The 57671-nt window shown below is 65.3% G+C and carries 56 protein-coding genes, 1 tRNA gene, 1 other RNA gene and 1 pseudogene (1 of these 59 running past the window's edge); 26 read left to right on the top strand and 33 right to left on the bottom strand.

Annotation, left to right across the window (positions count from 1 at the left end):
- The 13 genes from ACFWB0_RS17010 to ACFWB0_RS16950 all read right to left on the bottom strand — a co-directional run.
- Positions 1-404, bottom strand: partial view of an LLM class F420-dependent oxidoreductase gene (locus ACFWB0_RS17010; RefSeq protein WP_378491637.1) — the start only. Its footprint begins 502 nt before the window's first position; the window shows 404 of its 906 coding nt (coding positions 1-404); it begins with the start codon at positions 402-404; its stop codon lies beyond the left edge, outside the window.
- A gap of 134 nt (positions 405-538) precedes the next feature.
- Positions 539-1090, bottom strand: coding sequence for a hypothetical protein (locus tag ACFWB0_RS17005; protein WP_378491636.1), 552 nt, complete (start codon positions 1088-1090; stop codon positions 539-541).
- A complete protein-coding gene (locus ACFWB0_RS17000) occupies positions 1087-2298 on the bottom strand; it encodes an MlaD family protein (protein WP_378491635.1) in 1212 nt (403 codons plus the stop codon). Before ACFWB0_RS17000 ends, ACFWB0_RS17005 begins: the two co-directional genes overlap by 4 nt.
- On the bottom strand, positions 2295-3356 hold the full coding sequence (locus ACFWB0_RS16995) for an MlaD family protein (protein ID WP_378491634.1): 1062 nt from the start codon (positions 3354-3356) through the stop codon (positions 2295-2297). Before ACFWB0_RS16995 ends, ACFWB0_RS17000 begins: the two co-directional genes overlap by 4 nt.
- Entirely contained in the window at positions 3353-4468 is a 1116-nt protein-coding gene (locus ACFWB0_RS16990) for an MCE family protein (RefSeq protein ID WP_378491633.1), read from the bottom strand. The genes ACFWB0_RS16995 and ACFWB0_RS16990 overlap by 4 nt, the downstream gene beginning before the upstream one ends.
- The gene (locus ACFWB0_RS16985; RefSeq protein WP_378491632.1) at positions 4465-5502 is read right to left on the bottom strand and encodes an MCE family protein; all 1038 of its coding nucleotides are present in this window, start codon (positions 5500-5502) and stop codon (positions 4465-4467) included. The genes ACFWB0_RS16990 and ACFWB0_RS16985 overlap by 4 nt, the downstream gene beginning before the upstream one ends.
- Positions 5499-6521 carry an MCE family protein gene (locus tag ACFWB0_RS16980; RefSeq protein WP_378491631.1) on the bottom strand — a complete coding sequence of 341 codons (1023 nt, stop codon included), beginning with the start codon at positions 6519-6521 and terminating at the stop codon, positions 5499-5501. Before ACFWB0_RS16980 ends, ACFWB0_RS16985 begins: the two co-directional genes overlap by 4 nt.
- On the bottom strand, positions 6518-7783 hold the full coding sequence (locus ACFWB0_RS16975; protein WP_378491630.1) for an MCE family protein: 1266 nt from the start codon (positions 7781-7783) through the stop codon (positions 6518-6520). Before ACFWB0_RS16975 ends, ACFWB0_RS16980 begins: the two co-directional genes overlap by 4 nt.
- 29 nt (positions 7784-7812) lie before the next feature.
- Entirely contained in the window at positions 7813-8676 is an 864-nt protein-coding gene (locus tag ACFWB0_RS16970; RefSeq protein WP_378491629.1) for an MlaE family ABC transporter permease, read from the bottom strand.
- Positions 8676-9485, bottom strand: coding sequence for an MlaE family ABC transporter permease (locus ACFWB0_RS16965; protein ID WP_378491628.1), 810 nt, complete (start codon positions 9483-9485; stop codon positions 8676-8678). Before ACFWB0_RS16965 ends, ACFWB0_RS16970 begins: the two co-directional genes overlap by 1 nt.
- 113 nt (positions 9486-9598) lie before the next feature.
- Positions 9599-11179 (bottom strand): fatty-acid--CoA ligase FadD5, encoded by a 1581-nt coding sequence (fadD5, locus tag ACFWB0_RS16960; protein ID WP_378491627.1) that lies wholly within the window; start codon positions 11177-11179, stop codon positions 9599-9601.
- A gap of 279 nt (positions 11180-11458) precedes the next feature.
- Entirely contained in the window at positions 11459-12250 is a 792-nt protein-coding gene (locus tag ACFWB0_RS16955; protein ID WP_378491626.1) for an enoyl-CoA hydratase, read from the bottom strand.
- Positions 12247-13236 (bottom strand): NAD(P)H-dependent flavin oxidoreductase, encoded by a 990-nt coding sequence (locus ACFWB0_RS16950; RefSeq protein ID WP_378491625.1) that lies wholly within the window; start codon positions 13234-13236, stop codon positions 12247-12249. The genes ACFWB0_RS16955 and ACFWB0_RS16950 overlap by 4 nt, the downstream gene beginning before the upstream one ends.
- A 243-nt stretch (positions 13237-13479) precedes the next feature.
- Here ACFWB0_RS16950 and ACFWB0_RS16945 point away from each other — a divergent pair, with 243 nt between their 5' ends.
- From ACFWB0_RS16945 to ACFWB0_RS16935, 3 genes are read left to right on the top strand one after another with little or no spacing between them, the layout of a single operon-like run.
- Positions 13480-14745 carry a TetR/AcrR family transcriptional regulator gene (locus ACFWB0_RS16945; RefSeq protein ID WP_378491649.1) on the top strand — a complete coding sequence of 422 codons (1266 nt, stop codon included), beginning with the start codon at positions 13480-13482 and terminating at the stop codon, positions 14743-14745.
- The gene (locus tag ACFWB0_RS16940; protein WP_378491624.1) at positions 14742-15851 is read left to right on the top strand and encodes an NAD(P)-dependent alcohol dehydrogenase; all 1110 of its coding nucleotides are present in this window, start codon (positions 14742-14744) and stop codon (positions 15849-15851) included. Before ACFWB0_RS16945 ends, ACFWB0_RS16940 begins: the two co-directional genes overlap by 4 nt.
- 11 nt (positions 15852-15862) lie before the next feature.
- Complete coding sequence (locus tag ACFWB0_RS16935) at positions 15863-16342, top strand: DUF4334 domain-containing protein (RefSeq protein WP_378491623.1); 480 nt, start codon at positions 15863-15865, stop codon at positions 16340-16342.
- Between the two features lie 9 nt (positions 16343-16351).
- Here the strand turns inward: ACFWB0_RS16935 and ACFWB0_RS16930 are convergent, their stop codons facing one another.
- Both ACFWB0_RS16930 and ACFWB0_RS16925 read right to left on the bottom strand, forming a co-directional pair.
- Positions 16352-17221: an oxygenase MpaB family protein gene (locus ACFWB0_RS16930; protein WP_378491622.1), complete on the bottom strand. Its 870-nt coding sequence runs from the start codon at positions 17219-17221 to the stop codon at positions 16352-16354.
- An 89-nt stretch (positions 17222-17310) separates the two neighbouring features.
- Positions 17311-18081 carry a GntR family transcriptional regulator gene (locus ACFWB0_RS16925; protein ID WP_378491621.1) on the bottom strand — a complete coding sequence of 257 codons (771 nt, stop codon included), beginning with the start codon at positions 18079-18081 and terminating at the stop codon, positions 17311-17313.
- A gap of 131 nt (positions 18082-18212) precedes the next feature.
- On the opposite strand from ACFWB0_RS16925, the gene ACFWB0_RS16920 reads away from it, so the two are divergent.
- Both ACFWB0_RS16920 and ACFWB0_RS16915 read left to right on the top strand, forming a co-directional pair.
- On the top strand, positions 18213-19730 hold the full coding sequence (locus tag ACFWB0_RS16920; protein WP_378491620.1) for an aldehyde dehydrogenase family protein: 1518 nt from the start codon (positions 18213-18215) through the stop codon (positions 19728-19730).
- A 3-nt stretch (positions 19731-19733) separates the two neighbouring features.
- Complete coding sequence (locus ACFWB0_RS16915; RefSeq protein ID WP_378491619.1) at positions 19734-20696, top strand: oxygenase MpaB family protein; 963 nt, start codon at positions 19734-19736, stop codon at positions 20694-20696.
- 39 nt (positions 20697-20735) lie between these two features.
- Here the strand turns inward: ACFWB0_RS16915 and ACFWB0_RS16910 are convergent, their stop codons facing one another.
- The 5 genes from ACFWB0_RS16910 to ACFWB0_RS16890 all read right to left on the bottom strand — a co-directional run bounded on the left by ACFWB0_RS16910 (position 20736) and on the right by ACFWB0_RS16890 (position 24374).
- Positions 20736-22154 carry an MFS transporter gene (locus tag ACFWB0_RS16910; protein WP_378491648.1) on the bottom strand — a complete coding sequence of 473 codons (1419 nt, stop codon included), beginning with the start codon at positions 22152-22154 and terminating at the stop codon, positions 20736-20738.
- Between the two features lie 150 nt (positions 22155-22304).
- Positions 22305-22892, bottom strand: coding sequence for a TetR/AcrR family transcriptional regulator (locus tag ACFWB0_RS16905; protein ID WP_378491618.1), 588 nt, complete (start codon positions 22890-22892; stop codon positions 22305-22307).
- Positions 22889-23497: a recombination mediator RecR gene (gene recR / locus ACFWB0_RS16900; RefSeq protein WP_378491617.1), complete on the bottom strand. Its 609-nt coding sequence runs from the start codon at positions 23495-23497 to the stop codon at positions 22889-22891. Before recR ends, ACFWB0_RS16905 begins: the two co-directional genes overlap by 4 nt.
- Positions 23498-23505: 8 nt before the next feature.
- Positions 23506-23829, bottom strand: a complete 324-nt coding sequence (locus tag ACFWB0_RS16895) for a YbaB/EbfC family nucleoid-associated protein (protein ID WP_378491647.1) — start codon at positions 23827-23829, stop codon at positions 23506-23508.
- Positions 23830-23939: 110 nt separating this feature from the next.
- Positions 23940-24374: an SRPBCC family protein gene (locus ACFWB0_RS16890; RefSeq protein WP_378491616.1), complete on the bottom strand. Its 435-nt coding sequence runs from the start codon at positions 24372-24374 to the stop codon at positions 23940-23942.
- Between the two features lie 152 nt (positions 24375-24526).
- Here ACFWB0_RS16890 and ACFWB0_RS16885 point away from each other — a divergent pair, with 152 nt between their 5' ends.
- Both ACFWB0_RS16885 and ACFWB0_RS16880 read left to right on the top strand, forming a co-directional pair.
- Complete coding sequence (locus ACFWB0_RS16885) at positions 24527-25957, top strand: FAD-binding oxidoreductase (RefSeq protein ID WP_378491615.1); 1431 nt, start codon at positions 24527-24529, stop codon at positions 25955-25957.
- On the top strand, positions 25954-27261 hold the full coding sequence (locus tag ACFWB0_RS16880; RefSeq protein ID WP_378491614.1) for a class I SAM-dependent methyltransferase: 1308 nt from the start codon (positions 25954-25956) through the stop codon (positions 27259-27261). Before ACFWB0_RS16885 ends, ACFWB0_RS16880 begins: the two co-directional genes overlap by 4 nt.
- Before the next feature lie 82 nt (positions 27262-27343).
- On the opposite strand, the gene ACFWB0_RS16875 is transcribed toward ACFWB0_RS16880, so the two are convergent.
- Complete coding sequence (locus ACFWB0_RS16875) at positions 27344-29479, bottom strand: 3-hydroxyacyl-CoA dehydrogenase NAD-binding domain-containing protein (RefSeq protein WP_378491646.1); 2136 nt, start codon at positions 29477-29479, stop codon at positions 27344-27346.
- A gap of 34 nt (positions 29480-29513) precedes the next feature.
- Positions 29514-30728 (bottom strand): acetyl-CoA C-acetyltransferase, encoded by a 1215-nt coding sequence (locus tag ACFWB0_RS16870; RefSeq protein ID WP_378491613.1) that lies wholly within the window; start codon positions 30726-30728, stop codon positions 29514-29516.
- 329 nt (positions 30729-31057) lie between these two features.
- On the opposite strand from ACFWB0_RS16870, the gene ACFWB0_RS16865 reads away from it, so the two are divergent.
- The 5 genes from ACFWB0_RS16865 to ACFWB0_RS16845 are packed head-to-tail and all read left to right on the top strand — an operon-like array spanning position 31058 to position 35841.
- Positions 31058-31960, top strand: a complete 903-nt coding sequence (locus ACFWB0_RS16865; protein WP_378491612.1) for a hypothetical protein — start codon at positions 31058-31060, stop codon at positions 31958-31960.
- Between the two features lie 6 nt (positions 31961-31966).
- Positions 31967-32275, top strand: a complete 309-nt coding sequence (locus ACFWB0_RS16860) for a nucleotide exchange factor GrpE (protein WP_378491611.1) — start codon at positions 31967-31969, stop codon at positions 32273-32275.
- A gap of 19 nt (positions 32276-32294) precedes the next feature.
- Complete coding sequence (locus ACFWB0_RS16855) at positions 32295-34076, top strand: Hsp70 family protein (RefSeq protein ID WP_378491610.1); 1782 nt, start codon at positions 32295-32297, stop codon at positions 34074-34076.
- Between the two features lie 25 nt (positions 34077-34101).
- On the top strand, positions 34102-35454 hold the full coding sequence (locus ACFWB0_RS16850; RefSeq protein ID WP_378491609.1) for a hypothetical protein: 1353 nt from the start codon (positions 34102-34104) through the stop codon (positions 35452-35454).
- Between the two features lie 39 nt (positions 35455-35493).
- Complete coding sequence (locus ACFWB0_RS16845) at positions 35494-35841, top strand: hypothetical protein (protein WP_378491608.1); 348 nt, start codon at positions 35494-35496, stop codon at positions 35839-35841.
- A 525-nt stretch (positions 35842-36366) separates the two neighbouring features.
- On the opposite strand, the gene ACFWB0_RS16840 is transcribed toward ACFWB0_RS16845, so the two are convergent.
- Both ACFWB0_RS16840 and ACFWB0_RS16835 read right to left on the bottom strand, forming a co-directional pair.
- Positions 36367-36849, bottom strand: a complete 483-nt coding sequence (locus ACFWB0_RS16840) for a hypothetical protein (protein WP_378491607.1) — start codon at positions 36847-36849, stop codon at positions 36367-36369.
- 3 nt (positions 36850-36852) lie between these two features.
- Positions 36853-37326 (bottom strand): hypothetical protein, encoded by a 474-nt coding sequence (locus tag ACFWB0_RS16835; RefSeq protein ID WP_378491606.1) that lies wholly within the window; start codon positions 37324-37326, stop codon positions 36853-36855.
- A gap of 99 nt (positions 37327-37425) precedes the next feature.
- Between ACFWB0_RS16835 and ACFWB0_RS16830 the strand changes: the two are divergent.
- The 3 genes and pseudogenes from ACFWB0_RS16830 to ACFWB0_RS16820 form a co-directional block, all read left to right on the top strand.
- Positions 37426-37683, top strand: a pseudogene (locus tag ACFWB0_RS16830) (hypothetical protein); the annotation flags it as partial.
- Between the two features lie 19 nt (positions 37684-37702).
- Entirely contained in the window at positions 37703-37843 is a 141-nt protein-coding gene (locus ACFWB0_RS16825; RefSeq protein ID WP_378491605.1) for a hypothetical protein, read from the top strand.
- Between the two features lie 134 nt (positions 37844-37977).
- Complete coding sequence (locus ACFWB0_RS16820; protein WP_378491604.1) at positions 37978-38808, top strand: mycofactocin-coupled SDR family oxidoreductase; 831 nt, start codon at positions 37978-37980, stop codon at positions 38806-38808.
- Positions 38809-38814: 6 nt separating this feature from the next.
- Here the strand turns inward: ACFWB0_RS16820 and ACFWB0_RS16815 are convergent, their stop codons facing one another.
- Positions 38815-41004: a DNA polymerase III subunit gamma and tau gene (locus ACFWB0_RS16815; RefSeq protein WP_378491603.1), complete on the bottom strand. Its 2190-nt coding sequence runs from the start codon at positions 41002-41004 to the stop codon at positions 38815-38817.
- 110 nt (positions 41005-41114) lie between these two features.
- Here ACFWB0_RS16815 and ACFWB0_RS16810 point away from each other — a divergent pair, with 110 nt between their 5' ends.
- Positions 41115-41777, top strand: a complete 663-nt coding sequence (locus ACFWB0_RS16810) for a PadR family transcriptional regulator (RefSeq protein WP_378491602.1) — start codon at positions 41115-41117, stop codon at positions 41775-41777.
- Between the two features lie 7 nt (positions 41778-41784).
- Here ACFWB0_RS16810 and ACFWB0_RS16805 read toward each other — a convergent pair whose 3' ends face one another.
- On the bottom strand, positions 41785-44463 hold the full coding sequence (locus tag ACFWB0_RS16805; protein WP_378491601.1) for a LuxR C-terminal-related transcriptional regulator: 2679 nt from the start codon (positions 44461-44463) through the stop codon (positions 41785-41787).
- 158 nt (positions 44464-44621) lie between these two features.
- Here ACFWB0_RS16805 and ACFWB0_RS16800 point away from each other — a divergent pair, with 158 nt between their 5' ends.
- Together ACFWB0_RS16800 and ACFWB0_RS16795 are read left to right on the top strand one after the other, a co-directional pair.
- The gene (locus ACFWB0_RS16800; protein ID WP_378491600.1) at positions 44622-45026 is read left to right on the top strand and encodes a hypothetical protein; all 405 of its coding nucleotides are present in this window, start codon (positions 44622-44624) and stop codon (positions 45024-45026) included.
- A gap of 137 nt (positions 45027-45163) precedes the next feature.
- Positions 45164-45556 carry a hypothetical protein gene (locus tag ACFWB0_RS16795; protein WP_378491599.1) on the top strand — a complete coding sequence of 131 codons (393 nt, stop codon included), beginning with the start codon at positions 45164-45166 and terminating at the stop codon, positions 45554-45556.
- 35 nt (positions 45557-45591) lie between these two features.
- Here the strand turns inward: ACFWB0_RS16795 and ACFWB0_RS16790 are convergent, their stop codons facing one another.
- From ACFWB0_RS16790 to ffs, 5 genes are all read right to left on the bottom strand, one after another.
- Complete coding sequence (locus ACFWB0_RS16790; protein WP_378491598.1) at positions 45592-46269, bottom strand: trypsin-like serine protease; 678 nt, start codon at positions 46267-46269, stop codon at positions 45592-45594.
- A 62-nt stretch (positions 46270-46331) separates the two neighbouring features.
- Positions 46332-46913 (bottom strand): HhH-GPD-type base excision DNA repair protein, encoded by a 582-nt coding sequence (locus ACFWB0_RS16785; RefSeq protein ID WP_378491597.1) that lies wholly within the window; start codon positions 46911-46913, stop codon positions 46332-46334.
- A gap of 21 nt (positions 46914-46934) precedes the next feature.
- The gene (locus tag ACFWB0_RS16780; protein WP_378491596.1) at positions 46935-48278 is read right to left on the bottom strand and encodes a hypothetical protein; all 1344 of its coding nucleotides are present in this window, start codon (positions 48276-48278) and stop codon (positions 46935-46937) included.
- A 288-nt stretch (positions 48279-48566) separates the two neighbouring features.
- Positions 48567-49856, bottom strand: coding sequence for an aminotransferase class I/II-fold pyridoxal phosphate-dependent enzyme (locus ACFWB0_RS16775; RefSeq protein ID WP_378491595.1), 1290 nt, complete (start codon positions 49854-49856; stop codon positions 48567-48569).
- Positions 49857-49905: 49 nt separating this feature from the next.
- Positions 49906-50000: signal recognition particle sRNA small type (ffs, locus tag ACFWB0_RS16770), an RNA gene on the bottom strand.
- 116 nt (positions 50001-50116) lie between these two features.
- On the opposite strand from ffs, the gene ACFWB0_RS16765 reads away from it, so the two are divergent.
- Both ACFWB0_RS16765 and ACFWB0_RS16760 read left to right on the top strand, forming a co-directional pair.
- Positions 50117-50204: transfer RNA gene (locus ACFWB0_RS16765), tRNA-Ser, on the top strand.
- A gap of 200 nt (positions 50205-50404) precedes the next feature.
- A complete protein-coding gene (locus ACFWB0_RS16760; RefSeq protein WP_378491594.1) occupies positions 50405-50659 on the top strand; it encodes a hypothetical protein in 255 nt (84 codons plus the stop codon).
- A gap of 117 nt (positions 50660-50776) precedes the next feature.
- On the opposite strand, the gene ACFWB0_RS16755 is transcribed toward ACFWB0_RS16760, so the two are convergent.
- Positions 50777-51838: a DUF1524 domain-containing protein gene (locus tag ACFWB0_RS16755; protein ID WP_378491645.1), complete on the bottom strand. Its 1062-nt coding sequence runs from the start codon at positions 51836-51838 to the stop codon at positions 50777-50779.
- 157 nt (positions 51839-51995) lie between these two features.
- Between ACFWB0_RS16755 and ACFWB0_RS16750 the strand changes: the two genes are divergently transcribed.
- Positions 51996-52646: a YoaK family protein gene (locus tag ACFWB0_RS16750; protein WP_378491593.1), complete on the top strand. Its 651-nt coding sequence runs from the start codon at positions 51996-51998 to the stop codon at positions 52644-52646.
- Positions 52647-52658: 12 nt separating this feature from the next.
- Here ACFWB0_RS16750 and ACFWB0_RS16745 read toward each other — a convergent pair whose 3' ends face one another.
- Positions 52659-53159: a nuclear transport factor 2 family protein gene (locus ACFWB0_RS16745; protein ID WP_378491644.1), complete on the bottom strand. Its 501-nt coding sequence runs from the start codon at positions 53157-53159 to the stop codon at positions 52659-52661.
- A 110-nt stretch (positions 53160-53269) separates the two neighbouring features.
- Here ACFWB0_RS16745 and ACFWB0_RS16740 point away from each other — a divergent pair, with 110 nt between their 5' ends.
- The 5 genes from ACFWB0_RS16740 (at position 53270) to ACFWB0_RS16720 (ending at position 57567) form a co-directional block, all read left to right on the top strand.
- Positions 53270-53848 (top strand): TetR/AcrR family transcriptional regulator, encoded by a 579-nt coding sequence (locus tag ACFWB0_RS16740; RefSeq protein ID WP_378491592.1) that lies wholly within the window; start codon positions 53270-53272, stop codon positions 53846-53848.
- A 29-nt stretch (positions 53849-53877) separates the two neighbouring features.
- Positions 53878-54789 (top strand): tRNA glutamyl-Q(34) synthetase GluQRS, encoded by a 912-nt coding sequence (gene gluQRS, locus ACFWB0_RS16735; RefSeq protein ID WP_378491591.1) that lies wholly within the window; start codon positions 53878-53880, stop codon positions 54787-54789.
- Between the two features lie 97 nt (positions 54790-54886).
- Entirely contained in the window at positions 54887-55789 is a 903-nt protein-coding gene (locus ACFWB0_RS16730; RefSeq protein ID WP_378491590.1) for a hypothetical protein, read from the top strand.
- A 98-nt stretch (positions 55790-55887) separates the two neighbouring features.
- The gene (locus ACFWB0_RS16725; RefSeq protein ID WP_378491589.1) at positions 55888-56727 is read left to right on the top strand and encodes an RDD family protein; all 840 of its coding nucleotides are present in this window, start codon (positions 55888-55890) and stop codon (positions 56725-56727) included.
- Between the two features lie 96 nt (positions 56728-56823).
- Positions 56824-57567 (top strand): queuosine precursor transporter, encoded by a 744-nt coding sequence (locus ACFWB0_RS16720; protein WP_378491588.1) that lies wholly within the window; start codon positions 56824-56826, stop codon positions 57565-57567.
- Positions 57568-57671 lie beyond the last annotated feature (104 nt).

Raw genomic sequence — 57671 nt, 5'->3', positions numbered from 1 at the left:
TCGAACAGGGCGTTGCGCTCGTCGAAGTCGACGCCGAGAGCATGGAATTCACGCTTCTGATATCCGGTTCCGATGCCGAGGGTGAATCTGCCGCCGGATAGCTTGTCGAGGGTGGCTGAGGCCTTCGCGAGCAGGAACGGATTGCGGTAGGGAACCACAGCGAGATAGGTGAGCAGCCTCAGTCGCTCGGTCGCGGCGGCCACGTAACCGAGTGCCACGAACGAATCGAGGGTTTGGTGCCCTCCGCGGTCGAGCCACTTCGCGCCCGGTGCCGGGTGCTCACTGAACGAGAGTGCATCGAACCCGGCCCGCTCGGCCGCGACGGCGACGTCGCGCAGCGGACCCGGATCGAGGACATCGCCGTCAGAACCGCTGATCTCGGGGTAATGGAAGATGAAGCGCATTGCCTACCTCGTCGCACCTGAGAACCCGGCCGGGGTTCTGAATCGAGAAAATCATCCTTTCGATTCAAGATAGTCGGATTCTCGCTTGATGCAACTGGTCTTTCCGGTGCCCCTTTTTCGATCGTTCGGTGCCGCTACTTCGCGTCGGCGCCGTCGAGCATCCACGTGTCGTCGATGCGCTTCAGAGTGATGAGGAACCTCGTGGCGTCAGTGCGGCCCTCGGGGACGACGACATTCTTGACATCCTGATCGAGGAACACGAGCACGGTTGCGATGTCGCCGTCGAGCGTTTCGAGTCCGGCGTGGGAGACCGTCGCGACCGACGAACCCTGCCCGTTCTCGACAAGCCCCCGCAGGTCGCCCGCAACCTCCGAATACTTCGCCGAGAACTCCTCGGTGGAAGCCGCGGTCACGGCCTCGAGCGAATCGTCGAACGACTGATAGTCGTAGGTACCCAAGATGGCCGCATACTCGCGGGCAGCGGCGACCGCCTCGGTGCGCAACGACTCGGCCTGCCCTGCCTGCCACCATTGGAAACCGAAGAAGCCGGCGACAACAGCCAGCAGCACGATCACCGCACTGGCCACCACTCGTCCGACTCCGACTCGGCGTGCAGGCTTCTGTTCCGGATCTGCCGCAGTATCGATCCGGTCCGATGTATCGGCCGGGTTCTGGTCAGTCGTCAATTCCCGAGTCCTTCCAGGAGTTTCTGCCAGTAGTTCAATGCCTCGACACCCGTCGGGATCAGAAGCGGATCGTCGGCCATGTCGGGGCCCACTCCGGTCCCCGGAGTGGTCTGCCCCTGCAGGCCCAGATCGTTCGGCCTCGGCGCGACACGGGCGCCGCGCTGGGACAGGTCTTCGCCGGGAGGGCAGTACAGAGACCGGTTGGGCTCACGCGGGCTTTCGTCACCGATCACCATCCGCTGAGTGTCGTAGACACAGACCGGACCCTGCGTCCCGACCAGCGAGAAGTCGGCCCGGTCGCCCTTGACGATTCCGGAGAGATCGGCGAGCGTCGCGGGCATCGCATCGAGGAGCGCCGTCACTGCCGGCGTGCGCGGACCTGCCACCTCCCCCACCGTGACGAGGTTCGTCATGAGCACGCCGAAGTTGTCCTTCGTACCGGCGAACAGCTCTTCGGTGCGCGCAAGTGCATCCGGTGATCGGTCGAGCAGATAGACCAGTGAATCCCTGCTCCCCACGAGCTGGTCCGACACGTCGCGGAACGCACGCATCGAGCCCGGAAATCCTTCCGAATTCCGCGCGAGAGAATCGATCAGGCCCAGGCCTTCGTCGAGCAGCGTCGCGATAGTGGGTGCGCGTTCGGCGACCATCGTCGACAGAGCGTCGGCGTTCTCGAGCAGTGCCTGCAGTTCGGGTCCGGTGTCGCGGAGCGCGGTACCCCAGGTGTCGCCCAACGACACGATCGAATCGGCGTCGACACTCTCGATGAGCTCGGTCATGTGCACGAGCAACTCGTCGAGGCGCATGCCCTGCATCTCCTCTGGAACCTCGAGAGTGTCGCCGCTCCGGAGGTACGGTCCGTCCGCGGTCTCGGGCTCGATGTCGAGCGCGAGGATGCCGATGGCTGTTGCGGTGGACACCCTGCCGACGCTACCGACCGGGATCTGCGTTCCGGGGTCGAGCGAGAGTGCCGCTGTGGACCCGACGCCGCCCGGGTCGATCGTGACCGACTCGACCGTCCCCACTGCGACACCGCGGTAGGTGACCGAGGTACCCGGTCCGATGCTGCGTGCGTCGGCCAGCTGCGCCGTCAGTTCGACGGCACCGCCGAAACTCTGCGGGCCGAGCACGTACCGGACACCGAACACGGTCGCGAAGACGCCGACCAGCACGAACGCGACAAGCTGGATGAGAACGGGGCGGGTCATCGGGTTGCCCCCTGCAGCAGATCGGTCAGGGTCGACGCGATGTCGGTCGGCGGGGATGATGTGCCGGTCTCAGCGCCGGGCGGCATACCGCCGGTGACGAGCAGGTCGATCGCGGCAGGAATGTCGAAGGCGCCGTCGAACAGCAGGTAGTCGCCGCGTACAGCCGAGTTGAAACCGGTGATGAAGTCGTTGACGTTGACGAGCATCGACCCCACCGTCGTGTTGAAGTCGCGGATTCCTGCAGTGATCTCTGCGAGGTCGCCCACCGCCACACCGATCGTGGCTTCGTCGGCCATCACCGTGTCCATCGACGACACAGCTGTCGCCGTACTCGACACCAATGTCCGGAGATCCTGTTGTTGCGCGGCCAGGAGCCCGATCAGGGCAGTGCTGTCGGCAATCCCGTTGTCGATCAGTTCCTGCTGCTGTGCAAGCCGCGCGGTCACCGAATCGACCGCCGCGAGTGTCCGGTCGAAGTACTCGGTGTTCTCGTCGGCCAGAGCCATCGTGGAATCGAGCTCGGTGAGCATCGTGCGGATCGACTCCCCTCGGTCGCCGAAGGCAGCATCGAGTTCGGTGGTGATGGTGAGGAGCTGGTCCAGCCCACTGCCGTTCACGACGTTGCCGAGCATCGCGAAGGTGCTCTCGATGTCGGGGCCGAGCTCGGTCCGGGTGATGGTGTCTCCGTCGGCGAGAAGTTCCTTCGACGCCTCTTCCGGCATGTCCATCTGAATGTAGGGACTGCCCAGAGCCGACGGTAGTCGCACGGACGCACCGACGTTCACCGGCAGATCCACGGACTCGGTCAGGCTGAGTTCGACGAATGCCTGCCGGCCGTCGGTCGACATCGAGTACACGCGACCCACGATGGCCTGCCCGGCTCGGACCTCGGCACCGAGGTCGACGCGGTCGGCGCTCCCGAAGATCGCGGTCACGGTGTAGGTGGAGCCGGGGCCGGTCCGGCCCATGGGCAGACTCTGGAAGCTCAGGCCGCAGCCGGACGTCAGCATCCCGACTGCCGCAACGAGACCGACGATCACGGCCCTACTCCGCATCATCGCGGACCTCCCTCGCCCAGCGCGCGATCCAACGATTCGGGCACGAGGTCCTCGTAGGGATCGGACAGGTCGAACGGCACGGTGATCGGATTCGTGAAACCTGCACCGGTGCACAGCGGCAGCGGTTCGCGGGCACACAACTCCTGTGCGCGAGGGAACTGGCTGATCTGCGTCGAGATGTTCAACCGGATCCGGCCGCGCCCGTTCTCTCCGATCGCCTGGTCGATGTTCTGCATGGCGAGCGGCAGCACGTCGAAGAGTTCCGCAAATCCCACCTCGTTCGCGGCGAAGGTATCGGTGAGGGTACGGGCGTTCGCCATGATCTCCCGGGCGTCGCCACCGCGCTCGGCGAGGAGGGTGTCGAGTTGATCCAGGATCGTTGTCAGCTGTGTGATCGGTGCAGAGACATCGATGTTCTGCCGCTGCAGTTCTTCACCGAGTTCGGCGACACCGTCGACGAGTGCTTCGAGCGATCCCTCACGAGAATTCACGGCGTGCACCGCGGTCCCGAGATCGTCGATGAGTTCGCCGATGTCCTCGGACTTTGCCCCGACCACCGATGTCGCCTGGCTGAGCGCGACGATCGCCTGGTTCATCTGCTCACCGAGCCCCTCTGTGGCATCGGCAGACACTTCCAGTGTGCGACCGAGGTCGCCGCCCTCGGGGCCCATCGCAGCCGCGAGAGTATCGATGCTCTCGAGCATCTCGTCCCAGTTGATCGGAGAATGGCTGCGGTCGACGGGAATCACGTCGCCGTCGGTGAATTGCGCTCCGTCGCGGTAGGCGGGCGCGAGTTCGACGAACCGGTCGCTGATCACGGACGGGTTCATCACGAACGCCGAGACATCCGCGGGTAGCACGATGTCGGACGGTACGGACATCGTCACCTCGACGTACGTCCCGGCGGGACGGACCTCTTCGACGGTACCGACGGGAAGGCCCAGTACCGCGACATGACTACCGGGATAGATCCCGCTCACTGTGGCGAACTGCGCGGTGACGGTGCGGGTCCGGTCGGGGCCCACGACGTACCACACGCCCGCGGCACACAACGCCAGCACCGCGACGATGGCAACACCTCGGATCGACCATGTCTTCACCACTGTATTCACTTGCAGCCCTCCATCACTCCGATGGAGCACAGGAAATTGTCGGGAATGGGCCCGGCAGGTGCATGCACATCGACCCACGTCCCGTTACCCGCGGCGTTGGTCGCTGCGCGCAGGGCCGACGGGAATTCGAGAAGGATACGGTCGATGTTGTCGGCGTTCGCCGCGAGCGTGTCGGTCACCGAACGCATGTTCACGAGCAGCGTGTTCAAGTCGTCGGAGTTGTCGGTCAGGAACGTCGCGGCCGACTCCGTGAGTGCGCGAAGATCCTCGACCAGCTCGAAGAGCGCTTCCTTTCTGACGGAAAGGATGCTCACCACCGCGGTCGAGTTCTCCACGAGCGCCGCCACGTCTTCGCTCTGCTCGGCGACGACCGACGTGAGTGATTTCGAGGCCTTCAGCAGGGACATGATCCGTGCGTCGTTGCGAACCAGCATCTGCGAGGTCGCCTCCACCCCGGCGAGCGCGGAGGAGATCTGCTCCGAATCTGCGGGCATCGTGTCGGCGAGGGTCTGCATCATCGCTTCGAGCCCTTCGACATCGAGTCCGTCGGCCACGTGCTCGGCATCGGTGGCGAGTTCGTCGAGGCTGTACGGAACACCGGTGCGCGACAATGGAATCAGCCCGCCGTCCAGTTCACCGGCTCCCGCAGGGCTCACCGAGAGGTACAACTTGCCGAGGACAGTCTTGAGCTTCACCTCGGCTGTGGTGCGGTCGCCGAGAGGCTGCGCCCGGTCGACTCGGAAGTCGACGATCACGCGATCTCCCGACAGTTCCATCGACTCGACGCGCCCGGCGGGGACTCCGGCCACGTAGACGGGGTCGTTCGGCTTCAGGCCTGCCGCATTGGCCAACTCTGCGGTGTACGAATCGGTGCGGAGCCGATACGCCACCGTCGGCGCCGCCAACGAGACCAGCATGAGGACCACTACCAGGGTCATACCGGCGACTCCCAGCACGATCGGATTCGCGTTGCGGTCGTGCCTGCCAGAGAAGATCGCGGCGAACGTGTCGCGCAGTGTGCGTGCGAAACTCATCGGCACACCTCCGAGTACTCGGATCCGAAGATGTTCGTTTCGAAGTCGTTCGATTCGATCGTGAAGTTGCACATGTAGAGGTTGAGCCAGCCGCCGTAGTCGCCGATCCGGTTGATCTTGTGGCCGAGTTCCGGTAGTAGCGCCATCGATCGGTTGAACTCGTCGGTCTGCGGAATCCAAGCATCGGTCATTGCCCGCAGGTCGGTGACGGTGGTGTCGAGGGGTGCCATCGCACCGGACATCAGCACCGCGGTGGACCGCACCGCCGAGGAACCGCGATCGATGAGGGTGGCGAGCTGGTCGGTGTCGCCCGCGAGTGCCTGCCCCACCACGTTCATCCCGGAGATGAGTTGCGAGACTTCATCGCTGCGTCGGTCGATCACCGTCACGAGTTGTTCGAGGTTCACGATGACGTCGTTGAACACCTGCTCCTGCTCGACGATGTCTGTGCTGACGGAAGCCACGTGCAGGAGCAGGGACTCGAGAGTCGCACCCTGCCCTTGGAACGCGTCGACGACCGAAGCCGCGAGCGAGTTCATCTGTGCCGGATCGATCGCTTCGAAGAGCGGCTTGAACCCGTTGAGCAGGGCGGTGAGATCGACGGGAGGAGTGGTCTGTTCGATCGGGATCGTCGAGCCTGGCTCGAGGATCTGCCCGGACGTGCCGTCGGGCAGGCTCAGGGCAACGTACCGGACACCGATCATGTCGCCGTAGTTGATGTCGGCGAGTACGTCGGTGGTGAGCTCGTGACCGGACTCGATCTCGAATCCGACGGCAGCACGGGATGTTCCGTCGTCCTGTGGTTCGAATCTCACATCCGATACCTGGCCGATACGCACGCCCGCAAGTGTGACGTCGCTGCCCGGTGTGAGGCCTTCGACATTGGCGAACTCTGCGGCGTAGTCGCTGGTGGACCCAGCGATGGGACGTTCCAGGGTGTTTCCGACGACGACCGCCGCGAGGACCCCGACCATGCAGAACCCGGCGAGCTGGATCCCCGGTCCGACTTTCGATCTCACGGAATACTCACCGCCGTCCCTCGGACGAGCGGCCCGAGAAGGACCGAGGCGGCAGTGGACGGATCTCGCAGCAGCGCTGCAGGATCCGTGGGGTCGACACCCGCCGAGATCTGCTCGAGGAATCCGAGCGGTTCACTTTCCGTGGCCGCCGACACTACCTGCCCGCGACCGGTCGCCGAGGTGTGCACCGGGTCGCCGCAGTTCGATCCCGCCATGCCGGGGTAGCGCGGACAATCCGCGCTGGTATAGGGCATGGGGTCGGCGAAATCGGCGATGGCGGTGATGTTGAACCGTCCCGTCGAGAACACCCGCGCGCCCGCTTCACCGAAAATTCCCAGGTACTCGAATGTCTCGTCGAGACCCTCCGTGTTGCCTGCGAAGGCCCCGACGACCGGCGCTCCGTTGCGCACGACCGCGATCATGTTGTCGGTGTTCGCGGAGAGCACGTCGGCTCCCTGTGCTCCCAGTACGGCGCCGCCGGAGAGCAGACGGGCGATCCCGTCCTCGTTCGCGAGGGCAATCCGCGACAGTTCCGAGGCGTTCTGCATGACCGTGATGACATCGTCGGTGGCGGCAGACATCGATTCGGCCACGGCAGCCATCTGCGGCGCCGCTGCGATACCGGCGTCGACGAGCGGGCCCAAGTCTTCGGTGAGCGCCGCCATCCGGTCGATCGTCGCGCCCAGGGGCTCTCCGCGACCCTCCAGAGCCTGGCTCACGGCGTCGAGCGCGGTGGCCAACTGTTCGGGCCGCAGCTGTTCGAGCAGGTCGGCGGCGCGATAGTAGAGGTTCGCAAGCTGCACTGCCTCGTCCGACGTATCGACGGTCACCTCGGCCCCTCCCGAAAGCCGCGGGCCGATCTCCGGATTCTCCGGCGGGACGAGTTCGATGAACACGTCGCCGAACAGCGTGCGCGGCACGATCCGCACCATGACCGACGCGGGGATCTCAGCGATCTTGTCCTTGCCCAGCTGCATCGTCAGGCGAGAGCTGGTGACCCCCGCATCGAGACCGACGACGGAACCGATGTGTACCCCTTGGTACTGCACACCCGCGGCACCCTGGATGAGGCCCGCTTCGGCCGGCACCGTCGCCGTGACCTGTGGATCACGCGAGAGCGAGCCCGAACCCGAAGCCACGAGCAGCCCTCCGGCCACGAGCAGGACGACGGACGCAACCGCACCGATGACGGCGAGGAGTCCCTTGCTCGGCCCCTCGGCCCGGTTCTTGCGTCGCATCCCGGCCCCGCTCTCGGTTCTCACGCGTTCGACAGTGGCTGTGGCAGTGGTCGTCACGACAGCCCGACCCCGGGGATCGTCGGAACCAGACCCCACAACGCGAATGTCAGGACCACATCGGTGATCCCGATCGCAAGGATGCTTGTGCGCAATGCACGCCCGGCGGCGCGGCCGACACCTTCGGGTCCGCCGGAGGCATAGAACCCGTACGAGCAGTGGACGATCGCGACAATGATCGCGAACACCACGGCTTTGGTGAGTGAATACCACAGGTCGGACGGCGACAATGCGAGATGGAAGTAGTAGTCGTAGGTACCCGCAGAATTTCCTTGGAAGTTCACGACGACGAGCCGGGTCGCGACATAGGAACCCAGCAGACCCACCATGTAGATCGGGATGACACACACCGCGGCAGCAATGAGGCGGGTACTTGCAAGGAACGGGACCGATTTCACGGCCATTGCATCGAGTGCGTCGATCTCGTCGGAGATCCGCATCGCGCCGAGCTGCGCGGTGAAGCCGGTGCCGACCTTGGCGGCCAATGCGATCGATGCGACGACCGGAGCGAGTTCGCGGGTGTTGGCGATCGCGGAGAGCATCCCCGAGAGCGACGTCATGCCGATGAGTTCGAGACCTCGCTGGGTTTCGACCCCCACCATCATGGCGGCGACAGCCGACATCGCGAGGACGATGCCGATCGTTCCGCCCCCGGCCAGCAGCGACGCGTAGCCGAAGCTGACTTCCCCGATGTGGCGTAGGACGTGCGAGAAATACCGGTGCAGCGCGGTGGGGATTCCGGCTATTGCACGGAAAGCGAAGACGACATGGCGGCCGACTTCGGCGAAGCCGTCTACGACGGCGGTGACGGGCCGTCCTGCTGCAGAGCGCACCCGGGTGGCAGTGGAGTACGAGATCATCAGTACGTACCCACCGCCGGAACCATCACCGTGTACATCTGGGACAGAACGGTATTCACGACGAATACCATGATGAAGGCGAGGACAACGCCTTCGTTGACCGCATCGGCGACACCACTCGGACCGCCCTTGGCATGAAGCCCCTTGAACGACGCGATGAGCGCCGACGTGACCCCGAAGCACGCCGATTTGACCATCGCCATGGCGAAGTCCGACAGCCGTCCGTACTCCGAGAGCGTGCGGAGGAATGCTCCACCGGACCCGTCGTTGAGATAGATCTCGTACAGATAGCAGGCGCCGATACCGACGACCGTGACGAGCGCACAGAGGATCATCGACACGAGCACCGCCGCGATGAGGCGCGGTACGACGAGGCGCTCGATCACGTTGAGGCCCAAGACCTCCATCGCGTCGATCTCTTCGCGGATGGTGCGCGAACCGAGGTCGGCGCAGATCGCCGAACCGCCGACCCCGGCGAGCATCAGCGCGACCACCAGAGCAGCGGCCTGGCCGACGACGACGAACGACACGATCGCGCCGGAATAGGCGCCGGCACCGAGCTGCCCGGCGAGGGACCCCACCGACACGGCGATGAGCACGCCGATCGGCAGCATGAGCAGCAGTGAAGGCCCGCTGCATACCCTCGCGATGAACAGGGTCTGCGTGATCGTCTCCCCCAGAGACAATTTCCGCCGGACGACAACACGGAACGCGGCAACGAGCGTCTCGAGCGAGAAGCCGACCAATGCGCCGATCTGGATAACCAGATCATGCGCCGGCCCCTTCGCCTTCGGCAACTCGAATGCCACGTTCCCCACCCCCTCGGTGTCTACCGTTCACATGCCGGGTCTCGGTAGCCGGCGCCGTATTCGTCGCCCCCGACGGCCCGCCCCGCAGTACAGCCGGAACGAGATCTCGGAGGTCAGCCCTGCGCGACGGCGGACAGGCCGCCCCGCAGGTCGCCCTTGACGACCTTGCCGCTGGCGTTGCGCGGCAGTGCATCCACGACCACGATCTCCTTCGGGTGCTTGTAGCGCGCGAGGTGTTCGTCGAAGTAGGGCTGCAGCACTTCGAGGGTCAGATCATCGTTGCCCGGCTTCGGTGCAACGACCGCGACGGGGACCTCGCCCCACTTCGAGTCGGGGCGGCCGATGACCGCAGCCTCGAGGATCGCGGGGTGCCCGAAGAGGACGTTCTCGACCTCGGCACAGTAGATGTTCTCACCGCCCGAGATGATCATGTCCTTCTTGCGGTCCACGACGTAGACGAAGCCCTCGTCGTCGACGCGCACGAGGTCGCCGGAGTGGAACCATCCGCCGTGGAACGCCTCCGACGTGGCCGCCGGGTTGTTCCAGTAGTCGCGCATCATCGTGGGGCCGCGGTAGACGATCTCGCCGACCTCGCCGGGAGCGACGTCGTTCATCTCGTCGTCGACCACTCGGGCCTGGATGGTCGGGATGACGCGCCCGACGGAACCGAGCTTGCGGATTGCGTCCACACCGTCGAGCACGCAGGTGATCGGCGACATTTCCGTCTGGCCGAACACTGCGACGTTGAACGCATCCGGGAAGGTGTCGGCCATGGCGCGCAGGATGGTGTCGGAGCTCGGTGCGGCCCCCCACGAGATGTTGCGCAGTGCAAGCTTTCGCGGGTTCGCCTGCTGCGCAGCACACACGGCCTGCCACTGCACCGGCACGAGGAACAGGCTGGTGACCTGCTCGGCTTCGAGCACGTCGAGCAGCGCGCCCGGGTCGAATGCTCCGACGGGGTGGATCACGGTGGTGCTGCCGAGCATCAGGCTCGGGGCGATCGAGCCGATCGCAGCGATGTGGAACATCGGCGAGGCGCAGAAGCCGATGCCGGATTCGTCGAACTGCTGGAAGGCCCGGATACAGGTGAGCGCCTGGGCTTCCATGTTCGAGTGGGTGAGTACCGCGCCCTTGGGACGGCCCGTGGTGCCCGAGGTGTACATGATCAGCGCCGGAGTGTCGTTCGGGATCTCGACCTGCGGGTGCGGGTCGCCTTCTTCGGCCACGAGTGCGTCGTACGAGACTGCGTCGCCTTCTGCCTCTGCACCGATGGTGATCGCGAGGTCGATGCCTTCGGACTGAGCGCGGGCCGCGGCAGCGAGCGGTACGAGAGGACCCTCCGCAACAATCGCCTTCGCGCCCGAATCCGCTACGAGGAACGCAACCTCGGACGCGGTGAGACGGAAATTGACCGGCACCGCGATCGCGCCGAGCGCGTTGGCCGCGAGGACGATCTCGATGTACTCGGGGCGGTTGAGCATCAGGACGATGATGCGATCGCCGAATCCGATGCCGCGACGCGACAACGCATCCGCAAGCTTCTCTACGCGCTCGTGCAGCTGCGACCAGGTGATCGACTCGCCGAGAAAGCGGAATGCAGTGCGGTCAGGAGTCATCAGGGCGTGGCGCGCGACCTGGTTGTTCCAGTTGTTGCTGCGGTAGCGGTGCGCATCCGAGACAGAGTGGGAAGCCATCGACGGTCCTCTCGAGACGGGACAGATTCGGGACGAAGGGCGCGGCAATTGCCGGGTTCCGGTGTGATGCACCTTACAGGCAAATTCTGATTGTGGCCAGATATTTGTTAACGAAGATTCTCACCTTGATCGAACGGTGTTCCCAACGAAAAGCAAGCAGCGAACCCGTGAGGAGGAAGCGAGATAAATAGACTTTGAACAGTGCATAGGCAATGAACGGGAGCGGGTGCCGGAACCGTGCCCGCACCCATTCCCGTCCATTACATGTGCATGCAGGCTCTACGTGAAGTCGGGGCGACGCTTCTGCAGCATGGCCATCGCACCTTCCGCGAAATCCGCTGAGGCGAGTAGCTCGACCTGACCTGCCTTCTCGAACGCCAGCGCATCATCTAGAGCCGACAGGGTCGTGTTGTTGAGTGCCTTCTTGGTGAGCGCAAGGGCCCGTCGCGGACCACTCGCGGTACGGGCCGCCGCTACATCGACGTGCGCGGCGAGTTCGCCGTCGGGGAGCGTTCGGGCCACGAGACCGAAGCGGTCTGCGTCGGCCGCGGACAGACGCTCGCCGAGCAACGCCATCTCGGCTGCGCGGGCACGGCCGATGGCAGCCGGGATCAACATGCTCGATCCACCGTCGGGCATGAGTCCGATGTTGACGAATGCCAGGAGGAAGTACGCATTCTCGGCCGCGTACGTGAGATCGGCCGCCACCGCAATCGACACACCGACGCCTGCGGCAGGCCCGTTGACTGCCGCGATGACCGGCACGGGTGAGTCGACGATCGCACGAATCAACGAGTTCGCGGTATCCATCACAACATTCGGATCAGCCGGGTTCGCCCCCGCAGCCGCAAGATCGGCGCCCGTGCAGAACGCGGCGCCTTCCCCCGTGAGAACGATGGTGCGCACGCGCTCATCCACCCCGGCCGCGGTCACCGCCTCACCCAACGCGTCCATCGTCACGAGATCGAGCGCGTTCATCCGCCTCGGGCGGTTGATCGTGAGCCGGAGAATGCCATCGGCCAGTTCTGAACGCAGCCCCTCCACGGCAGTTCCTTCCGTCATCTCGGTCATACTCGCACCCTCTCCTCGGCAGCGACCATGCCGTTCAGACGTCCGGTGATGATCGCCTCGGCCTCCGAGACCATCCGGTCGACGAGCACGGCCACCGTCGGAATGTCGTCGATCAGGCCCTGGCTCTGGCCGGACGTCCAGATGCCGGCATCGATATCGCCCTCCTCGAACACGGTACGCCCACGTGCACCGGCGACGAGGTGTGCGATGTCGGCGAACTCCGCACCGCGGGACTCGATCTCGACGACATCCTTGCTGACCGCGTTCGCCGCGACACGTGCCGTGTTGCGGAGGGTGCGGAAGATCAGCTCGGTGTCGAGCTCGCTGTTCGCCACGATCTGTTCCTTGACCCGCTGTGCCACAGGTGACTCGACGGTGCACATGAAGCGGGTGCCCATGTTCACGCCGTCGGCGCCGAGAGCAAGCGCGGCCACGAGACCACGTGAGTCGGCGATACCACCCGACGCGATCACGGGAATCCGGAGCTTGCGGGTCGCAGCGGGAATGAGAACCAGACCGGGGACGTCGTCCTCGCCGGGATGCCCGGCGCACTCGAAGCCATCGATGCTCACGGCATCGACACCCACTCGTTCCGCCTTCAGGGCGTGCCTGACGCTCGTGCACTTGTGGATGACCTTGATTCCCGCGTCCTTGAAGAACGGCAGGTGGTCGACCGGATTGGACCCCGCAGTCTCGACGATCTTGATGCCCGACTCGATGATCGCGGCGCGATACTCGTCGTACGGTGGCGGTGTGATCGACGGCAGGATGGTGAGGTTGACACCGAACGGCTTGTCGGTCATCTCCCGGCACCGCGCGATCTCGCGGACCAGGTCTTCCGGTGTGGGCTGGGTCAGTGCGGTGATGAAGCCCAGCGCGCCGGCGTCGGCCACCGCTGCAACCAACTCGGCACGACCGACCCACATCATGCCGCCCTGGACGATGGGGTGCTCGACCCCGAACGCCTCGGTGAATCGGGTCCTCAAGTGTCCTCCTCGAATCGGCGCGGGACGCTGCACTACGCCCCCTCTTCCATGGAGAATCGGAAGAATCATGGTTAACTTTGGTGTCCGACGCGGGGTTTGTCAATACACTGTGTTCTGCGGTTTCGACCCGAAATCGGTGCCGGAGCCGCATTCCGATTCAGGAGTTTCTGCTGTTACCTTTAATGTTTGAACAGCTCTCCGCGACCGGTCGCGGGGTCCGACACAATCGACGAGGAGTTCCAGGTGGCCGAACACGCGCAGGTCGGGGCGCGCGCACGAGCGAGCTCCAGTAGCACGACCCCGGCGGTGCGCCGACGTCCCAAGAACCGCAAGGCGCAGATCGCGGCGGTCGCGGCCGAGGCATTCAGCGAGCGCGGCTACCACGGTGTGAGCATCGACGAGATCGCCAAGACGGTCGGAATCTCCGGGCCCGCCCTGTACCGCCATTTCCCGAACAAGTACGCACTGTTCCTGCATGCGGTCAACGAACTGGCCGACTCACTCGGCGCGGCCGTCGACGAGTTCGACGCCGGCGACAACACCGACCCGAGCGACACCCTCGACCGCCTGTTGTCGGCCACGATCCGCACCACCATCGCCAACCGCCGCACCGGTGGCCTGTATCGCTGGGAACGCCGTTACCTGTCGAAGGACGACGGCCTGCAGGTGCGCGGCAAAATGGTGGCGATCAACCGGCGACTCGCCCACATCACCGCGCAGCTCCGCCCCGACCTCACCGAGTCCGACTGCGTCGTCGTCAGTACCGCGCTGTTGAGCACCATCGGCTCGATCACCACGCATCGCGCTCCCCTGTCGAACCGCCGGCTCCAGCAACTCCTGCTCGACGCATGCCACGCGATCGTCGAGACACCGCTCGTCCCCTCGGATCCCGACACCGCAGAACCACAGGCCAAAACCGGTCTCGCGACGTCCAACAAGCGCGAAGTTCTGCTGCACGAAGCGATCCTGCTGTTCGACGCACGCGGCTATCACGATGTGAGCATCGAGGAGATCGGCGCCGCCGCAGGCATCAACGCCTCCGGCGTGTATCGGCACTTCCCGAGCAAGGCAGACCTGCTCGCCGCAGCCTTCCATCGCGCCGGCGACCGCGTGGCGATGTCCGTGGAATCCGCACTGGCCGAATCCACCACCCCCGCACAGGCACTGGAACATCTGGTGGACGTGTTCGTTCGGTTGGCATTCGAGCACAGTGAACTGATGTCGGTCTACTTCGCCGAGATCGGCAACCTTCCGAAGGCTCATCGCAGCGATCTTCGCAACATCCAGCGTCTGAACATCGAGGAGTGGGCTCGCATCGTCGCCGAGTTGCGCACCGATCTCTCCGCGGTCGAATGCCGTTTCCTCGTCCACGCTGCGCTCATCCTGTCCCTCGACGTGGGGCAGGTGATGCACTTCCGTGGCACCGAATCCGACCAACGGCGAGTACAGCAACTGATGCTGGCGGTACTCGTGACCGATGGCCGGGCTACCGGCGAGGGGGCCTCATGACCCGCACCGCACGCGCCGCCGTGTTACGCGAACACAACACTCCACTGCGGATCGAATCCATTGTCGTGCCCGAGCTTCGACCCGACGAGATCCTCGTGCGGATCCGCGGGGTGGGGATCTGCCACACCGACCTCACCGCGGCGGCGGGCGGAGTCCCGATTCCGCTTCCCGCAGTACTGGGCCATGAGGGGTCCGGAGTGGTCGCGGAGGTCGGATCGGGCATCGTCGGCCTGCGCGTCGGCGACCCGGTGGTCCTCGGGTTCGATTCGTGCCGAACCTGCCGTAACTGTCGTCGTGGTCGTCCCGCCTACTGCAGCCGATTCGCTCCACTGAACTATTCGGGGGTGCGCCCCGACGGCACCTCGGTGTTTCACGACGGGTCCGGCAGGCCGGTCCACGGCAACTGGTTCGGCCAGTCGTCGTTCTCTTCGCTCGTGGTCGCCACCGACCGGAACGTCGTCCGCCTTCCCCAGGGAGTGCCCGTCGAACTCGCCGGCCCTCTCGGCTGCGGACTCGCCACCGGAGCCGGCACCGTACTTCGGGTTCTCCGGCCCGACTCTGACTCGGCGATAGCCGTATTCGGCCTCGGAGCGGTGGGGATGGCCGCTGTCATGGCAGCGAAGATCGCCGGCTGCGGCACCATCATCGGCATCGACCCGAACCCTCGCCGTCACGCCCCGGCGCTCGAATTGGGGGCGACGACGGTGATGTCTCCCGACGACGTCGACGATATCGGCCGCCATGTGCGTCGGGCCACCGGCGGCGGGGTCGACTTCGCGGTCGAGTCGGTCGGGTCCGAAACGGTGATCCGTCAGGCGATGTCGTCTCTCACGAGCCCCGGAGTGTGCGCGACCCTCGGCCTGCGTGGCGGACGGAACCCCATCACGATCGATCAGACGCATCTGTTGAACGGCCGCACCCTCACCGGAGTCATCGAAGGCGACGCCGATCCACACGTCTTCCTCCCCGAACTCGCCGCACTCTGGCGCGACGGCCGCTTCCCTGTAGAGAAGATCACCAGCACATTCCCGTTCGACAAGCTCGACGACGCCTTCGCCGCCGTGACGGCAGGTGAGGTCGTCAAGGCCGTACTCACCTTCGACTGACAGGAACCGACATGGACGACGTCGTCCAGGAACTCGCCGCACTGCGCGCACGCGCCGATTCGATCGATCCTCGCGAGCTCGACGCCCTCTGGGAGCGGCTCACGCCCGCACGAATCGACGACCTTCTCAGATACCGTTGGAAGGGATTCAGTTTCGACACCGGCCATCGCACCCATCAGATGCTGGGCAGCGCCCGATGGTACGGGAAGTCGTTCGTCTCGGCGTCCGAGGTCCAGCCACTCGTATGCCGAGGCGAGGACGGCGAGCTGTTCTCCGACAAGAAGACCGGTCGCGGCGAGGCGAGCCTGTGGGACGTCGTGTTCCGCGGCGAAGTGACCGCGACGATGGTCTACGACGGAATGCCGGTGTTCGACCACTTCAAGAAGGTCGACGACGACACCGTGATCGGTGTGATGAACGGCAAGGGCGGCCTCGTCTTCGACGGCGGCGAACACTATTGGTTCGGCCTCGAGCGCGACGTCGCGCTCTGACCACTCCCGTCAGATGAGATGTTTGTTCCCTGCCATGCGACGCCGCATGTCGCGCAGGTAGAACGTGGAGGACAGCTGCCGGATCCGCCGCGGCACCTTCCGGTACACCGGGGGAACGACCTTCCAGAACAGATCGAACCTGCGCTGGTCGCGAGGGCTCCACGGCAGGGAGAACTCGGCGCGTATGCGCTGCGGCAGAAGGCCGATGGTCATGAAGCGCTGCAGCGGCATGAGCATTCGCACGGGAAGCGGCGAGTCGCCGCCGCTGAGCAGACCGCGGGTGAAGGCACGAATCTTCTCGTCCACCTCCACCGTCGCGATCATCTCGTCCCAGTACGCGTCGAACTCTGCGCGAGTGGCCGGCCACATGTCTTCCTTGACCTGCAGCGCAGTGCCGTACACCGCGGACTGACGGTAGATCCACTCGATGTCGACATCGGAGAGCTTGTGGAACATGCGCTGGTACATCTCGACGCCGTTGCGGTAGAGCGTTGCCGCAACCCATAACTGGAGTTCAGGATCGAAAGCATTGTAGGTTTCGGAGCGAACGGGAACATGAACCTTGTTCACCAGCCGGACGATCTGTTTGCGCTCCTCCGGCGTGCCGAGGGTGACCGCGTAGACGTAGGTCATGGTGGTGCGCAGCCGGTCGAGCGGACGCTGGAGGGTGGTGCTGTGGTCTGCCACGCCGTGGCCGACTCCCCGCTCCGCGAGTTGTAGCAATACGGTCGATCCGGCGCCCAGGAGCAGCATCGATTCGCCGACGAAGTCGGCCAGGTCGATCGAGCCCGGCTCGATCGGAGCAGGATCGGCGACGACCGCATCAGGGACGCCGCCCTCGACAACACTGGGCTCGTTGACTTTCACTGGTGGTGCCATAGGGTCGCCTCCTCGGCGAAAGTACGGATGCTGCACTGCCATCCAAATTGTGCACGCCCGTACTCAGATAGGCAAGAGGTCCTTGTGCTCTACGTGCCACCGTCGGCGTCGGCGTCGGCGAACCGCTTCCGGTGCGCAAGCAGCCTGGCGGCCGCGTCCTCGAACTGCAGGAGGGTCTGCGTGATCACCCCGTTGTGATCACCCACGCGCATCGCGGCGATGAGTTGCTCGTGAGATCGCACGGCGACGACTCCCCACTGCCGGTCCCGCGCGAAGAGGCGATACGGCAGCGTGCGGGCTGCGGTATCGAGGAACCATGCGAGCTTCGGGCTGCTCGCAATACGGTTCACCTCACGGTGAAAACACCACTCGGCGTCGGCAATACGCTCGATGTCCGGCACCCCGCTCGAGGCCGGCGAACCATTCGACGTCGCCACGCAGGCGCGCAGGCGTTCGTTGAGCTCCGTCAGACGCTCGAGGTCGCCGGCATGGGCACGGTCGACAGCCCTCAATGCGATTTCGACCGCGAGTTGCCCCTGGAGCCAGAAGATGTCATCGATATCGGAGCTGCTCATCGGCGACACCCGGTAGCCGCGATTCGGTGCGGACTCGACCATGCCTTCACCCCGAAGCGTGAGCAACGCCTCCCTCACCGGCGTGACGCTGACACCGAGTTCGGCTGCGGTCTCGTCCAATCGAATGAATTCGCCCGACCGGAAAGAACCCGACATGATCGCACTGCGCAGGTGGGAAGCCACCTCGTCGGAGAGCTGGGGGCGTCTACGCATACGCGACGGATCGGTACGCGGTGCATCACGATCGGCAGCGACGGCATCGGTCACGCGGGTCGTTGAGGCCATGTGTTTCTCCTGACGGTCCACAAGGCGAGCGGATCGGGCTTGTCCGTTCGGTACGAGACGCATAGTGTGAGCTCCACTACAGCTAATCACATCAAATATATGTGATGTGATCCGTCAGGAAGCGTCGAAAAATGACACAGAAGAGCAGTACGACGGACCCGAAGACCGGCAGCGAGCCGTCCACCGACACCTTCGCGAGCCTCGACCCCCGCTCGGGAGACGTGATCGCCGAATATCCGATCGCCGATGCCGCAGCGGTGGCCGAGGCCGTCGACCGGGCCCGTATCGCGGCACGCTGGTGGGATGCGCAGGGATCCCGCGGGCGTCGCGAGTGGCTCCTCGAATTCAAGAAGGCCGTCGCCCAGGACGCCACCTCCCTCGCGAGGCTGATCTCACGCGAGACCGGAAAGCCGTACGGCGACGCATTCCTCGAGGTGATGCTCGCGATCGAACACCTCGACTGGGCAGCGAAGAACGCCAAGAAGGTTCTCCGAGCGCGGAAGGTGCCCTCGGGAATCGCGAGCTTCAACCAGGCCGCAGCCCTCGAGTACAAGGCACTCGGCGTCATCGGCGTCATCGGCCCGTGGAACTACCCGGTCTACACCCCGATGGGCTCGATCTCATACGCCCTCGCCGCAGGCAACGCCGTCGTCTTCAAGCCGAGCGAGCTGACACCGGGCGTCGGCAAGTGGCTCGAGGAGAAGTGGAACTCCATCGCACCGACCCAGCCCGTATTCCAGGTCGTGACCGGACTCGGCGAGACCGGGTCTGCGCTCACCCGCGCGGGCGTCGACAAGATCGCATTCACCGGGTCCGGTCCCACGGCACGCAAGGTGATGGCCGTGTGCGCCGAATCGCTCACCCCGCTCGTCGCAGAGTGCGGTGGCAAGGACGCGATGATCGTGGCGGCCGATGCCGACATCGACAAGGCAGTGGACTTCGCTGCGTTCGGCGCGTTCGGCAATGCCGGGCAGACCTGCGCGGGTGTCGAGCGCATCTACGTCGTCGAGTCCGTCTACAAGGAATTCCTCGACAAGCTGACCGCCCTCGTGAAGCGCGCGAAGCCGGGTGGAAGCGACGAGTCGACGTACGGTCCGATGACACTGCCCCGCCAGATCGACATCGTGCGCAGCCACATCGAGGATGCGCTGGCGAGTGGCGGCACCGCGGTGGTCGGCGGTACCGAGTCCGTGGGCGAGCGCATCATCGAACCGGTGATCCTCACCGACGTGCCCGAGACTTCGAGCGCTGTGTGCGAGGAGACCTTCGGACCCACCGTCGTCGTCAACAAGGTGCGCGACCTCGACGAGGCGATCGACCGGGCCAACGGCACCGCCTACGGACTCGGTGCGTCGATCTTCATCGGCAACAAGGCCAAGGGTCGTGAACTGGCCGAACGCCTCCGCAACGGCATGGTGTCGGTCAACTCGGTGCTCGGCTTCGCAGGCATCCCGTCGTTGCCGTTCGGCGGCATCGGCGAGTCCGGCTTCGGCCGCATCCACGGCGCCGACGGCCTTCGCGAGTTCAGCCGGCCCAAGTCTGTGACGGTCGAGAGGTTCAGCTCGCCGCTCAAGCTGATGAGCCTCGAACGGCCCGAGCGCGACCTGAACCTGTCCGTGAAGATGCTGAAGTTCATGCACGGGAGGTAGGCCATGACGACTACAGGACCTCGCGCGAAGAGAACACGTAAACCGGCTGTCGTCGCGTCACCCGAAGCGCGGATCGAGAAGGCCGGTACATTTCCCGGGCCGAATCGCGACCCGCATCCGAAGGCGGGGCGTAACGGATGGCTGAAGGTGATCGAGGGCCTCGACCCTGTCACCCATCATCAGGACATCCTGCGGATCACCGCGGGGTACGAGTTCCCCTGGGACTACCAGCGGTCGCTCGAGTTCGCGTTGTTCCGCACGTACTGTGTGCCGACCATCTCCGAGTTGCTCGCCCGTACCGGCGAGTTCGAGCATCGGCCGCAGAAGCGATACGACGACACCTCGCTGTTGATGGCCGAACTCATCGAGCACGGGTACGACGCCGAGCGCGGCCGTGAATCGCTGCGCACCATCAACCGCATGCACGGCAAGTACTCGATCGACAACGACGACATGTTGTACGTGCTGTCGACATTCGTGTACGACCCGCTCGACTGGATCGACAACTACGGCTGGCGTCGTCTGCATCCGAAGGAGCGGCTCGCGTCGTTCTACTTCTACCGGCAGGTCGGAATCCGGATGGGCATCAAGGACATCCCCGAGTCGTTCCAGGAATTCCATCGGTTCAAGCTCGAGTACGAGCAGAAGATGTTCGTCTACAGCGACGACAACCACGCCATCGGGACCTACACGCTCGAACTGTTCAAGTCGTGGTACCCGAAGGCACTCGCCCCCGGCGTCGAGAAGGTCGTGTACTCGCTGATCGACGACCGGATGGCCAACGCGTTCGGTTTTGCGAAGGGCTCACCGCGCATGCGGGCCATGTCGGAGGGTGCGCTGCGGATGCGGTCCGCTCTCGTGCGCAGGTTCCCCAAGCGGAGGGTGTCGGTGTCCGGAGGCAACGCTGCCAACCGCACGTATCCCGGCTACCCGCTGGGCTATCGACCGCGGGATCTCGGCGTGTAACAACGAAAGTCGCAAAGACAGAGACCCCGTCGCGCAGAGTCACACGTCTGCGCGGCGGGGTATCCTCGATTTCAGGGACGGCAACGCGAACGCCGACGCGAACACGACGATGGCGCAGGCACCGCACACCAGATACACGATGACGAAGCCGCTCGAGCCGATACCGTCCGTAATCATGTGCGCGGCGAGCACCGTCGCGACCACAGCACTGCACACGGTGCTTCCGACGGTACGGAGCAGCACGTTGACACCGTTCGCGGCGGCGTTCTGCGACAGGGGAACCGCTCCGAGCAGCAGGATCGGCAGCGTGCAGTACACGAAGGTCGTTCCGATCGCCGCGATGAAGATCGCCGCCACGACCGTCCACAGCGGCTTGTCGGGGACCGCGTGCACGGCGTAACCCACGATGAGGAACGTCGCGCCGATCATGATGGCGATCTTCGGGCCGAACCGGTCCGAGACACGTGACGCCACAAGGGCGAAGATCATCATCGCGAAGCTCGCAGGCAGCTGGCACGCCGCTGCCTGCAGGATCGTCAGACCGTAGCCGGCACCGTGCTCGGGCGAGGCCTGGAGCAGTTGCGTCGTGATGAGGGTGTTTCCGTAGAAGGCGAAGCCGACGAGCAGCGCCGACAGGTGCGGTGTCAGAACCGAACGCTGCGCGGACACCCGCAAGTCGACCAGCGGGTTGCGGTTGCGCAACTGCTGGTATCCCCAGACTGCGAACAACAGGAGCGAGCACGCGAACATGGTCAGGACCGCGGCGGAGGTCCATCCCCATGTACTGCCCTGCGTGATCGGAACCAGCAGGCAGATCAGTGCGCCGGAGAGCCCGGCGGCACCCGCGACATCGAAGCGGCCACCGGTGCGGGTGGTCGACGGGGGGATGACGAACGAAGCCGCGGCGGCGACTCCCGCGCCGATCGCCGTGGTCACCCAGAACAGCAGGTGCCAGTCCGCGAACTGGACGATCGCCGCGGCGAACGGGATTCCCACAGCCGTACCGATTCCGAGGGTGGAGCTGAGGATGGCGATCGAGCGATCGACGCGGTCTCGCGGCATCACCTCACGCAGGATCGCCATGCCGATCGGAAGAACGGCGGCGCCCGCGCCCTGGAGACCTCGGGCGAAGATGAGCAACCCGATGTTCGACGTGAGTGCGCAGATCAGCGATCCGACGGTCATCAGCCCGAACGCGATGAGAAGCATCTGCTTCTTGCCGATCATGTCGGCGAGGCGACCGAAGATGGGTGTCATCACTGCACCGACGAGCAGCGTGCTTGTGACCAGCCACGACACGGCGGTGGGGCCGGCACCGGTGAAGCCGGGGAGGCTCGGCAGCAGCGGCACGATGACGGTCTGCATGATCGCCTGGAAGATCGCCCCCACTGCGAGGACGGGGAAGACGAACTTCGACAGGTTCGGCCTGCCGGTACGGTTCTCGGTCCGACGCTGCAGGGTCGCGCCACGATTGCGGCCGGGAACGTGGAGCCGCAGCGGGAACGAGACTGTCACGCGACTCCCTCCGGCATTGGTAAATGACTGTTCACCACTTTAGGTGAACAGTCATTTACCCCACAACCGGAGTGGGAATTGTCTCAGCGCCGGCTAGCCGTCGAGCAGTGACTGCACGAGCGGCGCGTACAGCGCAACCACGTCGTCGACCGATCCCGCGGCCTTCTCCTGCATCATCCGGCGACGTATGAACGCAACCCCCATGAGCATGGAGAACACGAGTTCCGCCCGCATCCGCGCATCCGGGCCCGCCATCAACTCCACCAACCCGTCGATCATCTGCGACGAGTAGTTCTCACGGAGCTTGCGGTTGTTCTCCTCGCTGGCACCGCTCATGAACAGAAGCGTCATCGACAGCGGTTTGTGCCGCGCGGACTGCCTCGCGAAGATCGCAACCATACGCTCGGCCAAGGTCTCGAACGGACCGTCGTACAACAGCTCGGCTGCCGCCTTGAAGTCGACCAGTTCGTCGTACAGCTGTTCCTTCGACCCGAAGTACTTGATGATCAGTGGCGCGCTGACCCCGGCGTCCTCCGCGATGTCCTTGAGAGTGATCTCGCGATACGGCCGTGTCGCGAAGGCGAGTCCGGCCGCGTCCAGAATCAGCCGACGCGTCTCCTCCGAGGTCCGTCGTCTCCTGTCCGGTGTGCCCGTGGCCGTTCCCGCCTCGCGCTCGGTCACATCGCCCGCCTTCCGGACAACGCGCGACCGAGCGTCAGTTCGTCGGCGAATTCGAGATCGCCGCCCATCGGAAGACCCGATGCCAACCGAGTGACGGCCAGCCCCGGGAAGTCGCGCAACATCCGAACCAGATACGTCGCCGTCGCCTCACCCTCCGTGTTCGGATCGGTCGCGATGATCACTTCGGAGACATCGACGCCGTCCTCCTGATTGCCGATCCGGGTGAGCAGTTCACGGATGTGCAACTGGTCGGGCCCGATACCGTTCAGTGGATCGAGCGCACCACCGAGCACGTGGTACCGACCCCGGAACTCGCGGGTCCGCTCGATCGCCTGCACGTCCTTGGGCTCCTCGACCACACAGATCTGCGTGCGGTCGCGGCGCGAATCGGAGCAGATCCGGCACCGTTCCCGATCCGACACCGTGCCGCACACCTCACAGAACTGCACCCCGTCGCGGACCTTCTGCAACGCGGCCTGCAGCCGGTCGATCTCCGGCGGCTCGACGGACAGCAGGTGAAACGCGATCCGCTGAGCGCTCTTCGGTCCGACGCCGGGCAGTTTGCCCAGCTCGTCGATCAAGTCCTGAACCGGTCCTTCGTACACGCGTACCTCTAGAACCCGGGCAGGCCGGGAATGCCGCCGCCGAGTCCACCCGCGAGCGGACCGAGTTTCTCGGACGCGATCTCCTGAGCCTTCGCCGATGCGTCGGCCACCGCAGCAACAACGAGGTCCTGCAGGGTCTCGATATCTTCCGGATCGACGACCTTCGGGTCGATCTGCACTGCGACGACCTCTCCGGTGCCCTTCACCGTTGCGGTCACGAGGCCACCACCGGCCTGGCCGGTGACCTCGGCCTGCGCCATCTCGTTCTGCGCGGCCATGAGCTGCTGCTGCATCTGCTGAGCTTGGGCGAGGAGTTGCTGCATGTCGGGCATACCACCGGGTTGCACGGGCACGTCCTTCCTGTGTCTACTGGGTTTGTCTACCTGGAGTTTCGCCTGCCAGGTTAGTCGCATGCCTGTGCCGCGGGCACGCACGCGAGACGTCAGTCGAGGGTGTTCTTCAGATTCTCGAGAACCTGCTGCTGGATCTTGCGCAGGCCGATCGGCGCGAACGTCTTCTCGAAGAACCCGCCGATACCACCCGCACCGTTCCACTGAGTGAGGGTCACGACCGTCGATCCGGTGCCGTTGGGGACGACACTCCACGTGGTGACGAGCGACGAATTGGCGTCGGTCTCGGTGATCGTGCTGCCGGAGGTCGTCACCTTCGCCTGCACGTCGCGCACCCGCTTCTCGGTGGCCTGGAGTAGCCAGTGCACGATCGTGCCGTCGCCCTGACCGCCGGAGATCACACGGTAGTCCCGGTAGTGGTCCGACAGGATGCGCGGGCGCACGGTCTCGTAGTCCGAAAGCGCCGCAAGCACCTTCTCGGGCGCCGCTGCCAACTGGATCGAGCTGCTTGCACTGACCTGTGCCACGGTGGACTCCTCTGTAACAGTTGATTCGTTTCTCGATTCGAGCCCGTTGAAGCTCGCCGACGTTCTACATCCTGCCTGTCAGTACCAGGACGTAGGAGTCCGGCGGGTCTATTGTGGATTGCACCACTGATGCGCTGCTGCAGGGGAGTCGAATGCTGAGAACGTCACGAAGTGTCGGAACTTACGGAGACTCGGTCCACCGTGAGGGTGTGCAACGCCTGCTGCGCTCGTATCGCTCCATCCCCGCCGACGCCCCGGTGCGGCTCGCGAAGAAGACATCGAACCTGTTCCGCGCACGCGCCAAGATCGATTCGCCGGGCCTCGACGTGTCGGGGCTCGGCGGTGTCATCTCCGTCGATCCGCACGCTCGCACCGCCGATGTCGCCGGAATGTGCACGTACGAAGACCTCGTCGATGCAACCTTGCCCTACGGATTCGCGCCGCTGGTCGTGCCGCAGCTCAAGACGATCACTCTCGGCGGCGCAGTCACCGGGCTCGGCATCGAATCAACTTCGTTCCGCAACGGACTACCACACGAGTCCGTACTCGAGATGGACATCCTCACCGGTAGCGGCGAGATCATCACCGCCACACCGGACGGCGAACACTCCGATCTGTTCCGCGGTTTCCCGAACTCGTACGGGTCGCTCGGATATGCCACGCGGCTGCGGATCGAACTCGAACCGGTGAAGCCGTTCGTGGCACTACGTCACCTACGCTTCACCTCGCTCGCCGACCTTCGGACGACGCTCGACCGGATCACCACCGAACGCGTCCACGCCGGAGTCGCAGTGGATTACGTCGACGGTGTCGTGTTCTCGGCCGACGAAGGCTACCTCACCCTCGGCATACAGACCGCCGAACCCGGGCCGGTGTCCGACTACACCGACATGGACATCTTCTACCAATCGATCCGGCACGAATCCGTCAACCATCCCAAGACCGATCGACTCACCATCCGCGACTACCTGTGGCGATGGGACACCGACTGGTTCTGGTGCTCGCGTGCCTTCGGAGCACAGAACCCTCGCGTGCGGAGATTGTGGCCGAAGAAGCTGCTGCGCAGCAGCTTCTACTGGAAACTCATCGCACTCGACCACAAGTACTCGATCGCGGATCGCATCGAGGCCCGTAAAGGCAACCCGCCGAGAGAACGTGTCGTCCAGGACGTCGAGGTCCCCATCGAACGGACCGAGGAGTTCATGCAATGGTTCCTCGACGAGATTCCCATCGAGCCGATCTGGCTGTGCCCCTTGCGACTGCGCGACAAGTCCGCGTCGTACGACCCTCGGCGCCCGTGGCCGCTCTATCCGCTCGAACCGAAGCGCACCTACGTCAACATCGGATTCTGGTCGTCGGTGCCTGTTGTCCGCGGCGAAGTCGAAGGCGCCGCAAACCGCCGCATCGAGCACAAGGTGGCGGAGCTCGACGGTCACAAGTCGCTGTACTCCGACTCTTTCTATAGCCGTGACGAATTCGAAAATCTCTACTACGGCGAGGGTGAATACCCCGCACTCAAGGATAGATACGATCCCGGGTCTCGCTTGACGGACCTGTTCGCAAAGGCGGTGCAACGACATTGACCACATTCGAAACGGAGCGCTCGGGGCAGCAGACCGACAAGCTCAATCTCGCGCAGATCGTCGAGATCGCAACCGGCGGTGAGATGCCGCTGCGGTTCAGCGCATACGACGGCTCCACGACCGGCCCTGCAGATTCCCCGTACGGGCTCAACCTGACGGCGCCCGAAGGCGCCACCTACATCGTCACCGCCCCGGGCGATCTGGGTATGGCACGCGCGTATGTCTCGGGAACGCTCGAAGCCGAGGGTGTGCATCCCGGCGATCCGTATCCCCTGCTCAAGGCACTCGGTGGCGTCCACTTCGAACGTCCGCCTGCACGGACCCTCGCGCAGATCGTACGGTCGCTCGGGCCCGACCTGCTCAAGCCGATCGCTCCTCCGCCGCAGGAGCACCTCCCCCGTTGGCGCCGTGTCGCCGAGGGGCTTCGCCATTCGAAAGCACGCGACGCCGAGGTCATCCATCACCACTACGACGTATCGAACACGTTCTACGAGTACGTTCTCGGGCCGTCGATGACGTACACGTGCGCCGTGTTCGAGTCGGAGAACCAGAGCCTCGAGGACGCCCAGGAGAACAAGTACCGACTCGTCTTCGAGAAGCTTCGATTGAAACCCGGAGATCGCCTGCTCGACATCGGCTGCGGGTGGGGTGGCATGGTGCGATACGCCGCACGCCGGGGTGTCAAGGCCATCGGCGCGACCCTGTCGAAGGAACAGGCCCAGTGGGCGCAGAAGGCCATCGCCGACGAAGGCCTCGGCGACCTCGCCGAAGTACGTCACTCCGACTATCGTGACGTGCCGGAAAACGGGTTCGACGCGATCTCCTCGATCGGCCTGACCGAGCACATCGGTGCCGCGAACTACCCGTCGTACTTCCGGTTCCTACACGACAAACTCCGCGTCGGCGGGCTGCTGCTCAACCACAGCATCACTCGCCCGCACAACCGCGGACGGCACAAGGCCGGCGGCTTCATCGACCGCTACGTGTTCCCAGACGGGGAGCTCACCGGTTCGGGGCGGCTCATTTCGGAGGCTCAGAACATCGGCTTCGAGGTGATGCACGAGGAGAACCTGCGTCAGCACTACGCCCTGACGTTGAAGGCATGGTGCGAGAATCTCGAAAAGAACTGGGATTCCGCACGTTCCGAGGTCGACGAAGCGACCGCCCGCCTGTGGGGTCTGTACATGGCGGGGTCGCGGGTGGGCTTCGAGACCAACGGCGTCCAACTCCACCAGATTCTCGGCGTGAAGCTGGGTAAGGACCAGGCACCCCAGGTCCCTCTGCGTCCCTGGTGGGTCGCATGAGCGCGTAGTCGCGGCTACACGGAGAACGGGCAGATGCAACCTTTTCGCAAGGTTGCATCTGCCCGTTCCGGTTGTAAACGGGTCAGCTACGCAAGCTCGCAGGCGGAGTGAAACGCTCGCCGTACTTGGCAGCGAGTTCCTCGGCGCGCTTGACGAAACCTTCCTTCCCGCCCGGGAATCCCGTGATGTACTGCGCGACACCACCGGTCCAGGCCGGGAAGCCGATACCGAGGATCGAGCCGATGTTGGCGTCGGCGGTCGTGGTGAGCACGCCCTCGTCGAAGCACTTCTGGGTCTCGATGGCCTCGGCGAACAGCATGCGATCGATCAGGTCCTGCAGCGGCACGTCGAGCGTCGCGACGGTCTTGTAGTGATCGCGCACGCCCTGCCAGATGCCGAGACGCTTGCCGTTCTCGTCGTACTCGTAGAAGCCTGCCTTCTCGAGGCGACCCGGCCGACCCGACTCGACCATGAAGTCGACGACGTCGATAGCGGGGTGACGGGTGGTGCCGAGCTTGGTGTCGCCCTGCGCCGCAGCCTCCGCGGTCTCCTTCGCGATCTTCTGCATGAGCTTCATGTTCAGCTCGTCGGTCAGCTGCAGCGGCGGAGCCGGGTATCCGGCCTGCGAACCGGCCTGCTCGATCGTCGCGGGCTCGATACCCTCGCCGAGCATCGCGATGGCCTCGTTGACGAACGTGCCGATCACGCGTGAGGTGAAGAATCCACGGCTGTCGTTGACCACGATCGGGGTCTTGCGAATCGCGAGCGTGTAATCGAACACGCGGGCCAGCGCCTCGTCGGACGTCTTCTCGCCCTTGATGATCTCGACCAGCGGCATCTTGTCGACCGGCGAGAAGAAGTGAATACCGATGAAGTCCTCGGGACGCTTGACGCCGGTCGCGAGACCGGTGATCGGCAGCGTCGAGGTGTTGGAACCGAGCAGCGCGTCGGGCTCGACGACATCCTCGATCTCCTGGAACACCTTGTGCTTGAGCTCGGTGCTCTCGAAGACCGCCTCGATGACGAAGTCGACGCCCTTCAGGTCCGCAGCATCGGCAGTCGGGTGGATGCGATCGAGGAGCGCCTTCGACTTCTCCTCTGTGGTCTTGCCACGCGAGAGTGCCTTCTCCTCGATCTTGACCGAGTAACCCTTACCGCGCTCGGCGGCCTCGGCGCTGATGTCCTTGAGGACGACCTCGAATCCGGCCTTCGCCGACACGTACGCGATGCCTGCACCCATCATGCCCGCACCGAGCACACCGATCTTCTTGATCTCACGCTTCGGCACGTCCTTCGGGCGCGACGCACCCGAGTTGATGGACTGCATGTCGAAGAAGAACGCCTGGATCATGTTCTTCGCAACCTGGCCGGTGGCGAGCTCGGTGAAATACCGCGACTCGATGGTCGACGCATTGTCGAAATCGACCTGGGCGCCTTCGACGGCCGCGGACATGATCGCGCGCGGACCCGGCATCGGAGCACCCTTGAGCTGCTTGCGCAGGTTCGCGGGGAAAGCCGGGAGGTTCGCAGCGAACGCAGGCGACGACGGGGTACCACCGGGGATCTTGTAGCCCTTGGTGTCCCACGGCTGCACGCCGCCCTCGGGGTTGGCCTTGATCCACGCCTTGGCGGCGGGCACGAGTTCTTCGATGCTCCCGACGACCTCGTGCACGAGACCGAGTTCCTTGGCCTTGACCGCGTTGTACTTGTTGCCCTGCAGAAGAAGCGAGAGCAGCGCGGTCTGGAGTCCGAGCAGTCGGACGGTGCGGGTGATGCCGCCGCCTCCGGGCAGCAGCCCGAGGCTCGCCTCGGGCAGACCGATCTGAATACCCTTGACATCGGCGGCAATACGGTGGTGCGTCGCGAGTGCGATCTCGAGGCCGCCGCCGAGTGCCGCACCGTTGATGGCGCTGACGACGGGCTTGCCGAGGGTTTCGAGGCGACGCAGGTCGGACTTGATGTCCTGGACCTCGTCGAATGCGACCTGCGCGTCGGCAGGTCCGATCTCGATGATGTTGCGCAGGTCGCCGCCGGCGAAGAATGTCTTCTTCGCAGACGTGATGACGACGCCGGTGATGGAATCCTTCTCGGCGACGAGACGATCGACGGTCGACTTCATCGACGTCTTGTAGAGCGCATTCATGGTGTTCGCGCCCTGGTTGGGGTCGTCGAGCGTGAGGACGACGATGCCGTCTGCGTCCTGATCCCAGGAAATCATGTTGTCGGTCACTGTATTTCGGATCCTTCCGGTATCAGACGCGCTCGATGATGGTGGCCACGCCCATGCCACCACCGACGCAGAGGGTGAGCAGGGCACGGCGCAGACCACGGCGCTCGAGCTCGTCGACCATGGTGCCGAGGATCATGGCACCGGTCGCGCCGAGCGGGTGGCCCATGGCGATGGCGCCGCCGTTGACGTTGAGCTTCTCGTCCGGGATGTGCAGGTCCTTCTGGAACTTCAGGACGACGGAGGCGAACGCCTCATTGATCTCGAACAGATCGATGTCGTCGACCGTCAGACCCGCGGTCGCGAGAACCTTCTTCGTCGCCGGCGTCGGGCCGGTGAGCATGATGGTCGAGTCGGCACCCGACGTGGCGGTCGCGACGACGCGGGCACGCGGGGTCAGGTTGAGGTCCTTACCTACCTGCTCGGAGCCGACGAGTACCAGCGCGGCGCCGTCGACGATGCCGGAGCTGTTGCCGCCGTGGTGCACGTGGTTGATCTTCTCGACGAAATGGAACTTCTGCAGGGCCACGGCGTCGAATCCGCCGACCTCACCGACCGTGGCGAACGACGGCTTCAGACCGGCCAGACCCGCGAGGGTCGTGTCGGGACGCATGTGCTCGTCCTGGTCGAGGATCGTCAGGCCGTTCTGGTCCTTGACCGGAACGACGGACTTGGCGAAGTAGCCACCCGACCACGCTGCGGCGGCGAGCTGCTGCGACCGCAGGGCGTACGCGTCGACGTCCTCGCGGGAGAAGCCCTCGATGGTCGCGATGAGGTCGGCGCCCACGCCCTGGGGCACGAAGTAGGTGTCGTAATTGGTGGCCGGGTCCAGTCCCCACGGGCCGCCGTCGGAGCCCATCGGCACGCGCGACATGGACTCGACGCCACCGGCGATGACGAGTTCGTCCCAGCCGGAACGAACCTTCTGTGCCGCGGTGTTCACGGCCTCGAGGCCGGACGCGCAGAAGCGGTTGATCTGGATGCCGCCGACGGTGTCCGGCAGGCCTGCCGCGGTGGCTGCGGCGCGTGGCATGTCGGCGCCCTGGTCGCCCACCGGGCCGACGATGCCGAGGATCAGGTCGGAGATGCGGTCCTCGTCGAGATCCGGAAAACGGACACGCAGCTCGTCGATCAGACCGGTAACCAGGGAGATCGGCTTGACGGGGTGCAGCGAGCCGTTCTTCTTGCCGCGGCCGCGGGGGGTTCGGATGGCTTCATAGATGAATGCCTCGGTGGTCACAGTGCGCAGGTTCCTTCCCGTGCTGACGGTGTGGTGGCGCGGCATCCCACCTGAGGGACGTCCACGCCCAACCTTCCGCCTCCACGGTAGGAGCGCATCCCCAGCCGCGATAAGGACCGAACCGATCGGGCTCCGTGACCGAACCGAACCTCACGGAGGTAACTCCACGACAGATTCTCCCTCGCTTCATCCGGTGCCGACCTGCGAAAACAGGCGCATCGGCAAAAATTTCGGACCCGACGGGAACTTTTCGCTCCGCCCGCGCCTCATATCACCGACACACACGAACGCCCCTGCATCCGAACGTACCGATGGAAAGCGAGCACACCATGACCAGCGGATTCTTCTCCAACACCTCGGCCGACTCCACCTCCGAGTCCACCGACAGCACCCGCTCGGACGCATCCTTCGGCTCGACCGCGTCCTCCACCGACTCCGCGTCCGCCGCGAGCGACCGCGCCGACTCGTCCTACGGCTCCAACTCGTCGTTCGACAGCGACTCCTCGTTCGGTTCGTCCTCGGCCGCCGACCAGGGCTCCGTGAGCTACGAGTCGTACGAGCGCTACGAGCGTTACGACTCCTCCGGGGCGAGCAGCTCCGACTCGTCGTACGGATCGGCGAGCGACAGCGGCTCGTCCGCCTCGGTCGGCGCGTCCTCGTCGGCATCGGACAGGAGCAACAGCGCCTCGTCGGCCGACTCGGCCAACGCAGGTATTTCCTCCTCGGCCACGAATTCCGCCGACCGCGCTGCGTCCTCCGACTCGAGCGCGACAAGCGCGATGACCTCGGGCGGTAACGCCGGCTCGACCTCGACCGGCGCATCAGGCCCGCAGCCGGTGGTCCTCGACGAGTACTCGAGCTCGGATGGCGCCGAGTACGTCGAATACGACACCGACGGCGACGGCGTGGTGGACCTGATCACCGTCGATCTCGAAGGTGACGGCCGCATCGACGCCACCATCAGTGACACCGACGGCGATCTCGTCCTCGATCAGATCTCGGTGGACACGGACGGCGACGGACTGGTCGACTTCTCCGCCGTCGACGCGGATGGCGACGGCAGGCTCGATGTCGCCGCGGTCGACATCGACGGCGACGGCGAGGTCGACGCCGTGATCGACCTGCACAGCGGTGCGGTGGACTACGACGGTGACGGCGTCGCCGACGACTACGTCGATGTCAGCGAATTCGACTCCGGCAGCAGCTCGGAGTACAACACCGACCTCGCCTGATCGGCCATGTCAACCGATGATGCAGGTACGACTCCGATCGCCGATCGGATCGACGACCTGATCACCGATGCCGACGTGGCAGCAGACGGCGACGAACGCACCGGCATCATCGACCGACTCGCCGCGCTCGGGGTCGAACGCGTGACCGCATCGGCAGGCACACCGTTCGACCCCACCCTGCACCGCGCGGTCGCGAGGGTGCCCACAACGAGTGGGATCGACGTGAACACGATCGAGGAGACCGTCCGTCCGGGTTGGCGACACCGCGGCCATATGATCCGCTACGTCGAGGTGAAGGTACGAGTCCACCGATGATGATGAGGGAGAGACACCGATGAGCTGGGTCCTAGCGGTCGACTTCGGCACGTCCAACACCGCCGCAGCGCACCGGATCGGACCCGACCGGGTCGAGACGCTCCCGCTGACACACACGGGCAATGCGCTGCCGTCGTCCGTGTTCGTCGGGTCGCATGCGATGTCCACCGGGGATGTGGCACTCAACGAGGCATCGCTCGACCCCTCCGGATTCGTGCTTGCGCCGAAGTCGCTCGTCGGCGCCGGATCGATCGTCGTCCGAGACCGGGAGGTTCCCGTCTCGTCGATCATCGCGGCAGTGCTGCGCACCGTGTACGGGCAGGCGCTCCGACGCCACAACAACGAACCACCGGCCGAGGTCGTGCTCACCCACCCGGAGGCATGGTCGGCGCGGGAGTTGTCGGTGCTACGCGAGGCCGCATCGATCGCAGGTCTCGGCGGGAATGTCTCGCTGATCTCCGAGCCTCGCGCGGCGGCGTTCTACTACTCCCGCCAGCACGACGCGAAGGTCGTCAAGGGTTCGACGATCGCCGTGTTCGACTTCGGTGGGGGGACACTCGATGTCGCCGTACTCACCGCAACGAACGAATGGACCTTCGAGGTCCTGCGCGCAGGCGGCGACAACGCGCTCGGCGGAAAGACTCTCGACGGCGCGATCGCACGGTGGGTGGATCAGCACCTGGCCGAGGAGAATCCCCAGCTCTGGGCGTGGCTGCGCACACCCGAAGGACTCGAAACCCGACGCACGCTCGACGACCAGGTCCGCAAGGCGAAAGAGCTTCTCTCCGAAGCACCTTCCGCAACGATCCGGATCAGGGGCAACGGGTCGGACATGAACCTGGCCCTCACGCGGGACGAGTTCGAGCAGATGATCGAACCGCAGATCACCCGTGCCGTCCATCTTGCCCGGGGGGTGTTGCGCGATGCCGGCGTCGTCGGCGGTGGTCTGCAAGCGCTGTACCTGACGGGTGGGTCGTCCCGAATTCCCTACGTACATCGCAGATTGGCCGAACTCGGACCGATCGCCACTCTCGACGACCCGAAAACCGTGGTAGCGAAGGGTGCAGCCGGGTTCGTCTCCGGTGGCCGCACCACCGCCCCGCCCGCGATGGTCGACACCGAAGTTCTCCACCGGAGACCGACCCCGAACGCCGTGTCGGCTCGCCCACCGTCGGCATTCGTCGAACCGAATACCGAGGCGAGGCCGCCACGTGGCAAGCGGAAAGTCATGGCGCTCGCCGGAGGAGCTGCGGCGACCGCGATCATCGCGGCAGCAGGCTTCTACTACGGCACACAGGACGACGCGCAGGCCTCAGCAGCCCCGACAACCATCGACGCCGCACCGGACAACGGCGGGACACCGCCCGCCACTGCGGACTCGAGCTACATCAGCGAGAACTCCGACGACGTCACGGCCCTGCTTCCCCGAAAGCTCCTCGATTCGAGCACCGAATGCAGCAAGTCAGGATTCAGCTCCCAGGGAGCCCTGCAGGTCCGTTGCCGGGTCGATCCGGATTCCTCACTCGGACAGGCGATCGGCATGGAATCCGTCGATTACGAGGCGGTCACCTCGTGGCGTGACGACCAATACGCACGATCGAACTTCATCCGGCTCCGCGACAGCAAGGACGGGAATATCAAGATCGTCTCGTCGGACGAGAACCGAATCATCGATCACGGCGCGGACGGCACCTACTTCACCGCCGTCGATCGGTCGACGGGACTGCTCATGCAGTTCTCGACCGACTCCGCCGAACAGGGAATGACCCTTCTGACCGAAATCGGTTTCACACCGAGCTGACTCACGCCCGAACTACCCTGCATCGATGCAGGACAAGGAGCATCACCCGACCATGCGTACCTCACGCATCCTTCTCTCCAGCACGGCCCTCACCCTGGCCCTTGCCCTGACACTGGCCGGCTGCAGCAACACCGCTGACGGCACTGCCATCGCGGAAGGCGCAGCGACCGGAACCGGTACGAGCGACACCGCAGCCACATTCGACACCGCAGGCACATTCGACACCGAATCACTCGACACCGGGGCATACAACACCGAACCGCGCGACTTCATCGACGAAGGCCAGTCGGCCGGAGACTTCGGCCCCGCGGTCGAAGGCCAGCGCATGGCCGAGTTCGTAATCCACCCCTACACGATCGACTCGACCCTCACCACAGGTGGCGGCATGGCAACGGGCGTCGGAGTCGGCGGAATCGGCAAGGTCCTGTCGGGTGGCGGCGCCGATGACGTCGCGAAATCGTTCGGCGTCATCACCGGTTTCGGCAGTTTCGCCAGTAACCCCGACGACTCCCGTCAGCTCGGTGTCGCAGTGTGGCGGTTCCCCGACACGGACAGCGCCGCGCAGGCTGCCACCGCCCTGCATGCGAACGCGCTCACACCGGAAGATGTCGGCTTCTCCTCCGGCCCGCAGACACCCGCATCGATCCCGCAACTGCCCGGAACTCTTGCGTCGACCTACTACTTCGACGGAATCGACACCGCGAGCATGTCGACCTTCACCGCACGCGGCCCACATGTGGTCTACACCTACACCTCCGCGGAGGAGAACGACATCGCGTGGAACTCCGATGTCACGGCGCGCGCCGTCGAGGCACAGCTCCCACTCATCGACAGGTTCCCGTTCTCACCGACCGACGAGATCGAATCGCTCCCGGTCGATCTCGACAAAGTTCTCGCCCGCGCGGTCGGTTTCGTCGAGAACGAATACGCGCGAAATTCCGACACAGCCGTCTACGGACCGCTCGGATGGCTGCACTTCGATTCGCATCCCGCCGAAACCGCTGCCCTCTTCGAAGCCAGCGGCGCCGACCGCATCGCCCTCGCCAACTCGACCGTCTACCGCACCAGCGGACCCGAGGCCGCCGAGGAACTGCGCGACGCATTCGTCGAACAGACCCTCGACTCCTACCCTGATCTGGTCGACGAGCCTGCGCCGCAGAGTGTTCCGGGAACCGTGTGCCTGGCCGGCGACACCGCTCAGGGCAGGGTGATGGACTGCATGATGACCTACGGCCCCTATGTTGCGCAGGTCCAAGGTCATCGATCGGTCGGGAACACCGATCCCGATTCGGACACCTTGCGGACGGTGCCACAGCGGGTGGCTGCCCAATACGTGAAATTCGTTCGCGCAGAGGAGAAGGGGCTCGGCGAGAACTGAGCCGAACCCGGCCCGGCACCGGCCTTGGCGGAGTCGGTGGTGGACGCCTCGTCCGAGTACACCTCGAAATGGATGTGCGGCCACCGGCAGGGATACGCCGCGGAGAAGATGCTGGTGATCCTCACCTTGCCGTCTGCGTCCGCGATCTGCACGCCGCGCAGACAGTTCTCCTCGGTGGCGCCTTCCGAGTACAGCGTCACCGAAGCTCGACCGGATGTCACTGCGCACGATCCCGCTCTGCTCGAGCACCTCCGGACCATTGAATCCGTCGCCCGGGTAGGGCCCGGCCGTCTCTTCGGGGATCTCGGTCAGGCCCGATGCCGCAGCCGTCGTCGAGGTCGCAGTAGTGCTGCTGTTCCCGCCGCACGCCGCCAGAGCCACTTCTGATTGTCAGCTCAGAGCTCCCTTTGGGTTGCTGTGCAGGCCCTTGATCTCCCCACACCCGACATGGCCACAGCCAATACTCCCGGCTCGCTGCACCGCCGAGCAGGCACAGACCCGCATGAGCCCCAAACCTCAGGCGCCTTCTCCATGAGAGTGTTCACTTGCGGTTTTGGGGAAACCGTTTTGAGTTGCAATGAAGCCTTCGCCCAACCGGTAGAACCGACACCAGCCGCACCCGGAACCACAACGACCACATCGCCGGAGACCGCGACCCCTCCGGCCGTCACAACCAGCCAGGACGCGGCGCACCGCACCGCACCGACCTATGTAAGCCACGCCGACGCACCAACACTGCCGACATGCCGGCCGCAACCGAATAGGAAAGCCGTCGACCGGGACGCGCTATCGCCCCAGTTCAAAAGGTATTTTCAGACAGCGCAGCGCCCCTGCTCCAGCATTGACGAAGCAGGGGCACTCTCGAGCACCGCACATCCGAATGTGCGTTTCGGCGACGCCGAGGGCACTGAGTTACTCGACCGGGGTCGAGTCCACTGCCCATGTCAGGAGCAGGTCGCCGCCCTCGGCCGATCGCTCACGACGTTCGACGTGGATGGCGCCGCGGCCCGCGTCCTCGTCGAGTGTGCCGTCAGCGAGGGCTGCTTCGAGGAGGTAACGCTTGAACACGTCGGCGTCGAGTTCGCGCCATCGATGCTGATCACGACCACGAAAGAGCTGGTCGTGTGTCGAGGACTTGCCGGCCCCTGGTGGTCCTGCCATCACAATGGCCGAGCGTTCGCGGGCAACATACGGATTCGAGGTGCGCCACCGTGCGAGGATCTGCTCATGCAGTCGTCGGCGCGCGCTGGTGGGCACCGGGGCGCCGTCGATGCGCCGGAACCAGCGGCGATTGTTCACCGTGGCATGGGGCGCGTCGGGCTGGAGCGGACCTCCTCCGGTCGACAGGGACGTGAGATAGATACGGCGGGAGTCGATCTCGGCGGATGTGAGCACAGGTCAGCGGTCTGCCAGCGCCTCGAGGAGAGCGTCGTAGTCCTCATCGGTGAGGAACCCGTCACGCAAGGCACGCCCGACCTGCATAGTGAAGCTTCCTTCCACGGAAGGGTTTCCGTCGTCGACCCACTCGAACGGATTAGCCTCGACGGCGCGTTCGTACTCCCAACCGGTCAACTCTCGCATCATGGCAGCACGTGCGATCTCACCGGCGGCGTATCGGGCCGCGATCTCGTAGACGGTGCCCCCATGTGTGCCGGGTCGTAGGTCGGGAGCGTCGATGCGGGCGCGGCGCAGCATGTCGCTGATCGTCGGCTGACTCACGCCGACGATCTTGGCCAGGCGCATTTGGGTGAAACCTCGCTCGTGGAGGTGGCGCAGATGCCGCAGGTAGGCGATGTGCGCAGCGGTTTCGCGGGCTTTCTCCCGGCCCAGATCGGCGACGAGCTGCTCGTCAGGGTTCATCATCGTCGTCATACCGCACCTCCTGCTGGCGTCGCACTGTCTACTACCCCACCTGCCAGTGTATAGGAAAACCTATAACCGCTGTTCACGTAGTGCATCATTCCGCGATCGTGGAAGGGCAAGGACTCCGGCCGCACTCCACCGGGTTCCTCGGGCTGATCAAGCCGGCCCTGCCGTCGATGCTGTGGATCGGTGCCTCGCTGCTGAAGATCACCGCGCTGCTCGCGATCCGGTTCGCGATCCTGTTCGCGCCGTTGTGGGTGCCGCTCGCGCTCGCTGGTGTCGGGTGGCCGGCGACCGGCCCGCATCCTGCGCAGGCTCGCCACCGCCTACATGTGGCGCGTGGCGGGCGCGGTTATCGTCGCGCTCGCCGGCCGGGATCTTGCCCGTGGCGCCACCCCCGGTCGAGGGCAAGGCCGCCGAGCGGGCTGCCGCGACCGGTGTCTCCGCGTGGAGGCGCCTGAACAAGGACGAGGCCGAGAGCGGGGCCGATGCGATCACCGCTTCAGTCTGGGTCGCCGAACAGTGACTCGGCTACGGAATCGCTGGGAGTTCGCTGTGAATCGCGTGCGGCTTCTCGCTGAGCGGGAGTCCCCGGCTCGGCGCGCGACGACTCCCCACAGAATCGCCCGGACAGGCGAATCAGATACGAAGGAGCCCCACATGACCACGACCGGCCACACCGAATCCCGCCGATTCGAGAACAAGGTCGTGTTCATCACCGGGGCCGCGCGCGGACAGGGCCGCGCCGAAGCGGTCCGGTTCGCGCAGGAAGGCGCCGACATCATCGCGATCGACGCGTGCAGCGAGTTCTCGTCGACCGCGTATGCCGGAGCAACGCGCGACGATCTCGATGAGACCGTGCGCCTCGTCGAAGCGACCGGGCGACGCATCGCCGCCACGGTCGCCGATGTGCGCAACTTCGATGCACTCTCGCAGGCGCTCGCGGCAGGCGTCGAGAAATTCGGGCGCCTCGACGTCGTGATCGCCAACGCCGGAATCTGCTCGGGCGGCCTCTCGTGGGAGATCACACTCGAGCAGTGGCGAGAGACCGTCGACGTGAACCTGACCGGCGTATTCCACACCGCGAAGGCCGCTGTGCCACATCTGCTCGCCACGGGCGACGGCGGCTCGATCGTGTTCACCAGCTCGGTGTCGGGCATCAAGGGCACTCCGTTCACCGGTCACTACGCCGCGACCAAGCACGGCATCGTCGGCCTCGCGAAGACGATGGCGAATGAGCTCGGTGAGCATCGCATCCGCGTCAACACCGTTCATCCCGCCGGGGTCGAGACGGGTATGACCGTCTCGGATCTGCACCCGCTGATCGCGAAGCACGCCGCCACGCTCGGCCCGATCTACATGAATTCGCTTCCATACCAGATCCTTCAGGCCGACGACGTCGCCTCCGTGGTGGCGTGGGTCTGCTCGGACGAGGCCAAGTACATCACCGGCGCGCAGGTGCCGATCGACCTCGGCAACCTCATCCGATAGGCGCTGCTACTTCTCGTCGATCGGCTTGGCCCCCAGGACGTCCTTCAGCAGTTCCATCGCCACGTCCTCGGGGTCGCGCCGGGTCGACGGATCGCCCGGGGTCGCGGCTTCGGCGAACATCTCGTCGACGTCCTCCTTCGAGATCTTCGATGGATCCTGTGGCGGAGCATCGTAATTCGAATCCGGACCGGGGTCGTCGGGCAGATCGGGGCCGTCGGGCGGCGGAATGTCGTCGTACTCGGAACGCTGCGGCGGTGCAGCACCCGCCCCGTCACCCGACGGGGACGATGCGTCGGGTGCCGGTGCACGTTTGGCCTGACTGGGCCGCGAGAATCGCGGTTGTCCGCCTGGGCGCGACTGCTTGGGTGCCGCGGCGTTTTTCGCGGGTGCAGGCGCGGCAGAACCATGGACGCACGTGACGTCGAAATCGACACCGAACAATTCGCGGAGCGCGTCGGCGATCACGGTCGCGTTGCGTGGCTCGGCGAGTCGTTTGACCAGCGGCGCAGAATCGTGGACCAGGACCATCCGGGTGCCGTCGACTTCGCGAACCGTAGCGCCGGACAGCATGACCTCCACGGTCTTGCTACGGGCACGCACCTTGGCTCGAACCTCGGACCACACTTCACGAATCCCAGCTGCGTCGGGACCCGATGCTGCGGCAGGCACCGACTCAGGTTGCGGCTGTGGTGTAGGCGTCGGCTGCGGTGCGGGCGTCGGCTCGGCCTCCGGTTCCAGTTCGGGCGCCACCGACTCCGGTACAGGTACTGGCGCCACGGGAGAGGACGGAGGCGTTGCAGCACGTGGTTCGGGCTCCCGAACAGGCTCCGGCGCCGGCGGTTCAGGCTCCGGAGTGGGAGCCGGAGCCGGCGAGGCGGCTACCTCACTCGGCGCCGAATCGGACGTACGACGCTGGGACGGACGCTGGAAGCGCGCCGCCGGCTCGTCGGGTGCGACCGGATCGGCGACAGGCTCCGGCGCCTGACGCGGAATCGCCACTGAACTCGCTGCCGCCACCGCGGCTCCGGTCGCGGCGGGACCCGGAACGAATCCCTGCTCGAGCCGCTCCAGCCGCTGCAAGACCGCAGACTCTGCGTCGGATGCCGACGGAAGCAACATGCGGGCGCACATCACCTCGAGTAACAGGCGCGGGGCCGTCGCGCCGCGCATCTCGCCGAGCCCGGCATGGATGATCTCGGCGTAGCGCGTGAGCGTGGCGGGCCCGAGCTTCGAGGCTTCGTCGCGCATGCGCTCGAGTACATCGCCGGGCGCATCGACCAGTCCGCGTTCGGCGGCGTCGGGGACGTTGCGCATGAGAATGAGGTCGCGGAGACGTTCGAGGAGGTCTGTCGCGAAGCGACGCGGATCGTGCCCGGCATCCATGACCTTCTCGACGGTCCCGAACAGCGCTGCACCGTCTCCGACTGCCAATGCGTCGACGGCTTCGTCGATCAGCGCGACATCGGTGACTCCGAGCAGGGACAGGGCACGCGGGTAGGTGACGCCTTCCGGGCCTGCTCCCGCGAGGAGTTGGTCCATGACAGACAGTGAATCTCGGGGCGAGCCGCCACCGGCACGGATGACCAGCGGATACACCGCATCTTCGACCGTCACGCTCTCCTGGACGCAGATCTTCTCGAGGAGACCGCGCATCGCAGTGGGTGCGAGCAGGCGGAAGGGGTAGTGATGGGTACGCGACCGGATGGTGGGGAGCACCTTCTCGGGTTCGGTGGTCGCGAACACGAAAATCAGGTGTTCCGGCGGCTCCTCCACAATCTTGAGCAGGGCGTTGAACCCCTGCGTGCTGACCATGTGGGCCTCGTCGATGATGAAGATCCGGTAGCGCGACTCGGCCGGTGCGTAGAACGCTCGATCGCGTAGCTCGCGAGTGTCGTCGACGCCGCCGTGGCTGGCCGCGTCGAGTTCGGTGACGTCGAGGTTGCCTCCCCCACCGGGCCCGAGCGACTCACACGATCGGCACTGCCCGCACGGTGTCGAGGTGGGGCCCTGTTCGCAGTTCAGCGACCGCGCGAGGATGCGCGCCGACGACGTCTTGCCGCACCCGCGCGGACCCGAGAACAGGTAGGCGTGGTTGATGCGGCCGGTGTCGAGGGCCGTACTGAGGGGCGCGGTGACATGCTCCTGCCCCACCACCTCGGCGAAGGTCGCGGGTCGATACTTCCGGTACAGGGCCACGCGCCGAGAGTACCGGCGCGCGCCGACAACAACTCGGACGGCGTCATCGTTGACAAACGATATATCGTTATATATCGTGACTGCATCGACAATGACAAGGAGTTCGCACCATGCGAAACACACGACAGCGGCGCGGCGGACGCCGCGCCCACGCCATGAATCACTTCCTCGCGGAGGGCCCGTTCCTGGGCGAAGACCCCCGACGTAGCGAAGACCCCCGACGTAACGCAGGCCCCTTCGGTGACAGCCCGCACGGCCGAGGCCACCGGGGTGGCCCCATGCACCGCGGCGGACGCCGAGGACGCGCGCAGCGAGGCGATGTCCGCGCCGCCGTTCTGCAACTACTGGCCGACGAGCCCATGCACGGCTACCAGCTGATGCAGGCCATCGCCGACCGCACCGGCGGGGCCTGGAAGCCCAGCCCCGGAGCGATCTACCCGACGATCTCTCAGCTCGAAGACGAAGGACTCGTGCGCGTCGAGAAGGACGCCGGCCGCAAACTGGTGTCACTGACCGACGAAGGCCGCGCCCACCTCGACGATCCGGCCAACGAGCAGACCGATCCGTTCGCCGGGCATACCGCCGACGGGAACGGCACCGACCTGCGAGGAGCGCTCCGCGATCTACAGACAGCGGCACGCGTCGTCGCCGTCAGCGGCACCGAACCCCAGATCGCCGCGGCGCACAAGGTTCTCACCGATGCCCGCAAGTCTCTGTATCTGCTGCTCGCCGAGGAGACCGACCCGGCGACCGACGCGAAAGATCCGATCTGACGGTCGATCACTCCCCTCGGGTGTGAGCGAGCACCACTCGCGCAAGTCCCACCCTCGAATGAAGCCCGAGTTTCGCAAGTGCATGCGAGACGTGCGTCTGCACGGTCCTCGGTGACACCCCGAGTCGCGCGGCGATCTGCGGGCCGGACAGCCCCTGCCCGACAAGTCTCGCGACTCGCTTCTCCGCTACCGTCAAGGACTCCCAGCCGATCTGCTCGGTTCTGCGCGACCCGACGACACCGAGCGAGACACCGGACTCGCGTACTCTGCTCGCGATCCGGTCTATGACCGTACTCGCGCCCAGATGTACCGCGAGGTCACGTGCCCGTCGCGCATGCTCATGCGCCTCATCACGCCCGGCCGACGCTGCGGCAACACACGCCGCCTCTTCGAGCGCCGCAAGTTCCGCTACGGCATCGCCTGCCCCGGCGAAGTTCTCGGCCGCCTCGGCCAGGCCCACATGATCGCCCTTGCTCAAGGCCTCGACGAATTCCACCGCCGGTGCGATCGCCGGGGAGCGGGGCGCGCGCATCTCGTGGAAAACTGTGTACACCTGAGCAAACAGGTCCCGGTCGTGGCTCTGCACGGCGATCCTCGCGATGTGTGGTCCGAATCCGAGCGCCCACACCATCCGTCCGGCATCCACTGCCAGACACCACGCCCGTGCAGCGAAGACCCGGGCTCTTTCGAGGTCACCGAGCGCACTCCACAGCTCGGCACGGGCGTACTCGGTGTCGGGGAGCCCGAACAACCTGGGCCTGCCCTCTGCCTCCCACGCCTGCAACCGTCGCTCGGCTGATTCGAGGTCGCCCCGGTGCACATCGACCAGCGCGGCGGTCGCCACAGCACTGGACGTCCAGCCCGAGTCCGTCTGTGCGGCAACCGCAAGCGCGTCGTCGCACGCGGCAACGGTCTCGTCCCATCGACCGAGAGCGAACAGCGTCGACGCGGTGATCGAATGGTGTATCGGCAGCAGCCACATCTCGGCCATCGTGCGTCCACCGTGTGGAACGGGCGTCCGTCGCGCCAACGCCGCGATCGGACCATGCGCGTAGAGAGCCGCCCACATCGCCCATACTTCGGCCACAGACGTCTCGCGATCGAGCACCCCTTGGCCGCTCGCCGCAGACTGCCCGCGCTCGAACCACTCGAGCCCGAGGGTGGCATCGCCGGAGAGCACCGCGTGGATGCCCGGAACGATCGTGTCGAGGCCGAAGTCGGCCAATACCTCATCGGTGGACGGTGGGAGCGGCGCGTCGGGCACCGACTCGACGCTTCCGATCAGGCCCAGCCATTCGCGGAACTGCCCCAGCCACACTCGTGTGTCCGGGGGCAACGACAATCCGAGGAGTTCGTCGATAGATGCTCGGGCGCAAGGGACATCGCCGAGCACCGTCCGGGAGGTCAACGCCACCATCAGAGCGAACGCACGGTCGTCGCCCGCGGTCCCGAGCACCTCGTCGGCGAGTAGGGCTGCCGCACGGAATCGGCCTGATTCGGCGAGCACGGCAGCACGCGCAAGGCTCGGATTGCGGCGCACGGTGGCGGCCAGTTCATCGGGGTCGAAGATCCCGAAGGCCTGGACCGAACTGGGCTGGCGACTCGTCGCGAATGCACCGGATGCAGCAGCCAGGTTGCGATGGGTCGACATCATCTCCGTGGGCGCACCGTGCCGGGCGAGTGATTCCGCGACGGCGTGATGCAGGAGTCTGCGCATACCGGGTGCGACGGTGTCGTAGGCGATCTGCCGGTAAGCGGGCGCGACGAAGTCGAGGAGGTCGTCACCGAGCCAGTGCAGCACTCCCGCGTCGACAGCCGCGGCGACCGCACCCGCGCACCGGGCGGGTGCCTCACCACCGATATCCGCGAGTACCTCGACACCCATCGGTCCATCCGCAACGGCCAGTACCTGCACGAGGTCGCGCACCCGGGGAGACAGTCGCGCGAGGTGAGAGCGAATGCTCCTGCCGAGTTGGTCGGACAAGTCCGCATCGGTTCCTCGAAGTGTGATCAGCCCGGACTCGGCATCGACCGCGGTGTGATCGCTACGACTGAGCAGGTCGACGAGCTGCCCGACGTGGAGCGGATTACCTCCCGCATGGGCGAGATACCGGGTCAGGTCGGGAGCGGGATCGCCACCGAGGTGCCGGCGTACGACAGCGGCCACTTCGTCGGAACCGAGCGGGATGAGCTCAACCGTCCGAGCATACGGTTCTGCAGCGAACATCGTCAGTGCCGTCCGTTCCGGCACCCGACGGTAGGCAAGGACCACGACGAGTGGCAGCCGGGCGGAGACCGCGCTGATCCTGTGCAGCAAGGTCAATGACTCGCCATCGGCGAGATGTGCGTCGTCGACGACGAGCACGACGGGTCCGGCGGCGTAGATCCCATCGAGGTCGTCGACGCTGTAGCCGGCGAATACCCGGCCGGGCGGTGCTCCGGTACCTGCGGTGAACAGCCGGCCGACGACGGAGAAGGGTTCGCGCGAATCGACCTCGTCTGCCGTTGTTGCGACGACGCGGATCCCGTCCAGCGCCTCGGCGACGTCATGGAGGACGGTGGTCTTCCCGAGTCCCACTGCTCCAACCAGCGCGAACGCGCCGTGCTCGGTGTTCCGAACGTATCGGCTCACCTCGGCGGCGAGAGATCGGACCAGCTCCGCACGAGATGTCCGACTGCCCTCCATGAGATCAAGATTAGGTCGGTTATGTCCGATCGCAGGCCGATACGCGAGAACCGTCTACGTCGTTCGACAGATGTTTCGCACGCCGGGGCGCGCGACGATGAGGGCATCCCCATTCCATTTCACCGTCGTCGACGCGGACCGGACACAGAGGACCACCCATGATCTACAGAAGGATCCTCGGATGCGCGGTGGCCACAGCTGCCGTCGTCCCCCTCGTACTGGCCGGTGCAGGCATCGCGACGGCGATGGGCGGAAACGATCCCGGGGACGTGTACCTCAACTCGGATTGGAATTCGATCACCGCGCACATCGGCCAGAACAACGGCATGACCGACTGCACACTGATCGCGCAGGGCCCGGCATCCTCGGACATCCACCAAACGGAGTGGACGAGCGACGAGTGGATCACCGTGTGGGTCCCACAGAACCGATACACCACGACAGTGTTGTGCAGGTGGGACATGACCGGTCCCGACGGATGGATCGTTCGCCAGGAGGTCGTGAACACTCCTCCTCTGCTGCACGAGAGCGCGATCGATCTCATCGAGCGAGGCTTCGCCTGAAGCTTCCTCACCGATTTTGATCAGCGCCACCGCCACCGAACTCCGAGCGAACGGGTCTTGTCCCCCGACCGAAGGTCCGTTCGCTCGGAACCCACCGTGTTCCGAGCCGCCGGCCGGAACGACCAGAAGGACAGATCATGAGCTGGTTCCGGAAGATTCTCGGGTACTCGGCCGCTACGGTCGCGGCAGTTCCACTGGCGCTTGCCGGTTCCGGCGTCGCACAGGGAATGGGACCGGTGTTGCCGGCTTCTGTGTACTTCACCACTACGTCGAATTCGGTCACCGCGCACATCGACTCCAGCCGTGGCATCACATGGTGCGCACTGTTCGTCGACAACGATGAGCTCGGGCCGGTACCTGCCTCGCCCTGGACCGACGGTCCGACGGCGACGGTGTACGTGGCTCCGGGCACCTACAACGCCGCGCTGTACTGCGACCCCGACATGACCAACGTCAAGCAAGAGCAGGTGAACGTGCCGCCTTCCCTGATCGATCAGTTGATCGACCTGTTGGAGACGGGTTCGAGCTGAGTCCTCCCTGTCAGGGAGTGTCGACGCCCTCCCTGTCAGGGAGTGTCAACGAGGCTGAAACCCGATCCGACTCCGCCCTGCGCGTCGATCTCCTCGAGGATGCGGTCCGCCCTCTGATAGGCCGCGAGACCCCGACTGGTCGGTCGATATCCGACCGAGAGACCGATCCACTCGCCGGTGTCGGCCCGGACCAGCGGACCTCCCGAATCTCCGGGCTTCATCAACAAGGAAGACGACATCAGATTCGCGTCTACGAGCACATCACCGGAAGTACACGCGACCCCGTTGGTGCGTCCTGCGGCGCACTGCATGCCGACCGGGCGATCGCCGCGGTCGAGTGACCCGATGGAGTCGAGCACGACGCGTTGTCCGCGGTCGTTCGGCTCCGAGGTGTTCGAGCCGCGGACCTTCGTCTCGTCGAGGAGCAGCACGGCGTAGTCCGGTACCTCGTCGGTGGGGAAACCGATGGGATCCACCGAGCCGGTGCTCGCCACGTCGGTTTCGACGCCGACCGGTCCGCGATGTTGCTCTCCTACTTTCCAGATCTGAGACGATCCGTCCTGCCTGCAATGACCGGCCGTGATGGCGACCAGCCGGTGTGCGTCGTCACGACCCACCGCCGCGACGGAACACCAGCCGGGCACCGGCTCGGCGGAGAACGTGATCCCATCGCCCGGACGAAGGACGACGCGGTCGTCTCCCCCTCCTGCCACGGCAATTCCCGGTGTGACCAGCGCACATGCAAGGACTGCTACCGACAGCGCGAAACCGCGCCTCACTTCTTTCCGGCCTTGGCGGCCGCTTTCGCCGACTTCTTGAACTCTCGTACCTCGTGCAACGACTGGGAATCGACGACATCGGCGATCGAGCGACGAGCCCCTTCGTCTCCGTACGCCCCCGCAGCCTCGCGCCAACCCGCGGGCTGGACACCCCGCTGCTTACCGAGCAGCGCGAGAAAGATCCGAGCCTTCTGATCTCCGTATCCGGGCAGCGCCTTCAGCCTCGTCAGCACCTGCTTGCCGTCGGGGTCGCCCGCTGTCCAGATCGCGGCGGTGTCGCCGTCGTACTCTTCGACGATCGCAGCGCACAGTGCTTGGATGCGCTGGCCCATCGATTTCGGGAACCGGTGCACCGCCGGTGGCCGAGAACACACCTCGATGAATTCGTCGGGGTCCATGTCGGCGATCCGGTGTACATCGACTCCGCCGAGCCGGTCGGCGATCTTCTTCGGGCCTGCGAACGCCGTTTCCATGGGTACCTGCTGGTCGAGAAGCATCCCTATCAGGAGCGCCAGCGGGTTCTCGGAAAGCAATGCGTCCGCATCCGGATCCCCGACCAGGTTCAGCGTCGTTGCCATGGGTCGATCATGCACCCCACGTCACTGTCGCCGCCACAGGACGACCACCGCAAGCACCGTCACCGTGAGCACGATCGAGACGGTCAGCGCATGGATCCAGTGGGAGAAGAGAGTCGGTTCCGACGTACCCGGCACCGCCGCGAGAGCGGCGAACAGGGCGACGACGGCGATCGCTCCACCGGCGGCCGACCATCCTCGCGCAAGCCGGGAATGGTGAGCGGAGCGCAGTTCGGCGCTGCGGAGCACCGCGTGCTCGATCACCTCGACTGCGCCCGCGAGCTCGGCATCGAGGTCCGCGATCTCGTCGGCGACCCTCCCCGCCATCAAGGACCGCAACTGTGTCGGCTGTGTCCACGAGTGGAACCGGTCGTTGTGGAGGGAGGCCTTACGCAGCAGCGCACGTTCCATCTTGCGGGCCTGCATCGCAGCTATGTCGTCGAGTGCCTCGACGAGACGATCTCCGGTGAGATCTTCGTGATTGCGGAGGTGGTCCAGAATCCGCCAGAAGTCGGTCGAGGCGCGGGCGCGAATCGCCACCCACGGGAGCAACTCGAAAATCATCTCGCTCGTGCCGTGACCGACGTAGTCGCTGCCCACCGGTGTCGCTTCGAGGTCCAGCAGTACCGCAGCGGAGTCTTCTCGCACTGCGATCGCCGCACCGGGTTGCACAGGTCGATCCACGAGGGCAACCCGATCCCAGTTCCACAACACGCCCCACATCTGGGCTGTGGCTCTGGCCTGCGAGTCGGTACGCCGACCGTCGACGAGTTCGCGCACGCGATCACCGCCGCTCGACACGACCTCCACCAGCAAGGCCTCGACGACTTCCTGGTCGCCGACGCCCCGATGCCGGTGCACCACGAGATCACTCAGAGCCCGATACGTGGTCGGGGCAGGCATCCGGCGGTTCAGGCCGGGGAACAGATCGTTGAGGCACGCGTCGCTGGTCAGCGAGAACGGCTCGAGGAACTCGTCGACAGCGGGGCGGAAGCCGGCGCCGTCGCGGTCCTGCAACGGGTCGGCGCGCCAGTCGATCAGCGGGGACTTGTCGTCACTGAGCGTTTCGAGGGCGAGGACGAGTCCGTGCCCGGGGATCTCCCACAGCGACAGGCAGGTCGCTGGTGCCCCGACGTACGGGCGTGCTGATCCGGTGCGTAATGCGCCTGTCGAGGAACCGAACGACAGAGGCGGACGCTCACGGTCGGTGATGTGCCGGTATGCGAGCAGGCTTGCCGCACGAACACCGTGTTCGGTGCTCGGCAACGTTCCGATTCGAGCAGGAAGGAACGGCTCCAGCTCATGCACCGCGTCGATCGGCGGCGGCGACACTGCAGAGGCCTCGATATCGAGAGCCAGGAGAAACACCTTCACAACACCGTGACAGCCCGTGACGGAACCGACGGCAGCTGCGCCGGCTCCGGATCGTACGAGAGCGCGGTCTTCCATCACACTCACCACTTCCGAACCCGCCGCGGAATGCGGCGACCCTGATATCGGAGTATGGCACTTATTCACAGGAAAGCGAATTATTCGATTTCCTGAGGTCAGAGCGGTGTGACAGAAGTTGTCCACCATCGGTCCACCAGTTGTCCACAGCTTTGTCCACAGCTTGGGAGAACGTGTGACACCCGGGGCCAGTGCGGCCTGCGGATGTCAGTGTCCGAGCGTCTTCTCCGTCGCTGCGAGCAGGACGCAGGTTGCGACGCCGTCCATCGCCTTCGCCAGCTCGTCGAGCGACGGGAAGCTCGGAGCAAGGCGGATGTTCTTGTCGTCGGGGTCGTTCTTGTACGGGAACGCCGAACCCGCAGCCGTGAGGGCGATTCCCGCGTCCTTGGCGAGCGCGATGACCCGCTTGGCGGTGCCGTCGACGACGTCGAGGCTGATGAAGTAGCCGCCCTTCGGCTCGGTCCACGACGCGACCTTCGACGCACCGAGACGGTCTTCGAGGATCTGACGGACCAGCGCGAACTTCGGTGCGAGAATCTCGCGGTGCTTCGCCATGTGTGCCCGAACACCGTCGGCGTCGCCGAAGAACCGCAGGTGGCGCAGCTGATTGATCTTGTCGGGTCCGATCGTCTTGATCCCGAGCAACTTCTGGTACCAGTCGAGGTTCGCGGTGGAGCTGCCGAAGAAGCTCACACCTGATCCTGCGAACGTGATCTTGGAAGTCGAGGCGAGAGCGAACACGCGGTTCGGGTTCCCTGCCTCGGCAGCGAGACCCAGGATGTCGATCGCCGGGGCGACCTCCTCGAGGACCGGGTGCACCGCGTACGCGTTGTCCCAGAAGATCCGGAAGTCCGGCGCCGCGGTCGGCATCGACACCAGTGCGCGAGCGACATCCTCGCTGTAGACCGCGCCGGTGGGGTTCGAATACGTCGGAACCGTCCACATGCCCTTGATCTGCGGATCATTCGCGACGAGCTCCGCAATCGCGTGCACGTCCGGGCCGTCGTCGTTCAACGGCACCGGAATCATCTCGATGCGGTACGACTCGGTGATCGCGAAGTGGCGGTCGTAGCCGGGGGCCGGGCACAGGAACTTCACGACCGGTTCCTGCGACCACGGGCGCGGCGAATCGACGGTCCCGTGCAGCAGCGACCAGGTGATGAGGTCGTGCATGGTCTCGAGGCTCGCATTGTTCCCGGCGAGCAGGTTGTCGACGGGGATGGAGAGCAGTTCGGCGAAGATCGCGCGCAGCTCGGGCAGACCTTTCAGGCCGCCGTAGTTGCGGCAGTCGGTGCCGGAGGCATCCCGGTAATCGTCCGCGCCCGGCAGCGACAGCAACTCCGCAGAGAGGTCCAGCTGCTCGGGGGACGGCTTACCGCGGGTCAGGTCCAGCGTCAGCTTCTCGGTCTTCAACCACTCGTAATTCGCGGTTTGGCGCTCGTGCTCTGCAACGAGTTCCTCATGGCTCATCAACCCGATCTGGGTCTGCGTAGGCATGCGGAGAGACCTTTCACCGTGCACGGTGACACGGGCATCGGCGGAAGAAAATAGGGGACCCCGCGCACCCGGCAGAGCCCGTTGACCCTTGCTGCCTTCCGGCCCTGGGGGAGTTCACAGGATGCGCGCCGCGCGGGATCCATCGGCAAGTCTAGAGGACTCCCCATACGGGTGCGCACCACCCCCTCGGAGGCCTCTCGATTCGCGTGCGGACCTGCCCGTTTGGGAAGTCGGTGGGGTCATTCGGTATGCTTCCTCACGGAGGATTCGCCTAGTGGCCTATGGCGCTCGCCTGGAACGCGGGTTGGGTTAACGCCCTCAGGGGTTCAAATCCCCTATCCTCCGCCAACGGGAAGCCCGTGACCAGCAGAAATGCCGGTCACGGGCTTTTCTCGTCCCGGGGACCCGCACATGACCACGCGTCGAATCCGTGTCATCGTTTGTCCCAGCGCCGTGGCGTTGGACACTTGAACAACCCGGGGAGCGACTCGGGGTCACATGTGGATGAACGGCTGCGCCGTCGGGATCGAAGGAGTTCGTCGGAGATCGTGCTCAGCGACAACAACGAAGCGATCCATCATCAGGCCGATTCACTTCAGGCAGCGAAGTGGCGCGAGATGCTGGACCAGGAGATCGACACGATCTCGGGAGCGATCGAGAACGCCGAGAAGCGCGCTCTCGCCGAGCACCGCGCCGGCGCCGTCGACCGCGCGCGCAGGTTCGATGCCGACAGCGCGAAGCTGCGCGACTCGCTTCGCGACCTCCATCGCATGCGACGCAACCTGACGGACCGGTTCGCCTGAAGTACTTTCGCCTGAGCACTACAGCCGCACACAGAACTTTCCTCGCATAGCCCGGGTTGCCGTGGGTCGTGAGGCAACGGAAACCCGGACGACCGGAGGAAAGTTCCGCAGTGACGCCTACTCGCAGGCCACGCCGTCGCCGTCGCCGTCCATCTTCGGCCGGTACCCGGGCTCACCCACATACAACGGCGCAGCACCTGCCGCGCGCGCCGCGGAGCAATTCTTGTAGTACACCGAACCAGGGTCGGCCCCGACGGCCGGAACAGGTTCCGCGGTGGGCTGGGGCTGGACCCGCTGGGATGCGGCAGTGGTCGCAGCCGGTGCCGGCTGCGGCGCAGGGATCATCGTGGTCGGAACCATCACGGACTCCGACGGCTCTGCGACCGGCGCCGACCCGCCGCACGAGGTGAGCACCCGCGCCATCGCATCGTGTTCGGCCTGCGTCACCCACAGGTTGTAGGCGGCCTTCACCTGCACCTGGCGTGCCACATAGGTGCAGCGGTAGGCACGGTTCGGCGGCAGCCACGTCGCGGCGTCACCGTCGCTCTTCTGCTGATTGGTCGGTCCGTCGACGGCCTGGAGATTGCGTGGGTCGTTCGCGAAGTCGGCGCGGGTCTGGGAATCCAACTGCTGCGCCCCCTTCTGCCACGCGTCCGACAGTGCGACGACATGGTCGATCTGCACCGCTGTGGATGTGTCCTGACCTCGGGTGAACGCAATGGACGTGCCGGTGTAGGCGTCGTTCAGGACGCCGGACAGCACCACACAGTCGCGAGTGCCCGGCCGGTAGGTGATCTCGACCAGATCCCGGGCCAGGATGTCGTTGCGGGTGTCGCAGCCGTTGTGTCCACCCGGAACCGAGACGTCGTCACTCCATGCCTGACCGAACAGGTCGCGGTCGTAGCCGGTCTTCGGTGCGCGGCCCTTGATCGGCAGCGTCGCGAGTTGTGTGAGGGCAGCACCTGCCTGGCTCGTGGCGCCTGCGGCAGCGGGGATCTCGGCGACCGGCGAGGTCGCCTCGGCGGCCGCCGACGTGGTGGACGCCGCTGCAGTAGACACTCCTGCGCTCGACGTCGTCGAGGCCGTCGCAGTGTCCGTATTCGAGCTCGGTACGACTTCGGTTGCGGCTTCCGAACAGCCGGCGAGCAACACGACCGTGGCAGCAACTCCCGCGACCATGCGGGCGCGCGAAAGTATCGGGACTATACGAAATGGGGACACCGAAGCACTCCTGCGCGAAAAGAAACCGTTCCGAGGTTGTTATCGCAGCTCTGCCGACAGTCCGTTACATACGCTAGATAACGGTCTGTTCCCGAGCGACACCTATCATTTCGGCGTGGTCGGATACGGCAGGCAACTCCAAGGGCTCGCGATCGCGCTGTCGTCTCTCGCCGGATTCGTCGACGCGATCGGCTTCATCACTCTCGGCGGAATCTTCGTCTCGTTCATGAGCGGCAACTCCACCCGACTGAGCGTCGGGATTGCGGACGGCGCGTGGGCCCAGGTCGGAATCGTCGCGGGCATCCTCGTGCTTTTCGTCGTCGGCGTGACGATCAGCGGAATCATCGCGGAACTCACCGATCACGATCGACGGACCCGCAAGAGTGCAGTACTTGCGCTGGTCACAGGGTTGTTGCTGCTCGGCTCACTCGGCGCTCTCCTCGACTGGGTTCCCCTCGCCGTCATCGCCATGACGCTGGCGATGGGCGCCGAGAACTCGGTGTTCCGGCGCGACGGCGAGGTCAGCATCGCCCTGACCTACATGACGGGTGCGCTCGTGAAGATCGGGCATCGCATCGCGGCAGCATTCCTCGGCGGGCCACGCTGGCGTTGGATTCCCTACTTCGGCCTGTGGGCCGGGCTGGTGAGTGGAGCCGTCCTCGGCGCACTCGCCCACCGCGCGCTCGGCCTCAACGCACTGTGGATCGCAACGGCGGTGTCTGCCGCGCTCACGGTCGGTGTGCGGTTTCTGCCCCACCGGCCGTGAAACGCACAACGGTCAAGCGCCCATCTTCGCCATCTTGTCGAGCCACACCCGCGCATCGTCCGGGAGGTTTCCGCACTTCTCGGCGTGAGCACACCACCGCTTGGTGGCAGCGAGGAAGTTCATCGGGTTGTAGGCATCCTCCTGGTACGACCACAGCCCGTCGCCGGCGTAGTGGAGGATCGTGATGTTCGGGGCGTTGTGCTCGGTGCCGTCGCCCGGATCCTCCATCGGGTTCTGCACCTCGCAGATCACCCAGCCGCGTTCCTCGTCGATCACGTACCAGGACGGCGGAAACGACGTCATGCGGCTACCGGGAAATGCCGACATCGTCCGTGTGACCCACGTGCGGATCGCCTCACGGCCGTTCATCGTCCCGTACGCGTGCTCGACGTACTTCGCGTCCTCGGTGAACTGGTCGGCATAGCAGTTCCAGTCGCGGGCCAGTGTCGCCTGCACCACCGTCTCCCGGTAGTTCGCGTACGCATTCTCGAGTTCGTCCCGACTCCACCCCATTGCAGCCCTTCCCCCGTAGTTGCGCGCATGTCGGACTCCACCGATCACGGTCGCGTGGAGGTCGTCACCCATGACATCAGGAACCTCATGCGCTCCGCTACGGTTCTCCCATGCGCGCCCGCCCCTACGCAACCACCAGCCCCACCAGGCTCGCTGCGGCACTACTCGAGGTTGCCGCACGCAGCGGGCTCGAATCGGCGAGCGTACGAGAAGTCGCGAGCCAGGCGGGCGTGTCGATCGGAGCTGTCCAGCACCATTTTCCGACGAAGGACGAGATGCTCGCGTACGCGTTCCGGGCGCTCGCCGACCGGGTGCTCGCGCGGCTGGCCACCGTCGACCCCGACATCGACCCCACCCGCACGCTGTTCGCGGCATTGAGCCAGTTGCTGCCGCTCGACGACCAACGCGGCAGCGAGGCACACGTGATGGCCGCCTTCGCGGTGCGCGCCGCGACGTCTCCGTCGTTGAGTTCGATCCGCAGTTCCGTCCTCTTCACCATCCGCACGGGGCTCGCCACCGTCCTGATCCACATGGGCGTCCCCGACCCTGAGACGCGCGCCGCCCTGCTCGTCGCGGCCGTCAACGGTCTGGCACTTGACGCGACGTCGAGCCCGGATCTGTACCCGCGCGAATACCTCACCCATGCGCTGCACACTCAGATCCACTTGATGCTCGACGCCGCGGCCTGACACACACCCGTCCCCGTTAAAGTGCACGGGTGTCACATTCGGCCGACGACGGCGCGGGTCGGTTCGCGCCCAGCCCGTCGGGCGACCTGCATCTCGGCAACCTCCGCACCGCCGTTCTCGCGTGGTTGTTCGCACGATCCACACAACGTCGATTTCTGGTGCGCGTCGAGGACCTCGATCGGGTACGCCCCGGAGCCGAGCGCTCTCAACTCGCCGATCTCGCGGCGCTCGGACTCGACTGGGACGGCGAGGTCGTGCACCAATCCCGCCGACAGCATCTCTACGACGCGGCGATCGAGCGGCTCAGCCGCGCCGGTCTGACCTACGAGTGCTACTGCACCAGACGCGAGATTCAGCAGGCCGCGTCGGCCCCGCACGCTCCCGCAGGCGCGTACCCGGGCACCTGCCGCGCCCTCACCGATGCCGAACGTACCGCGAAACGCGACAGCGGCCGCCCACCGGCAATTCGGCTGCGTTCGAAGGAGGCGTACTACACGATCCACGATGTGCTGCACGGCGACTTCACCGGAATCGTGGACGACCTGGTGCTGCGCCGTGGCGACGGCACCCCTGCCTACAACCTCGCGGTGGTGGTCGACGACGCCGCCCAAGGCATCGACCAGGTGGTGCGCGGCGACGATCTGCTGGCCTCCGCACCTCGCCAGGGCTATCTGGCGTCCTTGCTGGGGCTTCCGATCCCTTTCTACGCGCACGTTCCTCTCGCGTTGAACGTGGAGGGCAAGCGCCTTGCAAAGCGGGACGGCGCAGTCACACTCGCAGACCGGGTCGAACTCGGGGAGACGCCCGCCGATGTGCTCGCGACGATCGCAGCATCCCTGAACCTGGCCGATCCCGGCGAACCGGTCACGCTGTCCCTGTTGCTCGACCGGTGGAACCCGCAGCGGTTGCCGAGAGATCCATGGGTGTATCGACCGCGGTGAAATACAAGATCGGAAGGGCTGCATCGGGGATGGAACCGCCGTAGCCTCACGGTGACAACCGAAAGCACGTGCACCATCCCATCCTCGAGAGGATCCGATGACGACCGGCGGTTACGACCCGAACAAGGACCCGCAGAACCAAGGCGGCACTCCCGATCCGGAATGGCCTGGGTATCCACCCGGCGGCACCACTCCCCCTCCCGGCAGCTACCCCCCGCCCTCACAGGGCAGCGGCTTCCCACCGCCTCCGGGCGGAAATTACCCTCCCCCACCGGGCAACTATCCCCCGCCTCCCGGTAGCTACCCGCCGCCGCCTCCGGGCGGAAACTTCGGTGGTGGTTTCGGACCGGGGCCCGCCCAGCTGAGTGTCGGCGACGCGATCTCCTACGGGTGGCGCAAGTTCAGCCAGAACCCCGGCGTGTGGATCCTCATGGTGCTGGCTTCCTTCGTCATTCAAGTGGTACTCAGCTTCATTTTCAACGGAGGCAGCTTCTCCTTCTCCGTCGACGAGGGCGCGAGCACGTTCGGTGTCTGGTCGATCATCGGCACCGTGGTCACCACCGTGGTCGGCTACCTGATCCAGGCCGCGTTCGTGCGTGGTGCGCTCAGCGAGATCGATGGCCGCAAGCCCGCTTTCGGGACCTTCCTGCAGGTCGGCGCGGTTGGCGCTGTGATCGTGGCCGGGTTGCTCGTGGGCATCGCGACCACGATCGGTTTCGTGCTGTGCATCCTCCCCGGTCTTGCCGTCGCGTTCCTGACGTGGTGGACGATGCAGTTCGTGGTCGACCGCAACCAAGATGCGATCACTGCAATCAAGTCGAGTTTCAATGCGATCAAGTCGAACGCAGGCACACTACTCCTGCTGGCTCTTGCACTCGTCGGCATCAACATCGTCGGCGCACTGCTGTGCGGTCTGGGGCTGTTCGTCACCATCCCGGTCACGATCATCGCCTCGACCTACGCCTACCGGATCACCACGGGTGGCCCTGTCGCTGCCTGACCACCCTGCGTCACCGCTTCGCTGCGCCACCGTATAACTGTCCGTCACCGGAACGTTGTACGGTGGCGCATCTGCATTTGCTCATAAAAGGGAGATATATGACATCCGGTGGATACCCTCCTCCCCAGCCCAATCCGCAGAATCCGGGCTCCTACCCGGGCGGCAACGCTCCGCAGTACGGCAACCGGCCGGGCTTCGGGCAACAGCCTGTGGACTACACCCAGCAGTTCTCCGGACCGATCGACGGCTACGGGCCTGACGGTGGCGGCCAATACGGTGCCCCCCAGAACGGCGGCGGTCAGTACGGTGCTCCTCAGAACGGCGGCCAGTACGGCGCTCCCCAGGGCAATCAGTTCGGTGCGCAGCAGCAGGGCACACCTCAGTACGGTGCCCCGCAGTACGGTCAGGCGCCGCAGTACGGTCAGGCGCCCGGCGCACAACCGTTCGGTGGAGCACCCGGCTTCCCGTCGCCGACACCCGGCTTCGGCCCGTCGCAGCCGGGTCAGTTGCTGCCGCGTCTCGGCGCTCGCATCATCGACGGGTTGATCGTCGGAATCCCGATGTTCATCCTCACCGCGATCATCGCCTTCGGCAGCGGCAGCGGGTTCATGTCGTTCGTCATGTCGGTACTGACGGGAGTCGTCGCCTTCGGCTACTGGACGTACCTCGAGTCGACGCAGGGCGCGACCTTCGGGAAGAAGCTGCTCGGCCTGTCCGTGGTCGGACCGAACGGTGGAAACCCCACGCTCGAAGAGGCCGCCAAGCGCAATGCCTTCGTCGCGCTCCAGATTCTGTCCGGCATCCCGTTCCTGGGGTGGCTGGCAAGCCTCGCGTCGCTGGCCGCCTACATCGGCATCGCCGTGACGGTCGAGCAGGACGAGAGCAAGCAAGGGTTCCACGACAAGTTCGCGGGTGGTACCCGGGTCGTCAAGTCCTGACCTACACAGGCAAGCGGGCTCCGTCCTTCGGGACGGAGCCCGCTGTCGTTTCCCGCCACTTTCGCGATCGACCAGCCCGGATGTTTGGATGGCCGGGTGACAACTGCAGGCGATCTCCCGAAATCCGCGTCCGAGCAAGTGGCCTTCGCCCGGGTGGGACACAGCTTCTACCCCGGGATCCTGGTGCTGTTCACCACGGTGCTGATCATCTCGAACATCACCGCAACGAAGGGCGTCGCCTTCTTCGGCGACAGCGAATGGGCCGTGGGGCCCCTGCAGATTCTGCCGATCATCACCGACGGCGGATTCTTCCTGTTCCCGCTCGCGTACATCCTCGGCGACGTGCTCAGCGAGGTGTACGGGTTCGCCGCGACCCGGCGCGCCGTGCTCGTCGGATTCGGCGCGGTGGCGCTGTCTGCGTTGTGCTTCTGGGTCACCTGGTCGCTTCCGGCAGCCGACTTCTATCCCCACCAGGAATCGTTCGAAGCAGTACTCGGGGTGGTGCCGCGCATGCTGCTCGCCGGCCTCGCCGGGTATCTGGTCGGGCAGCTGCTCAACTCGTACGTGCTCGTATGGATCAAGAAGCGCACGAAGGAAAAGCACCTCTGGGCACGCTTGATCGGGTCGACGGTAGTCGGTGAGTTCGCCGACACTCTGATCTTCTGCTCGATCGCAGCCGGCGCGATCGGGATCTCGACGTGGTCGGACTTCGCGAACTTCGTCGTGGTCGGCTTCCTGTGGAAGACCGTCGTCGAGATCGTCCTCATGCCTGTCACATATCGCGTGATCGCGTACGTGAAGAAGCACGAGCCGAGTTACGGCGCGCGCTTGGACGCTTGACTTCCTCCCCCGCGTGAACACGGAGGATTCCTACGCAGCCTCACCATCCGGCAAGATCTGTTCAGCGGGTTCCTGCTTCACCGGGTCCGCGCATGCAAGCACAC

The organism is Rhodococcus sp. NPDC060086, from assembly GCF_042730275.1.
Classification (GTDB): Bacteria; Actinomycetota; Actinomycetes; order Mycobacteriales; family Mycobacteriaceae; genus Rhodococcus.
The sequence above is the reverse complement of the archived record's forward strand: the minus strand, read 5'-3'. Positions and strand labels throughout refer to the sequence as shown.

Excerpts from the sequence above, each read along its gene's own strand:
- ACFWB0_RS17000 (WP_378491635.1), bottom strand. The coding sequence starts at position 2,298 with ATGACCCGCCCCGTTCTCATCCAGCTTGTCGCGTTCGTGCTGGTCGGC.
- ACFWB0_RS16995 (WP_378491634.1), bottom strand. The coding sequence starts at position 3,356 with ATGATGCGGAGTAGGGCCGTGATCGTCGGTCTCGTTGCGGCAGTCGGG.
- ACFWB0_RS16985 (WP_378491632.1), bottom strand. The coding sequence starts at position 5,502 with ATGAGTTTCGCACGCACACTGCGCGACACGTTCGCCGCGATCTTCTCT.
- ACFWB0_RS16970 (WP_378491629.1), bottom strand. The coding sequence starts at position 8,676 with ATGATCTCGTACTCCACTGCCACCCGGGTGCGCTCTGCAGCAGGACGG.
- fadD5 (WP_378491627.1), bottom strand. The coding sequence starts at position 11,179 with ATGGCTTCCCACTCTGTCTCGGATGCGCACCGCTACCGCAGCAACAAC.
- ACFWB0_RS16955 (WP_378491626.1), bottom strand. The coding sequence starts at position 12,250 with ATGACCGAGATGACGGAAGGAACTGCCGTGGAGGGGCTGCGTTCAGAA.
- ACFWB0_RS16940 (WP_378491624.1), top strand. The coding sequence starts at position 14,742 with ATGACCCGCACCGCACGCGCCGCCGTGTTACGCGAACACAACACTCCA.
- ACFWB0_RS16935 (WP_378491623.1), top strand. The coding sequence starts at position 15,863 with ATGGACGACGTCGTCCAGGAACTCGCCGCACTGCGCGCACGCGCCGAT.
- ACFWB0_RS16930 (WP_378491622.1), bottom strand. The coding sequence starts at position 17,221 with ATGGCACCACCAGTGAAAGTCAACGAGCCCAGTGTTGTCGAGGGCGGC.
- ACFWB0_RS16925 (WP_378491621.1), bottom strand. The coding sequence starts at position 18,081 with ATGGCCTCAACGACCCGCGTGACCGATGCCGTCGCTGCCGATCGTGAT.
- ACFWB0_RS16920 (WP_378491620.1), top strand. The coding sequence starts at position 18,213 with ATGACACAGAAGAGCAGTACGACGGACCCGAAGACCGGCAGCGAGCCG.
- ACFWB0_RS16915 (WP_378491619.1), top strand. The coding sequence starts at position 19,734 with ATGACGACTACAGGACCTCGCGCGAAGAGAACACGTAAACCGGCTGTC.
- ACFWB0_RS16895 (WP_378491647.1), bottom strand. The coding sequence starts at position 23,829 with ATGCCCGACATGCAGCAACTCCTCGCCCAAGCTCAGCAGATGCAGCAG.
- ACFWB0_RS16885 (WP_378491615.1), top strand. The coding sequence starts at position 24,527 with ATGCTGAGAACGTCACGAAGTGTCGGAACTTACGGAGACTCGGTCCAC.
- ACFWB0_RS16875 (WP_378491646.1), bottom strand. The coding sequence starts at position 29,479 with ATGATTTCCTGGGATCAGGACGCAGACGGCATCGTCGTCCTCACGCTC.
- ACFWB0_RS16865 (WP_378491612.1), top strand. The coding sequence starts at position 31,058 with ATGACCAGCGGATTCTTCTCCAACACCTCGGCCGACTCCACCTCCGAG.
- ACFWB0_RS16860 (WP_378491611.1), top strand. The coding sequence starts at position 31,967 with ATGTCAACCGATGATGCAGGTACGACTCCGATCGCCGATCGGATCGAC.
- ACFWB0_RS16855 (WP_378491610.1), top strand. The coding sequence starts at position 32,295 with ATGAGCTGGGTCCTAGCGGTCGACTTCGGCACGTCCAACACCGCCGCA.
- ACFWB0_RS16850 (WP_378491609.1), top strand. The coding sequence starts at position 34,102 with ATGCAGGACAAGGAGCATCACCCGACCATGCGTACCTCACGCATCCTT.
- ACFWB0_RS16835 (WP_378491606.1), bottom strand. The coding sequence starts at position 37,326 with ATGACGACGATGATGAACCCTGACGAGCAGCTCGTCGCCGATCTGGGC.
- ACFWB0_RS16820 (WP_378491604.1), top strand. The coding sequence starts at position 37,978 with ATGACCACGACCGGCCACACCGAATCCCGCCGATTCGAGAACAAGGTC.
- ACFWB0_RS16810 (WP_378491602.1), top strand. The coding sequence starts at position 41,115 with ATGCGAAACACACGACAGCGGCGCGGCGGACGCCGCGCCCACGCCATG.
- ACFWB0_RS16805 (WP_378491601.1), bottom strand. The coding sequence starts at position 44,463 with ATGGAGGGCAGTCGGACATCTCGTGCGGAGCTGGTCCGATCTCTCGCC.
- ACFWB0_RS16800 (WP_378491600.1), top strand. The coding sequence starts at position 44,622 with ATGATCTACAGAAGGATCCTCGGATGCGCGGTGGCCACAGCTGCCGTC.
- ACFWB0_RS16795 (WP_378491599.1), top strand. The coding sequence starts at position 45,164 with ATGAGCTGGTTCCGGAAGATTCTCGGGTACTCGGCCGCTACGGTCGCG.
- ACFWB0_RS16785 (WP_378491597.1), bottom strand. The coding sequence starts at position 46,913 with ATGGCAACGACGCTGAACCTGGTCGGGGATCCGGATGCGGACGCATTG.
- ACFWB0_RS16775 (WP_378491595.1), bottom strand. The coding sequence starts at position 49,856 with ATGCCTACGCAGACCCAGATCGGGTTGATGAGCCATGAGGAACTCGTT.
- ACFWB0_RS16755 (WP_378491645.1), bottom strand. The coding sequence starts at position 51,838 with ATGGTCGCGGGAGTTGCTGCCACGGTCGTGTTGCTCGCCGGCTGTTCG.
- ACFWB0_RS16745 (WP_378491644.1), bottom strand. The coding sequence starts at position 53,159 with ATGGGGTGGAGTCGGGACGAACTCGAGAATGCGTACGCGAACTACCGG.
- ACFWB0_RS16740 (WP_378491592.1), top strand. The coding sequence starts at position 53,270 with ATGCGCGCCCGCCCCTACGCAACCACCAGCCCCACCAGGCTCGCTGCG.
- ACFWB0_RS16730 (WP_378491590.1), top strand. The coding sequence starts at position 54,887 with ATGACGACCGGCGGTTACGACCCGAACAAGGACCCGCAGAACCAAGGC.
- ACFWB0_RS16725 (WP_378491589.1), top strand. The coding sequence starts at position 55,888 with ATGACATCCGGTGGATACCCTCCTCCCCAGCCCAATCCGCAGAATCCG.